Consider the following 57671-nt stretch of genomic DNA (forward strand, 5'->3'; position numbering starts at 1 on the left):
TAATCTGCTAAATCATGTCCATGTCCACGACCGAAAGAGGCATATTCTTCAAATAATCCTTTTTGAATGTAGAAACCAAAATCATAAGCTTCATCATTTAGGCGATCATTTAGCTCTACATTAGAATATTTATCTACATTACCGTTGCGGTATAACACCTCATATAATGTTTTGCCTTTAAATTCTGGATTTGCATCTAAAATGTCAGCGGGCCAGACTTCATCCGTTGTGAAGTATTTTGAAAATTCTACTAATTGCCATAAGTCAGATTTTGCTTCACCCGGTGCTTTCACTTGCTGACGCCATACTTGTGTGCGGCGTTCGGCATTACCGTAAGCCCCTTCTTTTTCTACCCACATTGCGGTTGGTAACATTAAATCTGCAGCTAATGCGGAGACTGTTGGATAAGGATCGGAAACCACGATAAAGTTTTCAGGATTACGCCAACCCGGGAAAGTTTCTTGATTGATATTTGGGCCACCTTGCATATTGTTAGTACACATTTGCCATAACACACGCATTTTGCCATCTTTTAATGCACGGCTTTGTGCCACAGCGTGATAGCCTAGTTTATCGGTGATCACACCTGCTGGAATTTTCCACGTTTTCTCTGCTTTAGCACGATGTTCAGGTTTTGTTACCACCATATCAGCGGGTAAGCGGTGGATAAAGGTACCTACTTCACGCGCGGTACCACAAGCAGATGGCTGACCGGTTAATGAGAATGGTCCACAGCCCGGAATGGAGATTTTCCCAGTTAATAAGTGAATGTTATAAATCAAGTGGTTTGCCCACACACCACGCGTATGTTGGTTAAAGCCCATTGTCCAGAACGAAACAATTTTGCGTTTTGGATCGGCATAAAGCTGCGCCAAACTTTCAAGTTGCTCTTTTGGTACGCCTGACATTTCGTGTGCTTTATCAAGGGTATATTCAGACACAAGGGCTTTGAGTTCTTCAAAGTTACTGTCATACATTTTACCGCTATTAGCATTTTTTGCTGCTTTTTGGCGCGGATCGCTATCACGCAAGCCATAACCAATATCGGTTTCACCACGTTTAAATTTAGTATGTTTATTAACGAAATCCCAATTAATGGCATCATTTTGAATTAAATAATTAATGATGTAGTTCAAGATCACTAAATCTGATTGTGGTGTGAAAACCATTCCATTATCGGCAAGTTCAAAACTGCGATGCTCAAAGGTAGAAAGCACGGCCACTTTAACATCAGGATTGGATAAACGGCGATCAGAAATACGCGACCATAAAATTGGGTGCATTTCTGCCATATTTGAACCCCATAACACGAAAGCTTCCGCTTCTTCAATATCGTTATAACAACCCATCGGCTCATCAATACCAAAGGTACGCAAAAATGCAACCGCCGCGGAAGCCATACAATGACGCGCATTTGGATCAATATTATTAGAACGGAAACCGGCTTTCCAAAGTTTGGCTTTCGCGTAACCTTCAAAAATGGTGCTTTGCCCAGAGGTGAACATTCCCACTCCATTCGGTCCACGTTCTTTCATTGCCGCCAAGAATTTTTCTTTCATCGTTTTGAAAGCGGTATCCCAAGTTACTGGCGTGAAATCACCATTTTTATCATATTTGCCGTCTTTCATACGCAACATTGGCTGAGTTAAACGGTCTTTTCCATACATAATTTTTGGTAAGAAGTAACCTTTGATACAGTTTAATCCACGGTTTACTTCCGCATCAGGATCCCCTTGTGATGCCACAACACGTCCATTTTGCGTACCAATTAATACTCCACAGCCTGTACCACAGAAACGGCAAACACCCTTGTCCCATTTGATACTGTTATCCTGTGTGGCTTCCACATTTTTTACTGGAATGGTTAATCCTGCAACCGCCGCAGCGGCAACGGCTGCATTGGTTTTCATAAAGTCTCGGCGACTTAAATTCATCTCATTTCCCCCACGAGTATGATTAATTATTCATCATTGCCTTCATCTTGTTGATGATAGACTAAAGATACGGTAATCACGCCATCAATATTGCGCGCTTGCTCCATTTGCTCGAGCAAAAGATGTTGATTGTGCGATTGCATCACCACCACCAACTTGCCTTTTTCAACATCTTCGGCAGGCACTTCGGTATAAGGTACCGCTAAAAGTGCGGTCTTAATTTTTTCAATTTTTTGCGGATTACATTGAACAATCACGCCACAAACGTGCCAATCTTCCGCTTTATCCATTGGGATAGTTGAGTGTTTATTTAACATTTTTATTCCTGTGGATATATCATATATTGAGCGCTAGTAGGTTCACTCAATTTTATTTAAATGGTGATATTGACCACGACTCAAATAACTTTTACTAGGCTTACTATTCTCTTGAGGGATTGGTCTATTTTTAATAACCTAAATTAAGTATTTATCCGATTAAAAACTAATTTATTGTTTTAGATCAAAATTATTCCAGTGTCAGATAAGGCGATAAATTACTTCCTTTAACTCATTGACTAACATTTCTATGAAAAAAGAATTTTTTTGTTAAAATGCTGAAAGATTAGAATTATATTTGATACTAAAAATTCGTGAAAATAAGAAAACACTCTGTTGCCACCAAAATTGCTAATTACTTGCTACTTATTATTATTTTTGCAACGGTGATTAGTGTATTAAGTTTAATTATTATGCTAAGTAATAAATCTGATGCCGAATTAATCAATATATCCGGTTCATTACGAATGCAAAGTTATCGTATTTTATACGAAATGGAACATGCACCTGAGTTAGTGTCAAAAAATTTACTTCAATACCGTTCCACCTTACATTCCTCTACCTTAACGGATATTAACCATCAGTTTTTTATGCCCAATGATATTAAGCAGGCTTATCAACATCTAATTGTACGTTGGAAGGAAATGGAGAATTATGCCAAACAAATGAATTATCCTTCCTATCAAAAAGAAGTAGCAAACTACGTTGCTGAAGTGAACCAATTTGTTGAAGATTTACAACATTTTGCTGAGAAAAAACTTTATCTTGCAGTATATTGCATTCTTTTTGCAATGCTTTCTATTGTCGCAATGGTGTCTTATGTGGTGTGGTTTACCAAAAAACAAATGGTAAAACCGTTGGAAAAATTAGCCTTAGCAAGTACCCAAGTGCAAATTGGGCAATTCAACCACATTCCACTAGATAGTAATAATAATGATGAAATCGGACGACTTGCTTTAGTTTTTACCCAAATGGCGAGTGATTTGAAAAAGCTGTATGCAGGGCTGGAAGAAAAGGTCAATGAAAAAACGCAAAAATTGAGCCAAGCTAACCGCTCTCTTTCAATGCTTTACCAATGTTCTCAATTAGTTACCACGAATAATATCGATCCTACGTTACTCAAGCAAGTCTTAAAACAAATAAAAGTCAATGAACATTTACGCTATATTGAATTACTGGTATATGGCGCAGAACATTGGAATATCCAGCTCGGTGAGAAAGAAGCCCCACTCTCAACACAACAAATGGAACTTTGTGTTGAAGGGGATAAACTTGGGCGACTGTCTTGGCAAGCGGGGCTGCCTTGCCCTGATTTGCGCACAATGCAAAATGTCTCACAAATGTTGAGCCGTTCACTGTATTTCCACCATACGCAACGTCAGCAACAACAGCTTTTATTAATGGAAGAGCGGTCAATTATTGCACGAGAATTACACGATTCATTGGCACAAGTGCTGGCGTATTTACAAATTCAACTCACCTTGCTAAAGCACAATCTGAACAAGGATGGCGAGCAAAATAAAGAAAAAAGCCTGACAATTATTCGTGATTTTGAACAAGCCTTAAATGATGGTTATGTTCAACTGCGCGAATTGCTTGCCACCTTCCGTTTAACGGTGCAAGAAGCAAATTTACAGCTTGCACTTGAACAAGTGATTGACTCTTTACGCAATCAAACAACAATGAAAATGCGGGTGGAATGTAGTTTACCGTCTCACACTTTCAATGCGCAACAGCTCGTACACGCCTTGCAAATTGTCCGCGAGGCAGCATTAAATGCGATTAAACATTCTCAAGGTACAGAAATTGAAGTGGTTGCTCACACCAATGAAGACGGAGAATATGAGCTGTTGGTGCGAGATAATGGCGTGGGCATTCCTAGCCTCGATGAACCAGCTGGGCATTACGGTTTAAATATAATGAATGAACGCAGCGCCCAACTCAATGCTATACTAAGCATCAATAATCGCCCTGAAGGCGGTACAGAAGTGAAAATGACACTGCCAAATAAATTATAGACGTTAAGGAATAAAATGGAAAATCTTCAACCATTTCATACATTTGGAATAAATGCGCAAGCAAAAATTGTAAAAAAAATCACCGCACTTGAACAAATCCTCCCTCTTTGGCAAGAAGCTCAACAGCAACAGCTTCCCGTGCTTTTTCTTGGGCAAGGTAGCAATGTGTTATTTGTGGAAGATTTTAACGGAATCGTACTGATAAATGCGTTAAAAGGCATTGAACATCACCAAGATGAGCACTTTCATTATCTTCACGTCCAAGGGGGCGAAAATTGGCACGAGCTGGTTCACTGGAGCTTGGAACAAGGTATTTATGGTTTGGAAAATTTGGCATTAATCCCCGGCTGTGTCGGCTCCGCCCCAATCCAGAATATCGGTGCTTACGGGGTAGAATTTAAAGATCTGTGCGATTATGTAGAGGTACTTAACCTTAATACAGGCGAAATCTTCCGTTTAAACAAGGCTGAATGTCAATTTGGCTACCGTGAAAGCCTCTTCAAACATCAATATAAAGAGGGGTATATGATTGTTGCAGTCGGATTAAAATTAGCTAAAGATTGGCAGCCTGTATTAAGTTATGGCACCCTTTCGCGTTTTGATCCTGCGACGGTAAAAGCCGAAGACATTTTCACTGAAGTCTGTACGGTACGCCGTGCGAAGTTGCCTAATCCACAAGAATTGGGCAACGCAGGAAGTTTTTTCAAAAATCCCGTTATTTCCAGCGCACTTTTTGCACAATTAAAACACCAATACCCCGAGATACCGAACTATCCGCAGCCAGATGGCACGGTGAAGTTAGCCGCCGGTTGGCTCATTGATCAATGTGGCTTAAAAGGCTATCAACTTGGTGGTGCGGCAGTACATCAAAATCAAGCGTTGGTACTGATTAATAAGGCACAAGCAAGTGGTAAAGATGTGGCGAACCTTGCCCATCATATTCGTCAAACTGTGGCAGAAAAATTTGCGGTGTATTTACAACCTGAAGTTCGTTTTGTCGGTGCGAAAGGCGAAATTGACAGCGAACAATTTATTTCATCGCAACATTAATCATTATTATCATTTAACTAAAAAGGAAACAAAATGGATTTCAAAACAATTTTAGAAACCTTACCTACTATCGATCACCTTTCGGGCTTAAGCGTATTTGACGGTGAAACACCACTTCATCACATTCCTGCCATTGCTGGCAAACTTGGCTCATTGCGCGTGTATAATGCCCTTGCGCAAGAATTTAACGGAAAATTAGACCGCACTTGTGCAGAGAAAGGTTTGCAACTTTTCGCTGAACATACAGCGGATGCGAAACAATTCCCCGGTAAACACCCCAATATTGATTTATTGTTTGCTGTGATAACAGAAGGAAAAGAATACCGCCTTGTACCTGCAATAGCAGAGGGAAAATAATGTCGCAAGCCAAGCCTTTTCCTATTGGGGTAAACTATTTCAGTATTGTATTGGGCATTTCTGCACTCGGTTTAGCGTGGCGTTATAGTGCTAATGTGTTGGCTGTGCCAACGCTTATCGCAGAAACCTTGATCGGCTTTGCAGCCTTGCTTTGGGGGATACTATTTTCGATTTATGTGTATAAATGGATACGCTATCCCATCCAAGCTAAAGCAGAATTGCATCACCCAATTTTAGGCTGTTTCGTCAGCCTGATCCCAATTACACTTTTATTAATCGCGATGGGATTATCACCTTATAGTAAAGGATTGGCACAATATTTAGTTGGGCTTGGCATTGTGGCACAACTTGCATTTTCTACCTACCGTTACGGTGGATTATGGCGTGGTATTCATCCACAAGATGCCACGACCCCTGTGCTATATTTGCCAACCGTCGCAGCAAATTTCGTCAGTGCAACGGCATTAGGCTTATTAGGTTATTCAGAATTAGGAATGTTATTTTTCGGTGCAGGAGTGATTGCGTGGATTATTCTTGAACCCGCCGTGCAACAACGTTTACGCAATTTAACTGAATTGCCAACAGCAATTCGCCCAACGATTGGTATCCAACTTGCGCCTGCTTTTGTTTGCTGTTCAGCCTATCTTGCCTTAAATGGCGGTCATATTGATTGGATAGTGAAAAGTTTGATCGGATACGGCTTGCTACAATTATTATTTTTAATTCGCCTACTACCTTGGATCGGCAAACAATTCCGTCTCACTTATTGGGCATTTTCATTTGGCTTAGCCTCAATGGCTGGAGTAGGCATTCGTCTTTACGGCAAAGGAGAGAACCTCAGCCTTGCCCTACAACATTTAGGTTTAACGATGTTCATCGTTGCCAGCTTGTGCATCGGATTTCTCATTGTGGCAACACTTAGATTAGTCATAACAAAGCAAATTCCCTAGCTTTGCAATTGACTAAATTAGATTTATTTTATTGCGTAAAAATTTAATCAAAAGAAATGAACTTTCTGATCTCACAATAGTCTAAATTTACAAGAAAAGGATAAATTAATCGTTATAATCGATTGACCTTATAATAAATTATGTTATAAATAAACCCAAATTGGGCATAAAATAAGAAGGAATATGATGAACAAAGATACACAAGCTCTAATGTTAGTTCCTCAAGGCAGCTTAGAAGGCTATATCCGTGCTGCAAACGAATATCCTATGCTAACTGCAGAGGAAGAAAAGGAATTAGCGGAACGTTTGTATTATAAAGAGGATCTTGAGGCAGCCAAAAAATTGATTTTGTCTCATCTTCGCTTTGTGATCCACGTTGCGCGTGGTTATTCTGGTTATGGATTGCCACAAGCTGATTTAATTCAAGAAGGTAACATTGGCTTAATGAAAGCGGTAAAACGCTTTAACCCTGAAGTGGGCGTTCGCCTTGTTTCCTTTGCTGTACATTGGATTAAAGCAGAAATTCACGAATATGTACTACGTAACTGGCGTATCGTCAAAGTGGCAACGACGAAAGCACAACGTAAATTATTCTTTAACCTACGCAAAACTAAACAACGCTTAGGTTGGTTCAATGATAATGAAGTGGATATGGTGGCCGAGGAACTAGGCGTATCAAAACAAGATGTCATTGAAATGGAAAGCCGTATGACAGGAGCAGACGTTGGCTTTGATCTTTCTAATGATGACGATGATGAAAGTTATGCTCCAGCGCTTTATCTTGAGGACAGAAACTCAAATTTTGCCGCAGAATTAGAAAATGAAAATTACGAAACTCAAGCTGCAGATCAGGTTGCCGCAGCGCTTGAAGGTTTAGATGAACGTAGCCAAGATATTATCAAAGCACGTTGGTTAGATGAAAATAAAGCAACGCTACAAGATTTAGCTGCGAAATATAATATTTCCGCTGAACGTGTTCGCCAGCTTGAAACCAATGCACTGAAAAAACTTAAAAGTGCGGTAGCGTTCTAAAGCCAAACAACATAAAAAGCACTGGATTACACCAGTGCTTTTTCATTTATTTTCTTTACATTTTCCCATTACCCATCCTAAATACAAAAAAAAATCAATGACGACTGCTATTGCTCCTTAAAAACAAATCTTGACAGTTTCTATGTAACTCTCACATTCTTAGGAACTTAAATTCCGTTACCCACCATTTTAGGTTTGAGTAATAAACCATTTACTAACACTTCTCAAGAACCTAAAACCATTAGCTTATAACATCTAAACAACCTATTCCAAAATATAAAATAGGGATATTCCGCGTTAAATAACAGATTATTTGAACTGCTAAGTTTTATTACGTAATACAAAAAGTCTGCACCTTAATAAATTGCTTGTTGATTCCAACTTTTAAGATGCAGCTAAAACAATCTATTTTTTACTTTCTTATGATTACTTTAATATAAGCTAAATGATTGAATATAAGGTAATTTTCCTGCTTTTAGCATTTTTTCAATGCCGCTACGGTGATCGGTGGTGCCTAAGCCACGTAACTCAAAATTTACCCCAAAACTATGATCGTAAAGCACTTCGTTTGACGTTTGTCCTTCTTTGCTTGTTACATAACGGCGTGCGCCCACTCCCACCGACCAACAGCAGGTGTTGTATTTTACCCCGAGATATTGCTCAACAGGCTTTTTCAAGGCTAGATCTTGGTAATAATGTCCAACCACTGCCCATTTGTCCGCAATTTCCCACGCTGCCACTAAACCAAGCTGTTTAATGTCTTGATTATACGCATTTGCACCAGTGAGATTTTGGTCAATATATTGCTGGCTGGCATAGCGATAACTTAATTGAACGAGGTTATTACCACTTGGATTAAATTCTAATACGGTATTTGCCAAAGAAGTTTGATGCAAGCTCGTATCATATTGGTAACTCGCTCGCCAGTTCCATTGTTTATTAATTCGCCAATTGGTTTCTAATGACCAAGAGGAAGTGGAACGATCACTACTATTGTTTGGGTTATTATCAATCCTTGAATCACTAAGGTAATAAATTTGCCCTAAAGAGAGGTTAAAACGTTCATTCCCTTCTTTATCATAAAAACGCGTTGTTCCCCCGAGGGTAAACTGATTCGCTGAGGCAATGCGATCTAATCCACTATAACGGCGATCACGGAACAAGGAAAAATAATCTTGTTGCAATAATGCGGAATCATAACCAAAACCAAGATATTGGCTATTTAATTTTGAACCGATATTGCTTTGGTCCTTATAAGGGCGATAAAGATATTGAATATGTGGTTCAATCGTTTGTGTATAGCCATCAAACAAGGTTTCTTTGCTTGCAAGTAAGGTTTGAAAATCAACTTTCACTTGTGGCAAGACACGGGTTACCGAGCGTTCAATCTCTTCCGCATTTTGCCCTTTTCCTTTTGTTTGATTATAGTGAGTAGCGTAAAGTTTTGTTTCAATATTCACACTGCCGTAACGGTTCGTAAGCGGAATATTAAGGCTTGGTTCAAGATGATAACGCCAAGCTTTCGGCATTAAGGCACTGTCATTCTCAAAACGCGAAATTTGTGAGAATACGCGAAAATCCATTAAGCCGTTAGCAAGCCCATCGCGATAATAATTAAAATCTAATTGTGGAAAAACACGATAAGGTCCGATATCCACATCGTCAAACACTTGGAACTGTTTCGCCGATAAAGCGAAATTGTAGTTCGGCTGATAGTAAGCAATACGGAAATTTTGATCGGCATAACCGTCTGTACTGCGCCCATAAGCAGAATCAAAATCAGAGAAATAACGTTTATCGCTTACCCTTGTGTAATCCACATTTAAACGCCAATTTTCTAAGAAACTGGAACTATGTCTCCAGTGGAATAAATGACGAGAGCGGTTGTCTCCTTGGTAATCATCATAGCGATCACGTGCTAAATATTCTCCTGCAATTAGCCCCTCACCAATTTGCGTGAGATAACGTGTTTCACCGTTAAATTGCCAGCCTCGTTTTGACATATATTTTGGTGTTACGGTCATATCAAAATTGGGGGCAATGTTCCAATAAATTGGCTGTGCATACGAATAACCATCACGGCTAGACATTCCCACATTTGGAATTAACAAACCAGAACGACGGCGATCGCCGATAGGGAGTTGCAAATAAGGGGTATAGAAAATCGGCACGCCATGCACTTTAAAGCGTGCGTGCCACATTTCGGCATATTCTTCTTGGATATGCTGACGCATTTCACTTGCTTCAATCGACCAGCTATTATCATCAGGCAAACAAGACGTAAAAGTCGCATTTTTAAGTAAGCGATAATCATTGCGTAGCTCAACGTGTTGTGCATTACCTCGCCCTTGACGCCCAACAAATTGGTAATCTGCGCCTTCTACATCTGCATCTTTATTATTCAAGTTTATCTTGGCAGAATGCCCTAACAAATTGATAAGATTATCTTTATAATCAAACCCCTTTTTGGCATAGGCAAAGCGCTGTACATTAGCCCCTTCGCCACGTTGAACAATTTCTGCAATTTGGGTAGTTAAATGGCGATTACCCTGTTTAATCTCAACATCGCCCTCATAACGCGCACTAACAGGCTGATTTAATTCTGCGCGATCTGCCTCAATATAAACAGGCAATTGGTTTGGATCGCCCTGCACCACCTCACCTTGAAACTGTGGTACGCCAGCTAAGCATTGCTGCTGTAAACTTGCCCAACTTGGTACACCATAAAGTGCGGTCAAAATTGAGAAAGAAAGCATCGTGTAGTAATTTTTTTTCATTAATAACCCATTTTTTAAGGTGTGAAATTAAGCCGATTATAAAGAAAAATGATGAAAAAAGCATTTTATTTATACTTACAAAAACAGCTATTCAGATGATCATTTACCAGCCCCATAGATTGCATAAAAGCATAACAAGTGGTTTCTCCAACAAAGACAAAACCACGTTTTTTTAAAGCCTTTGAAAGCTGTTTTGAAACCGCTGTCTTCGCTGGCACTGCGGATAAATCAGGGACATCATTTATTTGTGGCTGGTGATTAACAAAGGCCCAAATAAAATCGCTAAAATTTTCACCGCACTTTTGCATTGCTAAATAGGCTTTTGCATTCTTTACAATTGCCTCTAATTTCGCACGATGACGAATAAGCCCAGCATTTTGCATTCTCTCATCAATATCTTGTGCCGTCATTTGCGCAATCTTTTCAGGATTAAAGTGAAAAAATGCCTGACGATACTGTTCCCGTTTTTTCAAAACGGTAATCCACGAAAGCCCTGCTTGCTGTCCTTCTAAACAAATTTTCTCAAATAATTTCAGACTATCATATTCTGGCTTGCCCCATTCATTATCGTGATAATCTTGATAAATAGACGAGCCTTCGGCCCAACTGCAACGTGTTTTCATCATTCATTCCTTATATTGTGATCAGGATCACAGATTTTCTTTTCCTCATTCATTGAATTTAATTTAGAATCTACCTATTAATACTAGAGCTAAAATAGCTATATGCGCATCAATAAGATGTGATATTGTATTCCAACTTAACCAACAATCAAATTAGAGGTAAATATGACAACACAATTAGACGCATTACGCGAAATGACCGTAGTTGTGGCAGATACAGGAGATATCGAAGCCATTAAAACCTACCAACCACAAGATGCCACCACGAACCCATCACTCATTTTAAGCGCCTCCGCATTGCCTCAATATGCGCCGTTAATTGACGAAGCCATTGCCTATGGCAAAAGCAAAAGTGCTGATAAAGCACAGCAACTTATTGATGCAGAAGATAAATTAGCGGTAAATATCGGTTTAGAAATTCTTAAAATCGTACCCGGACGCATTTCTACCGAAGTGGATGCACGTCTTTCTTACAATACCCAAGCCACTGTTGAAAAAGCACGTAAATTAATCGCACTTTATAATGAAGCTGGGGTTTCCAATGATCGTATTTTAATTAAAATTGCCTCCACTTGGCAGGGTATCCGTGCAGCAGAAATTCTTGAAAAAGAAGGCATTAACTGTAACTTAACCCTCTTATTCTCAGAAGCCCAAGCTCGTGCTTGTGCTGAAGCGGGGGTATACTTAATTTCACCATTCGTTGGTCGTATTCTTGACTGGTATAAAGCCAATAGTGATAAAAAAGAATATGCGCCAGCAGAAGATCCCGGTGTGATTTCAGTAACTAAAATTTACAACTATTACAAACAACACGGCTACCAGACCGTAGTAATGGGTGCAAGTTTCCGTAATGTAGGCGAAATTACTGAACTTGCCGGTTGCGATCGCTTAACCATTGCTCCTGCTTTATTAAAAGAATTACAAGAAAATAACACCGCACTTGCTCGCAAACTAGAATATAAAGGTGAAGTGAAAGCTAAGCCACAACCACTTACAGAAAGCGAGTTCTACTGGCAACATAACAGCGATCCAATGGCCGTCGAGAAACTGGCTGAAGGTATCCGTAAATTTGCCATTGACCAAGAAAAATTAGAAGCGATGTTATTGGCGAAGTTCTAATCTCCTCTCAATAAGACAAAGCCCCAACTCACTGGGGCTTTACTATATATGAAAATTCTGCCAAAAATCTCACCGCACTTTTAATGCTAGTAATGGAACAAACCTTACGAAGTGTTCCACTGCGTTTAGCAGTTTCTTGCAACGTGTCTCACCACAATAAAGTGCGGTGCAAATGTTAAACTTTTTTCTTTATCCTTCCATATAGCTTTTCAGCGCCTCGCCTTGCAATCCTGCATTCAGCGCGATGAGTAATTTTAAGCGAGCTTTCGGGGCATTCAGTTCTTTCACAAACATTACGCCCTGTTCCTGCAAACTTGCCCCACCGCCATCATAACCATAAACCGGCTCAGCAATACCGTTAAAACAACGAGAAACTAACGCAACAGGAATATTATGAGCTAGCAATCGCTGTAATCCTTTCGCAGCTTGCGGTGGAATATTTCCTGCCCCTAATGCTTCAATCACTAAGCCGTCCAATTGTTGCAAATCTAATTGCTCAAACAGCCAGCTATCCATTCCCGCATAAGTTTTGATGACTTGCACATTTCCACTCACTGTTTCTAAATCAAAACGCACGCGAGGCTCGGCGGTTTTGAAAAAGAGAATATCTTTTTTCATAATCACCCCCAAAGGGCCGTGAGTGGGTGTTTGAAAGGTGGAAACATTAGTGGTATGGGTTTTGGTTACATATTTCGCCGCGTGAATTTCATCATTCATAACAACTAACACGCCTTTATCTGCGCTTTTCTCAAAAACTGCCACGCGCAATGCAGAAAGGTAATTATAAATGCCATCACTGCCTAACTCATTATTTGAACGCATTGCTCCCGTAATGACGATAGGTATTTTAGGAAGTTGCATTGTATCAAGAAAATAAGCCGTTTCTTCCAGTGTATCCGTCCCGTGTGTAATCACCACACCATCATAATTTTGTGCCTCTTGCTTAATTTTCTGGCTTAGGGCAAGCATATGTTCAAGGCGAATATGCGGGCTGGGTAAGTTGAGAAAATCCACCGATTCCACTTCAACATTATGTAAATCCAAACCGACTTTGGTCATAGGATTACGGCTATTTGGTGTCACTTTTCCACTGCTATCCGCGTGCATTGAAATTGTGCCTCCTGTGTGGAGGACGAGGAGTTTTTTCATAAAACTAATACATCATCTGAAATAAAAAATAAACTACGCTTAATGGGCGTCTTTCTCTAAAGCCGTGATCAGTTTCTCAAGGGCTACAATTTGCGTTTTTAGCCCCTCAATTTCACGCTCTCGGCTGGCTAAAATTTCATTTTTCATTTCAATAATATGATTTAAATGGGTCACCTCATTTTGTAGAGTGGATTCACCCAGTGCAAGATTAAAATGGCTAGAATTGGTGGAATTATCATGAGAATGGTTAAAAATAATCGGTCCGTCACCAAAAGGGATTAAATCGACCATTTCTACCCCTAGAATTTGAGCTATATTGGCCAGCCTATCAATCTTAAGATCAGTTTCTCCTCTTTCTATTTTAGCATAACCACCTTCTGACATATGCAATAGCTCGGCCATTGTCGCTTGGGTAATTTTTTTATCTTCTCGTATATCACGAATTTTCTGTCTAACTATATCTTTTGGTTTCATATTGCCTCTTTCGGTAGGAAACTGATGATTTTGGGTAGCTAAGTCTAACTTTTCGTCGCTGGTTAAGTATAACCCATAAAATTAGACTATAAATACTTTTTAACCAACTATAAGGAAATTTATTATGGCATATCGTTACGATCCCGATTTAGAGTTTCTCAGTGATTGTTCATCTGAAGAATTAGATCAACTTGTTTATCTTTTAACTCATGATAAAGACGGAAAAAAGCGCTTTACAGAGGAACTTACTCATAATAATGATTATAAACGTTATTATCCACAACACTCAAAATATTGGGAAGACATCGCCGCAGAAATTCAGCGATTTGGAGGAAATACCTTTATAAATCTATTCCGTGGCAGTCGAGGTGTGCCTTATAAAGAATTACTTTGCGATGTGTGCGATAAAATGAAAGTCAACTACAACAAATATTCTTCCGTACAACAAATTGAAGAAAATCTATTAATGAAAGTATTAACTGATGCCTTTGAGGAAATGTCATTGGAAGAACGCCAGAAACTACTTAAAGAATTGGGCATTTCAGAGAATAAACCAACAACTCAAATTCTTACCACAACATTCATTGCAATGTTTAGAGCTGGCGGTTTCAAGTCTTATAAATTAACCTTAATCATCGTAAATGCGGTGTTAAAAGCATTAATTGGTCGAGGATTATCCTTAGGTGGAAATGCCTTATTAGTACGAACAGCCTCAATTCTAACTGGGCCAATTGGCTGGACAATCACTGCATTATGGACTGCAGCTGACATTGCTGGCCCAGCTTACCGAGTTACTATACCTGCTGTTTTTGAGATAGCCTATTTAAGAAAACTAAATCAAAACAGAGAGCTTATCGCAAAAGCAGAGCAAGAAAATGAGGTATAATTACTAATCTAGCCACTTGCTAGATTTTTGAATTCTCCCTGACCAAAGAGCGGTCAAAATTTTTATTATTTTTATCAACAAAAAAGCCAATGGTATTTACCATTGGCTATTATTTTATTTAAAGCGATAACTAATAAATTAGATTACTGCTTTTTCAACAACGCGAACCAAAGTATGTGATTTAGTTTTTGAAAGAGGACGACATTCCTTAATTTCAACAACATCACCTAATTTTGCTTCGTTATTTTCATCGTGCACATGTAATTTAGTTGTACGACGGATAAATTTACCATAAAGAGGGTGTTTCACTTTGCGTTCAATTGCAACTGTGAATGATTTATCCATTTTGTCGCTAATTACACGACCTTGCACAGTACGAATTTTATCAGTCATTACTCACCCGCCTTCTCGGTTAATACAGTTTTCACTTGTGCAATACTGCGACGCACTTGTTTTAACTGATGGGTTTGTTGAAGCTGACCGGTGGCTGCTTGCATACGCAATTTGAATTGCTCACCTAACAAGTTAACCAATTCAGCATTCAGCTCTTCAACAGTTTTTGTACGTAGTTCTTGAGCTTTCATTACATCACCGTTTTAGTTACGAATGTGGTCTTAATTGGCAATTTAGCCGCTGCAAGTGCAAATGCATTTCTTGCTAGCTCTTCAGACACACCATCCATTTCATAAAGTACTTTACCCGGCTGGATTAAAGCTACCCAGTATTCAACGTTACCTTTACCTTTACCCATACGGACTTCTAATGGTTTTTCAGTAATTGGTTTATCTGGAAAAACACGGATCCAGATTTTACCTTGACGTTTAATCGCACGAGTCATCGCACGACGTGCTGCCTCAATTTGGCGAGCTGTTAAACGACCACGGCCAACTGCTTTCAAACCGAAGGTACCGAAGCTAACTTCTGTACCACCTGCAATTCCACGGTTACGACCTTTTTGGACTTTACGGAATTTTGTACGTTTTGGTTGCAACATTTAGCAATTCTCCTTACTTACGACCTTTACCACGTGGCTTTTTAGGCGTGGTAGGTTGTTGTTCTGGTTGTTGTGCAATTGCAGCCATTCCACCAAGAATTTCACCTTTGAAGATCCACACTTTAACGCCGATTACGCCGTATGTAGTGTGTGCTTCAGCAGTGTTATAATCGATGTCCGCACGTAGTGTATGTAATGGCACACGACCTTCACGATACCACTCTGAACGAGCAATCTCTGCACCACCTAAACGACCGCTAACTTCAACTTTGATACCTTTGGCACCTAAACGCATTGCATTTTGTACCGCACGTTTCATTGCACGACGGAACATTACTCGACGTTCAAGTTGAGAAGCGATGCTATCTGCAACTAATTTCGCATCTAATTCAGGTTTTTTCACTTCAGCGATGTTGATTTGAGCTGGAACACCTGCGATAGCTGCAACAGCGTTACGTAATTTTTCAACATCTTCGCCTTTTTTACCAATTACGATACCTGGGCGAGCTGTGTGAATTGTTACACGAATACTTTTCGCTGGACGCTCAATAGTGATGCGTGAAACGGAAGCATTCGCTAATTCTTTATTTAAGAATTGACGCACTTTGAAATCGCCGTCTAAGTTAGACGCGAAGTCTTGTGTATTCGCAAACCAAGTAGAGCTCCAAGGCTTAACAATACCTAGGCGAATACCATTTGGATGGACTTTTTGACCCATTGCTATTCCTCTACTAAATTAACGATCTGACACAACCACAGTAATGTGGCTTGTACGTTTTAAAATACGATCTGCACGACCTTTAGCACGTGGCATAACACGTTTCATACTAGGACCTTCATCTACGAAAATCTTAGTCACTTTTAGATCATCGATATCTGCACCGTCATTATGCTCTGCATTAGCAATTGCAGACTCAAGCACTTTCTTAACAAGCGATGCTGCTTTTTTGTTAGTGAAAGTTAAAATTTCTAATGCTTGACCTACTTTTTTACCACGGATTAAATCCGCAACTAAACGAGCTTTTTGCGCTGAAGTGCGAGCGTAACGATGTTTTGCGATAGTTTCCATCTTTTACCCCTTACTTCTTAGCTTTCTTATCCGCAGCGTGTCCGCGGTAAGTACGAGTCGGTGCAAATTCACCGAGTTTATGACCAATCATTTCGTCCGATACATAAACTGGAACGTGCTGACGACCATTATGGACTGCGATGGTCAATCCGATCATTGATGGAATGATCATTGAACGACGGGACCAAGTTTTAATTGGCTTTTTATCCCCGCTTTCCACCGCCTTCTCTACCTTCTTCAACAAGTGTAGGTCAAGGAAAGGACCCTTCTTGAGAGAACGTGGCATGGCTAATCCTCTTATTTAATTAATATTATTTACCACGACGACGTACGATATATTTATCAGTACGTTTGTTATGGCGAGTTTTCTTACCTTTGGTTTGAACGCCCCAAGGAGTAACTGGGTGTTTACCGAAGTTACGACCTTCACCACCACCGTGTGGGTGATCAACAGGGTTCATTGCTGTACCACGAACTGTTGGGCGAACGCCTCTCCAGCGGTTAGCACCAGCTTTACCAAGAACGCGAAGCATATGCTCTGAATTACCCACTTCACCAATGGTCGCAGAACATTCAGCTAATACTTTACGCATTTCACCTGAGCGAAGACGTAAAGTAACATAGTTACCTTCACGCGCAATAATTTGTACATAAGCACCAGCAGAACGTGCAAGTTGTCCGCCTTTACCTGGTTTTAATTCAACGTTATGTACAGTTGAACCAACAGGGATATTACGCATTGGTAATGAGTTACCAACTTTAATTGGAGCGTTTACACCTGCTTGGATTTGATCGCCTGCGCTTAAACCTTTAGGTGCTAAGATATAACGGCGTTCACCATCTTTATAAAGCACTAAAGCAATATTTGCAGAACGATTTGGATCATATTCAAGACGCTCAACAACCGCTGGGATATCTAACTTGTTACGTTTGAAATCGATTAAACGGTAATGTTGTTTATGACCACCACCGATATGGCGAGTAGTAATACGTCCTAAATTATTACGACCACCTGTTTTAGATTTGCTATCTAATAATGGTGCGTAAGGTTTCCCTTTATGTAATTCAGGGTTTACGATTTTAACAACGTGACGACGACCAGCGGAGGTCGGCTTACATTTTACGATAGCCATTTATTTCTTTCTCCTCCGTAATTACTCTGCACCTTCAACGAAGTCAAGTGATTGACCTTCTTGAAGAGTTACATAAGCTTTTTTCCAGTCACTGCGATGTCCCATCTTAGTACCACGACGTTTAGTTTTACCTTTAACGACAACAGTACGAACAGAATCTACTTTCACTTCAAATAATTCAGCAACAGCTTTTGCAATTTCTGCTTTGTTGGCATCTAAAGCGACTTTAAAAACGATGGTGTTTGACTTCTCAGCGTTATTTGTTGCTTTCTCAGAGACGTGAGGTGCTTTTAACACTTTTAGCAAACGTTCTTGTTGAATCATGCTAACATCTCCTCAATTTGTTTCACTGCATCAACAGTTACAACCACTTTATCAAAAGCGATTAAACTGACTGGATCAATACCTTGCACATCACGTACATCAACTTTATATAAGTTACGTGCAGCTAAGAATAAATTCTCATCTAAACTTGCAGTGATGATAAGCGCGTCAGTTAACGCCATATCTTTTAATTTTTGAACTAAGGCTTTTGTTTTTGGCGCATCAATTTCGAATTTTTCAACTACAACTAAACGATCTTGACGAACAAGCTCAGATAGAATGCTTTTGATTGCACCACGGTACATTTTTTTGTTCACTTTTTGGCTGTGATCTTGTGGTTTCGCTGCAAAAGTTACACCACCAGAACGCCAAATTGGCGATTTAATATCACCAGCACGAGCGCGACCAGTACCTTTTTGACGCCAAGGCTTTTTACCTGAACCAGACACTTCAGCACGAGTTTTTTGCGCACGTGAACCTTGACGAGCACCTGCTGCATAAGCAACAACTACTTGGTGGATCAATGCTTCATTAAACTCACGTCCGAAGGTAGTTTCAGAAACAGTTAGTGCGTTTGCACCTACAACTTGTAATTCCATCTCTATCTCCTAGACTTATGCTTTAACTGCTGGTTTTACGATAACATCACTATTAGTTGCACCAGGTACAGAACCTTTAACTAATAATAAATTACGCTCAGCATCGACACGAACAACTTCAAGTGATTGAACGGTTACACGCTCAGCACCTAAGTGTCCAGCCATTTTTTTGCCTTTAAACACACGACCTGGAGTTTGGTTTTGACCAATAGAACCAAGCACACGATGTGATAAAGAGTTACCATGGCTTGCATCTTGAGTACGGAAATTCCAACGTTTAACACCACCTTGGAAACCTTTACCTTTAGATGTACCAGTAACATCAACTTTCTTAACATCTGCGAAGATGTCAACATTAATTTCTTGACCTAAAGTGAATTCTTCACCTTCAGTTGTACGAAATTCCCATAAACCGCGACCAGCTTCAACACCTGCTTTCACGAAATGGCCTGCTTCAGGCTTAGTTACACGGCTCGCTTTTTTAGAACCAGTAGTAACTTGAATTGCAGTATAGCCATCGTTTTCAAGAGTTTTAACTTGAGTTACACGGTTTGCTTGGATTTCGATAACAGTAACAGGTACAGAAACGCCATCTTCATTGAAGATACGAGTCATACCAACTTTACGACCGACTAAACCAATCATTGTCATAACCTCTTAATTAACCTAGGCTGATCTGCACGTCAACGCCGGCAGCCAAATCTAAACGCATTAATGCATCAACAGTTTTTTCTGTTGGTTCTACGATATCTACTAAACGTTTGTGAGTACGAATTTCGTATTGGTCACGTGCGTCTTTATTAACGTGTGGAGAAATCAACACGGTAAAACGTTCTTTACGCGTTGGTAAAGGAATTGGACCACGAACTTGTGCGCCAGTACGTTTAGCTGTTTCTACGATCTCCGCTGTAGATTGATCAATTAAACGATGATCAAATGCTTTTAAGCGGATACGGATTCTTTGGTTCTGCATTAGACCAGAGCTCCAATAATTTTTAGCTAAAATAAAACTGACACCATCACCTTTCATAAACTTCATTGAAAGGGAAGTGCAGTAACCTAATATTATAGTCCCCCAATCGGGGACATTTTATGTATTACAAAATCTGTAATACGCCTTTAATAAATGATTACATCAAAGGGCTTTCTAAGAAAGCGTGTGGATTATACTTAGCTCAAATAGGAATTGCAACCTATTTCTCAGTAAAATCTGAAATTTAGTATTCCCATTCTTCAGGCTTCAAGCCTAACTCACGCATCATTTTTTTCGCCTGCTCAGGTATCTCATCGTGGCGCTCTTTTAACAAATCGTCATCGGTTGGTAACGGCTGCCCTGTAAATGCGTGCAAAAATGCCTCACATAACAATTCACTATTTGTCGCGTGACGTAAATTTTTCAGCTGACGTCTTGTCCGCTCATTAGTCAAAATTTCCAACACTTTAATTGGAATAGACACCGTAATCTTCTTTACCTGCTCACTTTTCTTACCGTGTTCTGCATAAGGGCTAATATATTTACCATCCCAATTCACCATAATGACACCTTAAATCTCCACAAAAATTGTGTTTATTCTAATGAAAAATTGCTGAAATCACAATCTAGACATTAAGACTGCTAGATAGCTAGATGAATGATTAAAAATCCACAAAAAAACACCGCACTTTGATTTTTCTCCAAAATCATCAGTGCGGTGTAAATTTTAGCAAATTTTTGTTATGTAATTAGGCTTTTGGTCCCGCGTTGATCAATGCTTTCCCTTCTTCGTTTGTTGCATATTTTTCAAAGTTTTTCACAAAACGCCCCGCCAAATCTTCGGCTTTAGCTTGCCATTGTGCTTTATCTGCATAAGTATCACGCGGATCTAAAATGGCCGGATCGACACCCGGTAATGCGTTTGGAATGGCTAAGTTAAAGATTGGTAATTCAGACATTTCCGCATTATCAATAGCGCCATCTAAAATCGCATCAATAATGCCACGAGTATCTTTAATAGAGATACGTTTACCTGTGCCATTCCAGCCTGTGTTTACAAGATATGCTTCCGCCCCCGCAGCTTCCATACGTTTTACTAACACTTCTGCATATTGTGTTGGATGAAGTGATAAGAATGCCGCCCCAAAACACGCAGAGAATGTTGGAGTTGGTTCGGTAATACCACGTTCTGTCCCCGCTAATTTCGCTGTGAAACCAGATAAGAAGTAGTATTTGGTTTGCTCTGGTGTCAATTTTGCTACTGGTGGTAACACCCCGAAAGCATCAGCGGTTAAGAAAATCACTTTTTTCGCATGACCCGCTTTAGAAACGGGTTTTACAATGTTCTCAATATGATAGATTGGGTAAGAAACACGGGTGTTTTCTGTTTTTGAGCCGTCATCATAATCCACGGAGCCATCTGCTCTCACCACCACATTTTCTAATAAAGCATCACGCTTAATTGCACGATAAATATCTGGCTCACTTTCTTCCGATAATTTGATGGTTTTAGCATAGCAACCACCTTCATAGTTAAATACGCCATCATCGTCCCAACCGTGTTCATCATCACCGATCAATTGGCGTTTTGGATCGGTTGAAAGCGTGGTTTTCCCTGTACCAGATAAACCGAAGAAAATTGCCACATCACCTTCTTTGCCGACATTGGCAGAACAGTGCATTGAGGCGATACCTTTAAGTGGAAGGAAATAATTCATCATTGAGAACATTCCTTTTTTCATTTCACCGCCGTACCAAGTTCCACCAATTAGTTGAATGCCTTCTGTAATATTAAACGCCACAAAGTTTTCAGAATTTAAGCCTTGTTCTTTCCAATTTGGATTAGTCACTTTAGATCCATTCATTACCACAAAATCTGGTTTAAAGTTCGCTAATTCAGCAGCAGATGGGCGGATAAACATATTCGTTACAAAGTGGGCTTGCCACGCAACTTCAGTGATAATACGCACCGCTAAACGGGTATCTGGATTTGCCCCACAGAACGCATCCACCACAAACAGACGTTTGCTAGAAAGTTGTTTGGTGACTAATTCTTTTAAACTTTGCCAAGTGGCTTGATTCATTGGTTTGTTATCGTTTTTTGCCGCATCACTTGTCCACCATACGGTATCTTTGGTTTTTTCATCTAAAACAATATATTTATCTTTTGGCGAACGTCCGGTAAAAATCCCCGTATCTACAGCGACTGCCCCTGATTTCGTGATCGTACCTTTTTCAAATCCCTCTAGGCCTTCTTTGGTTTCTTCCTTGAATAATTGTTCATAGCTTGGGTTATAAACGACTTCTTTTACATCATAAATGCCTAACTCACCAAGTTCTTCAATTAATTTAGTTACATCTGTCATAATACACCTCAATTAAAAGTTAATATTTAAAATTAAAAGGAAAGTGTGGGCTATTTTATGCAAAGAAAATGAAAAAAAATGTTAGGTAGATCGCAAAATCAGAAAAAAACAGCTTACTCACTCAAAATAGTTAATTTTTATGACCTTAATCAAAAAATAAATTGAAAAATATGAGAAATAAAAAAGCACGAACCCAGTCCGTGCTTTCTTTGTTATTGTTTATGAGGGTTACTCTCGCAATTTCTCAATCGCTTCTTTATTAAAGAAATAATGCGTGCCGCAACATTCACATTGCATATCAATGCTACCATTATGCTCTGCAAGAATTTCATCAATTTCATTTTCTGGTAGTAAAAGCAATGCACTTCCTGAACGCTCTTGGGTGCAGCCACAGAAAAATTCCACATTTTGTGCGGGATAAATTTCTACGGTTTCTTCGTGATATAAACGATAAAGTAGCTCTTCGGCACTTAATCCAAAGATTTCATCATCTTTTACCGTCGCAGTCAGCGTAGCAAGATGCTCAAAATCCCCTTCTTCGCCCACGCCGTCAGGCATTACTTGCAACAACATTCCTGCTGCCACGGGTTCGCCATTCAATTCGCCCGTACGAATAATTAACTGCGTTTGTAACTGTTCAGAACGTACAAAATAATCTTCTAAACATTCCGTAATCGTCGGTTTATCTAAGCTAATCACACCTTGATAACGTTCCCCTTCAGTAGGCGTAATAGTGATGACTAACACCCCTTTACCAATCATTTCACTTAGTGTCATCTCATCACGTACTTCACCTTGTAAACGGGCTAATGCACGGATTTTTTGATCATCCGAACCATTCACTAAGGCTAAAGAAAGTGGTCCATCACCTTGAATTTGTACGGTAATACTGCCATTAAATTTTAATGTGGCGGTGAGTAAACTGGTTGCCACCATCATTTCACCCAGTAAGTTTTGCACCACTTTCGGATAATGATGGGTATTTAAGGTCTCTTTAAAACTTTGATTTAATCGTACCCATTCACCACGTACCGCTCGATGTTTAAATAAATAACGATAAAGTTTGTCGTTGTCAGCTTGATATGTCATATTGTCCTCAATAATACTTAAATAACGCCAAGTACAGATTAGATCAATGAGTTCATTAACTTGGCAATTTGCCTTTATATTGGGATCATTCTACAAATAACAAGGCTACTCTTGATATTTAAACTTAAGTAAATCTCGTCGCTCTTTTTTATTTGGTCGGCGTTCAGGGTTTGGCATAGAAAGGGCATTATTTTTGCGTGCAATAGCCCATTTTTCTCGTTTTTCAACACTCTGTGCGGTTTCTTGATATAACAATTGTGCTTCTGGCGCACCACGTCGCTGGGTGGAAAGGGCTAACACTTGCACTTCTTTTTCTTCATTGCCTTGACGTAATTTGATCAATGCGCCCACTTCGACGGTTTTATTCGGTTTAGTACGCTGATTATTGTAATGGACTTTACCGCCATCGATCATTTCTTTGGCGATGGTACGCGTCTTATAAAATCGAGCTGCCCAAAGCCATTTATCTAGACGAACTTCATCATTTTTATCCGCATTACGCACGTTTTGTTTTGCCATTTATTTCTCCTAATCAAGTGCGGTCATTTTTTATTGTATTTTATGCCATAACGGAAGATGAAAACAAAAAATTGATCTTATTAGATAAAATTGATATAGAATGAGATGTTTTTATTACAAAAATTGGGGAGAAATATGCAAACTTCGTATCACTCAGCGCCAAGTTTAAAAGAACTTACCTTCCGAGGAATGTTCTTAGGTGCGTTAATTACGGTGATTTTCACCGCATCAAATGTCTATTTAGGCTTAAAGGTGGGGCTAACTTTTGCTTCATCCATTCCTGCCGCTGTAATCTCTATGGCAGTATTAAAAATGTTTTCTGGGTCAACTATTCTAGAAAATAATATGGTACAAACCCAAGCCTCTGCCGCAGGTACACTCTCTTCGGTGATTTTTGTTATCCCGGGCTTATTAATGATGGGATATTGGCAAGATTTTCCATTCTGGCAAACCCTTTTAATTTGTGCATCAGGGGGAATTTTAGGGGTGATTTTCACTGTCCCGTTGCGTCAAGTGATGGTGGCTAAAAGTGATTTACCTTATCCTGAAGGGGTTGCTGCGGCGGAAATTCTTAAAGCAGGAAATCACCAAGAAGGAGAAAATGATACAGGTATCAAAGAAATTGCGACTGGGGGCATTATTGCTGCAATAGTCAGTTTTGCAACAAATGGCTTGCGCATTATTGCTGATGGGGCAAGTTTATGGTTTAAAGGTGGTAATGCGGTTTTCCAAGTACCGATGGGGTTTTCTTTCGCTTTATTAGGCGCCGGTTATTTAGTCGGTATTGTCGGTGGTATTGCAATTTTAATCGGTATTTTTCTCACTTGGGGAATTGCTGTTCCCTATTTCACTAGCACATCATCAATGCCTGCTGATGGCGAGATGATTAGCTATGCAATGGGTATTTGGAAAAGTAAAGTGCGTTTTATTGGTGTAGGTACCATTGGTATTGCAGCGATTTGGACTTTACTTGTCTTAATGAAGCCTATGATCCAAGGAATGGCACAATCTTTCCGAGCATTAAAAGATCCATCAGCACAAAGTAGTGATCGTACTCAGTTAGATTTATCCCCTAAATCAATGATCTATATCACGATTACATCTGTTGCATTAATTATGGTTGCATTACACCATTTTATCGCAGAAGCGCCGATTGCGACTGAGTATGCCTTCTTATTTGTTATTGTATGTACGCTATTAGCAGTATTTATTGGTTTCTTCGTTGCTGCAGCCTGTGGATATATGGCTGGTCTTGTCGGATCATCATCTAGCCCAATTTCAGGAATTGGAATCATTTCTGTGGTACTTATTTCCTTAACCTTACTCGCATTAGGTAAATTCACAGGGCTTATTGAAAGCACAGAAGGAATGAAATTTTTAACCGCACTGACTATTTTTTCTGGTTCTATTGTGGTTACCACAGCGGCAATCTCAAATGACAACTTACAAGATTTAAAAACAGGGCTATTAGTTGAAGCCACACCTTGGCGTCAGCAAGTCGCACTGATTATCGGTTGTGTTGTTGGTGCATTAGTTATTGCCCCAGTATTAGAAATTCTTTATCACGCTTATGGCTTTACGGGAGCATTACCACGCGCTGATATGGATCCTTCTCAAGCACTTTCAGCGCCACAAGCAACCTTAATGACTACCATTGCAACAGGTATTTTTTCTAGCAATTTAGAATGGTCTTATATCTTTATGGGGATTGGATTAGGTTTAGTCCTCATTATGCTTGATCTTCTATTGAAAAAAGCAAGCCATAATCGTTTTGCGTTACCTGCACTTGCCGTGGGAATGGGGATTTATTTACCACCTGTTGTAAATATGCCAATTGTCATTGGTGCGGTACTAGCTTGGTTTATTAATCGCCATTTAACCGCTTATGCCCATCGTAATGGTAAAAATGTGGAAGAAGTGAAGAAAAAAGCCGATCGCTACGGTACGCTATTTGCCGCAGGCTTAATCGTTGGGGAAAGTTTAATTGGCGTTATCCTTGCCTTCATTATTGCTGCCTCCGTGACTTCTGGTGGCTCAGATGCACCATTAGCACTTTCGCTGGAAAACTGGGATAGCACAGCAGAATGGCTTGGTTTCGCGGTCTTTATCGCGGGTATCGTGATTTATGCATTACGTGTACTTCGGGCGAAAAAAGGATAAGCGATAATCTGTTTCAATTTATCTCTATTTGTTAATTAAGGGCAAGATAATACTTGCCCTTTTTTCTTTTTATCCCCTTTGCTATACTCATTTCATTATCTGGATCTGGTTCATCTTTTGGGAGGCGGTTTTGTTATTTGATTCTTCTTTATTACAATCGGTACTAATGATCGCAGAACAAGCGGGCCATCACCTCAATCGGTTTTACAACAAAAATCTTACTTCATACATAAAAGCGGATAATACCCCAGTTACAGAAGCAGATCTTTTTGTCAGTCAATTTTTAATGGAAAAGCTTCGCGCCCTTACCCCTGCTTATCCCGTCTTATCAGAAGAATATTGTAAAATCCCTTTTCACGAAAGACAGCAATGGCAAACCTATTGGCTTGTTGATCCCTTAGATGGCACGCAACAATTTATCAATCGCACAGGGCATTTTTCAGTATTAATTGCCTTGGTACATCATCATCGCCCTGTGCTAGGTGTGATTCATTGCCCGCAAACCAAACAAACCTATTACGCCGCACAGGGCTTAGGCGCCTATAAAAAAACAACTCAAAAAACCACCGCACTTAACAGACAACCGGTTAATTTATCACAGCCCATTCGTATTGTTGTGGGATCGCATTCTGCGAAAAAGAAAGTGCGGTCAATTTTGCAACCAAATTTTAATTACCATTTTGAGATTATTGGCTCAAGTGGCATAAAAAGCGTAAAAGTTGCAGAAGGGGCGGCAGATTGTTATATTCGATTAGGCGAAACAGGGGAATGGGATACCGCAGCAGCTGAAATTATTTTAGCTGAAATGGGCGGTAAAATTTTTGATCGCCATTTCCAGCCACTCACTTACAATCAGCGTGAAAGCTTAGTAAACCCTGATTTTGTTATGGTGGCAGACGCACAATTAAACTGGCACAACATCTTTCAATTTAATTAATGAGAACTATTGGTAATTTGCCGAGTTTGCGCATATTATTACCACTCTTTTAAAAATGGATAGCAATCATATGACAAACCACAACGCAGAAAAAAACTGTATCGTGATTTTTGGGGCATCAGGTGATTTAACGCACCGTAAATTAATCCCTGCACTTTACAACTTATACAAACTCGGGCGTTTAGCGGAAGATTTCTCCGTGCTAGGCGTAGCAAGAACAGAAATGACGGATGAGCAATTCCGCACAAAAATGCGTCAAGCCTTAATCAAGACAGAAAAAGCGGAAGGCGAAATACTTGAGCAATTTTGCAGCCATCTGTATTACCAAACAATCAATACCTCTGATGCCAAAGATTACGCCAAACTCGTGCCTCGCTTAACCGAATTGCACGAAAAATATCACACTGAAGGCAACACACTTTATTATATGTCCACACCACCAAGCCTGTACGGCGTGATTCCTGAATGTCTTGCGGCACACGGGTTAAATACCGAAGACTATGGCTGGAAGCGTTTAATTGTGGAAAAACCCTTTGGCTATGATATTAAAACTGCCAAAACACTTGATATTCAAATTCATCGCTTTTTTGAAGAACATCAAATCTATCGTATCGACCATTATCTTGGCAAAGAAACCGTTCAAAACTTATTAGTATTACGTTTTTCTAATGGTCTATTTGAGCCGTTATGGAACCGTAATTTCATTGATTATATTGAAATTACTGGGGCTGAACAGCTTGGTGTAGAAGAACGTGGAGGATATTACGATGGCTCTGGCGCAATGCGTGATATGTTCCAAAATCACCTATTACAAGTGCTTGCGATGGTTGCAATGGAACCGCCCGCCATTATTAACGCGGATTCAATGCGTGATGAAGTGGCAAAAGTATTGCATTGCCTACACCCATTAAGTGAAGAAGATGTGAAAAATAATCTCGTGCTAGGGCAATATACTCGTGGCGTTATTGACGGTAAAGAGGTTAAGGGCTACCTTGAAGAAAAAGGCGTACCACCGGATTCTAATACTGAAACTTATATGGCATTACGTTGTGAAATTGATAACTGGCGTTGGGCTGGCGTGCCGTTTTATATCCGTACAGGAAAACGCTTACCAACCCGCGTAACTGAAGTGGTTATTCATTTTAAAACGACGCCACACCCAGTATTTAGCCAAAATGCCCCTGAAAATAAACTGATTATTCGTATTCAGCCTGATGAAGGTATTTCAATGCGTTTTGGTTTGAAAAAGCCGGGCGCAGGTTTTGAAGCAAAAGAAGTCTCAATGGATTTCCGCTATGCGGATCTTGCTCAACCAAGCTTATTAAGTGCTTATGATCGTTTATTACTGGACGCAATGAAAGGCGATGCCACCTTGTTTGCGCGTACTGATGCCGTACACGCCTGTTGGAAATTTGTGCAACCTATTTTAGATTACAAAGCCGCTCGTGGACGTATTTATGACTATGAAGCCGGCACTTGGGGGCCAAAGGAAGCCGATAAACTGATTGCACGCACAGGACGAGTTTGGCGTAAACCAAGTGGGCTGATGAAGAAAAAAGTATAATATCTTTCCCTCAATGATTGAGAGGAAATGGGAGAACACAATGAACACCGTTATTTTTGATAATGCGCAATGTGCGGTAGAAAAAATTGCTGAAGAATTAAAGCAATATAGTCTTGCAGGACGCCCTGTGCATATTTCTCTTTCAGGTGGCAGCACGCCAAAACTTTTGTTCAAAACCTTGGCAACAGCACCGTATAACCAAGCTATCCAATGGCAAAACTTGCATTTTTGGTGGGGCGATGATCGTATGGTTGCGCCTTCTGATCCTGAAAGCAATTATGGCGAAGTGCAAAAATTATTGTTCGATCATATTGCGATTCCAGCAGAAAATATTCACCGCATTCGTGGTGAAGCCCCTGTGGAGCAGGAACTCTCACGCTTCCAAAATGAACTTGCAGAAGTCGTGCCAAACGGCGAGTTTGATTGGATTATTTTGGGTATGGGGGCAGACGGGCATACCGCTTCATTATTCCCACATCAAACCAATTTTGATGACGAGAGTTTAGCAGTGATTGCCAAACATCCAGAAACAGGGCAAGTGCGAATTTCCAAAACCGCCAAATTGCTTGAGCAAGCCAAACGCATTACCTATTTGGTAACAGGGGGAGCTAAAGCGGAAATTTTAAAAGAAATTCAAAGCACGCCAGCCGAAAATCTGCCTTACCCCGCCGCGAAAATCAAGGCGAAAAATGGCGTAACGGAGTGGTATTTGGATAAAGAGGCAGCAAAGTTGTTGTAATAAAATAAAAGTGCGGTGATTTTTTAGCAAATTTTTATTGGGAAAATAAATGGAGCAACTGGATCTCTCAGCCTTAGAAAAGGCGTTTAATTCACTTGAAATGACCTTAGCCAAATTGGCGGATAAGCAATGGTTTACAGCACAAGAAAATATTGTGCAAGATACCCTTATCGCTGGTTGCATTCAAAAATTTGAATTCGTTTATGAGTTAAGCATCAAAATGATGAAACGCCAATTAAAACTGATTGCAGAAGCCCCCGATGAAATTGACAGTGCAGATTTCCGTGATATTTTGCGTTTGAGTGCAAAAGCAGGCTTAATTGAGCAAGTGGAAGATTGGTTGCTCTATCGCAAAATGCGCAACATCACCTCGCATACTTACGATCAAAATAAGGCGCAACAAGTTTATGAACAAATGATCGGTTTTTTAGCTTCCGCCAAGAACTTGCTCAACCAATTACAGCAGCGTAATAATGATGATTGATATTCAACCCCAACATCTTGAAATTGTAGAAAAAATACTCCGCACTTACTTGAGCGAGTATGAAGTGCGTGCCTTTGGCTCAAGGGTAAAAGGCACAGCACATCCCTTTTCAGATCTCGATTTAGTGGTAATGACAACACAGCCCCTTTCCTTAAGAACGCTGTGTAAAGTAGAAAACGCTTTTTCAGAAAGCGATTTACCTTGGCAAGTGGATCTTGTGGATTGGGCAGCAACATCATCAGAATTTCAGCAGATTATTTTGCAGAAATCTGTGGTTATTCAACAACAGATTTCATCAACCTAGCCTTTCATAAAGGCAGCAACTGATTATAACGAAACAGGAGAAAGTTATGAGTCAAAAAGGCGATATCGGCGTTATCGGTTTAGCGGTAATGGGACAAAACTTAATTTTAAATATGAATGACCACGGCTTTAAAGTGGTGGCGTATAACCGTACTACCTCAAAAGTGGACGAATTTTTAGAAGGCGCGGCAAAAGGCACAAATATTATTGGCGCTTACTCGCTAGAAGATTTGGCGAGCAAATTAGAAAAACCGCGCAAAGTGATGTTAATGGTACGTGCAGGTGAAGTGGTTGATCAATTTATCAATGCCTTACTACCTCACTTAGAAGAAGGCGACATCATTATTGACGGGGGAAACTCAAACTACCCAGACACTAACCGCCGCGTGAAAGAATTAGCAGAAAAAGGCATTCGTTTTGTCGGTGCTGGTGTCTCTGGCGGTGAAGAAGGTGCGCGCCACGGGCCATCTATTATGCCCGGTGGTAATGCTGAAGCTTGGCCTTATGTAAAACCTATTTTGCAAGCGATTTCCGCCAAAACAGATAAAGGCGAACCTTGCTGTGATTGGGTTGGGCAAGAAGGCGCTGGACATTTCGTCAAAATGGTACATAACGGCATTGAATACGGTGATATGCAATTAATTTGTGAAGCTTACCAATTCTTAAAAGATGGCTTAGGCTTAAGCTATGAAGAAATGCAACAGATTTTTGCTGAATGGAAAAAAACAGAACTAGATAGCTACCTGATCGACATCACCACCGATATTCTTGGCTATAAAGATAGTGATGGTGAGCCATTAGTTGAAAAAATTCTGGATACCGCGGGACAAAAAGGAACGGGTAAATGGACAGGAATTAACGCTCTTGATTTCGGTATTCCACTCACCTTGATTACAGAATCTGTGTTTGCACGCTGCGTTTCTTCCTTTAAAGATCAACGTATTGCCGCTTCCAAATTGTTTAACAAAACCATTCAGCCTGTGGAAGGAGATAAACAGATTTGGATTGAAGCGGTGCGTAAAGCGTTACTTGCCTCAAAAATTATCTCTTATGCACAAGGCTTTATGTTAATCCGCGAAGCCTCTGAAAACTTCGGCTGGAATATTAACTATGGTGCAACCGCATTATTATGGCGTGAAGGCTGTATCATTCGTAGCCGTTTCTTAGGAAATATCCGTGATGCTTATGAAGCAAACCCAGATTTAATTTTCTTAGGATCAGATCCATACTTTAAAAACATCCTAGAAAATGCCTTAAGTGATTGGCGTAAAGTGGTGGCAAAATCCATTGAGGTGGGTATTCCAATGCCGTGTATGGCAAGTGCGATCACCTTCTTAGATGGCTACACTTCAGCAAATTTACCAGCCAACCTACTTCAAGCACAACGTGATTACTTCGGCGCACATACTTATGAACGTAAAGATAAAGCACGTGGTGAATTTTTCCATACTAACTGGACAGGACGTGGTGGTAATACCGCATCAACCACTTATGATGTGTAAATGATTAAAGAGCGATGAGATAACTCATCGCTTTTTTGCATAAAAATAAAGTGCGGTATAAAATTTCAATATTTTTAAACCGCATTTATCATATAAAAATTAAAAATAGGAGTCATAAAATGAAAAAAGAGAATCCCGTAGAATGCGTTGGCTGTAATACCTTTGATGTCGGAACAATTATTGATAACAGTAATTGCACTAGCCATCTTGAACGTGTTTATGCCAGCAAAGAAGAAGCCGAACAGGCTTTAACCGAATTCACAGCCAAAGCGCGAAGTGCAGAAACTGAGCCTTGCCAAATTAAGGCAGAAATTACCCCAGTTAAAAATGGCTTTTTACTCAGCGCAGATTTTACCTTTAGCTGCCAAGCTGAATCCCTTATTTTTGAATTGGGGTTACGTTAATCAAACAAATCACAATGTAAAACAAGGTAGTGTTGATAACCATAATAAACGATATTGCGTATAGTCATATCGCTGAGTTGTTAAATGTTTTGGAATACACATACATCTTGTTTACCCATAAAAAATGAGAGCTGTTTGGCTCTCATTTGTTTTCAATCCTTTTAAGCAATGTCACTCAACTTAACAGGTCGCCCTTCATCTAAAGATTTTTTTGCTGCAAGGGCAATAAGTACGGGTTGCAAACCATCGTTACCATTGACTAATGTGGGTTTATCATTCACCACTGAATCCACAAAACATACCATTTCATCGGCAAAAGATTGCATATAGCGCTCTAAAAAAAAGTATTTTGGTTTTTCTGAGATAATGCCTGTTTCGCAAGAATATACTGCAGTAGAATCTGTATCATTACGCGTTTGTACTGCACCTTTTGACCCAAATACTTCCGCACGTTGATCATAACCATAAACGGCTTTACGACTATTATCAATTATGCCAATTGCGCCGTTAGCTAATTTCAAGGTGATCACAGCAGTATCAATATCACCAGCCTCACCAATAGCTGGATCAACAAGTACACTACCTGTCGCATAAACTTCTATGACTTCACTGCCAGATAAATAGCGGATCATATCAAAATCGTGAATTGTCATATCAAAGAACATTCCTCCCGATACTTTAACATATTCTATCGGCGGTGCAGCTGGATCCCTTGAGGTAATACGAATTAAATGAGGCTCACCAATATCACCTGCAATTACACGTTGTTTTATTGCTTTGAAGTTATGATCAAAACGACGGTTAAATCCCACTTGGAATTTCACCCCAGCTTTTTCCACTTCGTTAAGCACTTCTTGAATGCGCTCCACATTCGCATCAATTGGTTTTTCACAAAAAATATGCTTACCAGCCCGCGCTGCTTCGATAGAAATTGGGGCGTGGGTGTTGGTTGAAGAACAAACTAGCACAGCATCAATTTCAGGATCTTGCAGAATCTTTTGGTAATCATCATAAACATTTGGAATACTTATTTCTTTCGCCCATTGCTGAAGTTCATCTGTGACACGAATATCTGAAATCGCTTTAATTTCTGCCCCTTTAACATATTTACTAATGCTTTCAGAATGCACGCGGCCAATACGGCCAGCACCAATAATACCTACTTTAATCATATTAAACTCCTGCTACCTCTTTAATATATTTACGACCTTTCACCGCATATTCAAATGGATTAGCAACAGCAGGATCTTGTTCTGCTTCTACCACCATCCAGCCTTTGTAATTATGTCTATCTAAGATTTCAAAGATAGGTTTAAAATCAATCACGCCATCACCTGGTACGGTAAATGTTCCTTTTTTCACGCCTTCTAAAAAACTAAGATTTTTCAACCGCACTTCATTAACCACTTCATCACGAACATCTTTCAAATGAACGTGAATAATGCGATCGATATATTTCTCTAGGACATCAAGCATCGCGTGTTGAGAACCTTCAGAGTAGTACAAATGACCAGAATCAAATAAAAGATAGACATCATCATTTACTACGGACATATAACGATCAATTTCTTCTGGCGTTTGGATCCCTGTTCCCATATGGTGATGTAAACACACTCGCATTCCTTTTTCTGCAGCTAATTTAGCTAATTCATTGTACCCCTCAGCTAATAACTGCCATTCTGCATCCGTAAAAACCGTTTTCTCATTAAAAATTGATTTCGGTAAGCCTTGAATGCTGCGACTTTGTTCGGAACAGCCAATTACTTTCGCTCCCATTGCGTGTAAAAAATCACGATGTTTAATAAAATCTTGTAGAGTCTGCTCTTTTTTTCCATCCACAAAGAAAGTACTAAACCACGCGTTACAAATTTGTATGCCACGAACACTGAGCTTATGCTTCAATACGTCCACATCGCGCGGGTATTTATTTCCTACTTCACACCCTGTATAACCAGCCAACGCCATTTCACTCACACATTGCTCAAAAGTATTCTCTGCGCCTAATTCAGGTAAGTCATCGTTTGTCCAACCAATAGGTGCAATCCCCAATCTTACATTTTCAGCTTTCATAATTTTTCCTTCTTAAACAATGAAATAATTAATAACGTCTTGCTTCATTTATGCGTTTTACTGCATTTTCATAAGCCTGTTGAATTCGTTCTTTTTCGGAAACTTCTGCGACGCCAACGTGCCACCAACTGCCGTACGAATGCAACATTGTTTTCGGTAGTACTTTCACATCAATTAAGGTAGAGACAGATTGTTTTTGTGCATCATACAAGGCTTCGATCAGTTCTTCTTCTGTCGTTACACGGTAGGTTTTACAACCATAAGAAGCCGCATTCATAGCAAAATCAACGGGAACAAAACCGCCATTGAGCTTATTTGTTTCCGCATTTCTAAAACGAAATTCTGTCGCAAAGCTATCCATACCGTGTCCAATTTGAAGATTGTTAATACAGCCATTGGTCATATTATCAAACAAGACTACATTAACTTTCTTGCCTTCTTGAATAGAAGTCACCAATTCAGAATGAAGCATCATATAAGAACCATCACCTAACAACGCATAAACTTCTCGTTGTGGCTGTGCTAATTTCACCCCAAGAGCAGCATTTACCTCATAGCCCATACAAGAATAACCATATTCCAAATGATAAGTATTAACACCTTTAGATTGCCATACTCGTTGTAAATCACCAGGTAAACTACCTGCCGCTCCAACAATCACATCATTATCCCCTAATGTTTCATTCAAAATACCCAGTACACGGCTTTGGGTTAAATGAGAATCAGTAAGCCTAATAAATTCTTCAAATACTTCTGTACGATTTAAATTATCATCTACTTCTGGGATAAAATTATTTTCGTTATAAGATAGGTGGTAAAGACGCTCCAATTCTTGTTCAAACTGTTGCTTAGCTTGAGAAATTGCTTCCCCCCACGCACTTTGATAGCCTGTTGATGCGAGAAGTGCGGTCAATTTTTCTAACGTTTCTTTTGCATCCGCGGTGATTTGTACACCATCTAATTTATAAGCATCAAAACGAGCAATATTGATGTTAAGGTATTTCACTTCAGGGTGTTGGAAAATCCATTTTGAAGAAGTGGTAAAATCTGTATATCTTGTCCCAATACCAATAATTAGATCCGCTTCTTTGGCAAGTAAATTAGCAGATAAACACCCCGTTTCCCCCACCCCGCCAACATTCAAATAATGGGAAGAAATCACCGCACTTTTTCCTGCTTGCGTCTCGGCAAAGGGGATATTATAAATTTCAGCAAAGGCTTTTAATTGTTCTGCTGCCTCTGAATAACGTACTCCACCACCACAAATAATAAGTGGTTTTTTCTTTGATTGAATTAATGCCAATGCATCTTGTAACATTGGTTCTGTTGGTAATGTACGCTCAATACGATGAATACGTTTTGTTAGGAATGCCTCTGGAAAATCATAAGCCTCCCCCTGTACATCTTGTGGCAAAGCAATCGTTACTGCCCCCGTTTCCGCTGGATCTGTCAGTACGCGCATTGCATTAATACAGGCTGTCATTAGTTGCTCTGGACGATTTACACGATCCCAATATTTACTCACCGCTCGAAAAGCATCATTCGTGCTAATACTTAAATCATAAGGTTGCTCAATTTGTTGCAACACTGGATCTGGCTGACGTGTCGCAAATACATCGCCCGGTAATAAAAGTAAAGGGATACGGTTGGCTGTTGCAGTTGCAGCAGCAGTAATCATATTCGCAGCACCTGGCCCAACTGAAGATGTACACGCATAGATTTGTTTACGTAATTTCTGTTTAGCAAAACCGATAGCAACGTGTGCCATTCCTTGTTCATTACGTCCTTGTCTAACGATTAAATCGCCTGAATTTTGCTCAAGCGCTTGTCCTAATCCCAGCACATTTCCGTGTCCAAAGATCCCAAAGATACCCTCAATAAACTTCGTCACTTTGCCATCAAATTCAACATACTGATTATCTAAGAATTTTATTAAGGCTTGCGCAACTGTCAGTCTAACTGTTTTCATCTTTCTCTCCTCGTTACCCTAAGACTTATTCAGGCACTATATAATCACACTTTCATTTCAAATAAAATAAAAATGAAAAATAAATTTCATTTTTGTGGCAGGGATCAAATTTTGAGAGAAAAGATTTGAAAAATATAACAAGAACTCAGGATAATTCAGAGACTTTATACACAAACAAAAAAACCTTGAGTCGAAACTCAAGGTTTTTACCAAAATAACAGTGCGGTCAAAAATTATAGAATTTCTTTCGCTTTTGCGATGACATTTTCTACGGTGAAGCCAAACAGTTTGAATAATTCACCCGCTGGTGCTGATTCGCCAAAGGTGTTCATTCCCACGATTCGTCCACCAAAACCAACGTATTTATACCAAAATTCGCTAATGCCTGCTTCAATCGCAACACGTTTGGTCACGTTACTTGGCAACACGCTTTCACGGTATGCGTCATCTTGTTTGTCAAACACGTTGGTTGAAGGCATTGAAACCACACGCACGTTTTTACCTTCTTGACGAAGTTGCTCTGCAGCTTTTACGGCTAATTCAACTTCTGAACCAGTTGCAATGAAGATTAAATCTGGCGTACCTTCGCTATCTGTTAAAATATAACCACCACGTGCGACATTGGCTAATTGTGCTGGGGTTCTGTCCATTTGAGTTAAATTTTGACGGCTGAAAATCATCGCGCTCGGGCCATCTTTACGCTCAATGGCGGATTTCCACGCGACTGCTGATTCCACTTGGTCGCACGGACGCCACGTTTCTAAATTTGGGATTAAACGTAATGTCGCGGTTTGTTCTACTGGCTGGTGAGTTGGGCCATCTTCACCTAAACCAATGGAGTCGTGAGTATAAACAAATAACGCACGTTGTTTCATTAATGCTGCCATTCTTACGGCATTATGCGCATATTCCATAAACATTAAGAACGTTGCACCATAAGGAATGAAGCCACCGTGTAAGGCAATTCCATTCATAATGGCAGACATACCGAATTCACGCACGCCGTAGTTGAGGTAATTACCATCTTGGTTTGCTGTTGCACGAATTGGGCGTGAACCTGACCATAAGGTTAAGTTAGATCCCGCTAAATCCGCTGAACCGCCTAACAATTCTGGCAATAATGGGGCATAAGCTTCAATGGCGTTCTGTGAGGCTTTACGGCTCGCAATGCTGGCAGGATTTGCTTGTAACTTTTCAATGAATGCTTGGCTTTCGGTTGCCCAATTCGCCGGTAATTCCCCGCTTAAGCGACGTTCAAGCTCAGCACTTAATTCAGGATAAGCTTGGCGATAGGCTGTCCATTTTTCATTCCACGCCTGTTCTGCTTGCTGACCTTTTTCTTTCGCATCCCATTGGGCATAAATTTCTGCTGGAATGTCAAACGGTGCGTAGTTCCATCCTAAATTTTTACGGGTTAAGGCGATTTCTTCCTCACCTAATGGCGCACCGTGACTGTCGTGTGAACCGGCTTTGTTTGGTGAGCCATAACCAATGGTTGTTTTACAGATAATCAAAGTTGGGCGATGTTTCTCTGCTTGCGCTTGTTTAATTGCTTCAGCAATGGCTTCGGGATTATGCCCGTCAATTTGACCAATAACTTGCCAATTATAGGCTTCAAAACGTTGTTTTGTGTTATCGGTGAACCAACCGTCTACTTCGCCATCAATGGAAATATTGTTGTCATCATAGAAAGCAATTAATTTGCCTAAGCCTAAGGTTCCCGCTAATGAACACGCCTCATGTGAAATCCCTTCCATTAAACAGCCATCACCCAAAAAGGCGTAAGTGTAGTGGTTGATAATTTCGTGGTCTGGGCGGTTAAATTGGGCAGCAAGGGTTTTCTCTGCAATCGCCATACCTACCGCATTGGTAATACCCTGACCTAATGGCCCAGTGGTGGTCTCTACGCCCGGTGCATAGCCATATTCAGGGTGTCCCGGAGTTTTGGAATGTAATTGACGGAATTGTTGAAGGTCGGAAATAGATAAATCATAACCAGTAAGGTGTAATAAGCTATAAATAAGCATTGAGCCGTGACCATTTGATAACACAAATCTATCGCGGTTTGACCATTTAGGATTGGTTGGGTTATGTACTAAAAAATCACGCCATAATACTTCTGCAATATCCGCCATTCCCATTGGCGCCCCTGGATGCCCTGATTTGGCTTTTTGCACGGCATCCATACTTAAAAAACGAATGGCATTGGCTAATTCTTTTCGATTCGACATTTTTGTTCTCCTAGTTATCAAATGTAAAAACTGAATTCTGGTTATTCTACCCGATTTATTGTGAAAAAATAGCAATTAATTTGATTAGTATTTATAAGCGTTATGCCTAATGAATAAAAGATACCAAACATCATCGTTTGGTATCTGATAAGAGACTGAAAGAACGCATTACGACCAGTAACGATCTATTTCAGTTAATATTGCGCTCGCCGTTGCTTGTCCGCTATCCCCAACTAATGCTCTGCCTGCAATAAAGGCTTTCACGTTTTTAATCTCTTTAAATAAATGAATATCTTGTGGAACAATGCCTCCTGTAATAGAAAGCGAAAAACCAAGTTCAGAAAGTTGTTTCATCAAGTGAAGATCCGTCTCTGTCCACCCTTTCCCTGCTAATTCAGCATCTCTAGAACGGTGATAAATCGCCTGCGTTACACCGAGATCTAACCATTGTTTTGCATCATCAAGTGTCCAGTTACCATACAATTCAATTTGGATTTCTTTTTTTACTTTCAGATCGGGGTGGGCTTTATTAAAGGCGTCTGCAACTTGCTGACAACTTGCTTTGGTTGCTGGATGTGCTGCCGCCGAAACTGTCAGCCAATCAGCGCCGGCATCAAAGGCCATTTGCGCGAGAATTGCGCCACCATCGGTTGTTTTTAGATCACAGACAATAATATGTTCAGGATAAAGTGCGGTCAAAATTTTGACTGATTTCATTCCTTCTGCACAAGCTAAAATCGTCCCGACTTCAATCACATCAACAAAAGGGGCAGTCTGTTTAGCATCCACTAATCCTTTTTCAAGAGTTAATGAATCTAATGCAATTTGTAATAACGGTTTTGCCATTATTGCCTCCTTTTACTGCCCATAATACGCATTTTTGCCGTGTTTACGCAAATAATGTTTATCCAATAACACGGGTTGCATTGAGGTTAAATTTGCATTTAACTGATGGCTAAATAAATTCATATAGCCAATTTCTTCTAACACAACTGCGTTATGCACCGCATTTTCTGCATCGCTTCCCCACGCAAAAGGTCCGTGTGAATGGACTAATACGGCTGGCACATCTTTCGCATTAATCTTGCGCTGGCGGAAGGTTTCCACAATCACATTGCCGGTTTCAAGCTCGTAATTCCCGTTAATTTCTTCGTCAGTCATTTTTCGCGTACAAGGAATGCTGCCATAAAAATAATCCGCGTGGGTTGTGCCGGCGGCAATTAAATCTAACCCAGCTTGCGCCCAAATGGTGGCGTGCCGTGAGTGGGTATGTACGATTCCACCAATATCAGGAAATTGACGATACAGGGCTAGATGAGTTGGGGTATCTGAAGACGGTTTTTTATTTCCCCACACGCGTTCCCCTGTATGCACATCGACAATCACAATATCCTCTGCCGTCATCTTGTCATAGTCCACCCCTGATGGCTTAATGGCGACCAGCCCTGAAGTGCGGTCTATTTCGCTGACATTTCCCCACGTAAAGGTCACCAAATGATGTTTTGGTAGGGCAAGATTGGCGTGTAACACTTTTTCGCGTAATTCGGCTAGCATTGGAATCCTCCTTGTTGCATTTGTTGTTCAATAAAACGGCGTGCGTTGATGATTTCTTCAATCGGTTCATCAGCTTTTTCTGTCCACATTTCAATGAGAAACGCCCCGCGATAATTTAGCTCGGCAAGGGTTTTAAAGCAGGTGACAAAATCTACGTAGCCTTTGCCAAAGGGGACATCGCGGAATTGCCCTTTGCAGGTTTCGGTAACTTTATAGGTGTCTTTCAAATGAATCGCGGAAATTTTGTCGATGCCTAATTGTAATTCCTCGACCACATTATCATTCCACGCAGAAAGATTGCCGAGGTCAGGATAGACAGTAAACCAAGGGGAGCGAATGAGGTTATCCCATTTTTTCCAGCGGGTAATGGAACTCATAAAGGGGGTATCCATAATTTCCATTGCAAGTGTGACTTGATTGCTTGCCGCTAACTCAACCGCCCATTCCATTCCTTGTTGAAAGCGTGCTAACGTGCTTTCGTCTTGTTCTTCGTAATACACATCATAACCCGCTAATTGAATGGTGCGGATACCCACATCTACCGCCAACTGAATGGCTTTTTCCATAATCTCATAGGCTTTTTGGCGAATGGTTTCATCGTGGCTGCCAAAAGGAAAGCGGCGATGGGCTGAAAGGCACATTGAGGGAATGGTTACGCCCGTATTGATAATGGCTTGCACCAGTTCAAGGCGTTGTGCCTTGCTCCAATCTAATCGGCTCAATCGTTCATCTGTTTCATCAATGGAGATTTCGACAAAATCAAAGCCACAGGCTTTGGCGATGGAAAGTCTATCTTGCCAGCTGATGTTTTTGGGTAGGGCTTTTTCATAAATGCCGAGTTTGTGTTTTCTCATTGTTTCGTCCTAATAAAAAGTCATAAAATTTCAACCGCACTTTTGTTTACAGCAAGGCTTGTAATGCGGAAACAAACTGTTGATAACGCTGATATTTTTTCTGATAAATTGCAAAGTTTTGCGAATTAGGTATAAAGCATTGTTGTTTGGTCGTCATTGACATTGTATGCCCTCGCGTGCCTTCCATTGCCATCATTGCCGCGCCAAGACAGCCTGTTTCTTCAATCTCAGGGACTTCAATTTTCATTCCCGTGAGATCAGCGAGCATTTGCATCCATACTTGGGATTTTGCAGGACCACCTGTAATACGCAACACTTGTGGATTAGGGAATCGTTGCAACATACGATCAAGGTGATATTTCATACTAAATAGCACACCTTCATAAATCGCTTGGAATAAATGCATTTTGTTGTGATGAGCTTGAATACCATAAAACCCTGATTTCATACCAAGCCCTGCATTTGAACCATATAAAAATGGCACAAAAAGCACCGCACTTTCACTGACGGGTAATGCGGCAACGCCATCATTGATGGTTTGATAACTCAGATTGCCCCATTCTTTTACAAACCATTCAAGATTGCCCGCTGAAGTGGGGCTAGCTTCGTGAATAATAAATTTGCCTTTTTGTGCATAACGTCCATACACGAAGGGAATGTGTTGAGTATCATCAATATGATCTGTCACGCCACTCACAACAGACCAAGTCCCTAACACGATATTTAATTTTGTTTCATCATCTAATCCCGCACAAAGCGCCGTAGAAACCACATCAAACAATCCCCCTACAACGGGCGTACCTTGGGCTAAGCCAGTGAGTTTGGCGGCTTCGGCATTGACGTAGCCGGCGATTTGATTGGCTTTGACAATTGGGGGCAGTTTTTCGGTGATGTGTTCTAATCCAAGCATTTCCGCTAACTGAGGATCATAGTGTTGCGTCTGCATATTGTATAAATTGGATTCTGAAATATTGGTTTCTTCACAAGCCAATTCCCCCGTTAAACAAAAACGCAGGTAATCGTGCGACATCAAGATTGCCCCGATATTGTGATAACGCTCAGGTTCATAATCTTTAAGCCAGCGTAAGATCGAAACAGGATGTCCGGTCCATAATGTCTGCCGTGTGTGGGGATATAATTTTTCAGGAATCCCAGCTTGTTGCCATTGCCGTACAATTTCTAATGCGCGTTGATCTGAGGAAAGAATGGCTCGTCCAAGCGGGGCATTTTGTTGATCAAGTAAAAAAACACCTTTACCTTGAGCAGAAATGCCAACCCCTTTAATATGTGTCGGGCAGATCTCACTTTGCGTAATGGTCTTTTTGATGACGTTAGCACAAACTTGCCATAAATGCGTCATATCACGCTCCGCATAGCCGGCTTGCTCACTAATGACTGGCACATTTTCTCGTATGCAGGCAAACATTTTTCCCTTTGCATCAAATAATGCGGCTTTGATAAAGGTACCACCGCAATCAATGCCTAAATAGTAATCCATTCTTTCTACTCCAAACTGCAATTCATCAGGCAACCTCTTTTATTCTTCAATCAAAAAGTGGCGGTGTTCTATACAAAATGCGTAAAAATTACACCGCACTTTCTCTAATGATTGACCGATGAATTATTGTGCTAACGCATCAATTTCTTTTACTAAGGTATCGCCGTGTTTATCAATAAACGATTTGCGTACGTCCGCTTCAATCACTGTTTTAAATGGGGTGGTATCGACTTTTTCAATCACTTCTACCCCTGCTTTGCGTAAATTCGCGATAATCTCTTGTTCATTTTTTACATTGAGATCACGCTGATATTGCCCCGCTTCTTTTGCCGCAGAAACAATCGCTTGTTGTAATGCTGGGCTAAGCCCATCAAATTTGGCTTTGTTCATCACAACAATTAATGGCGTATAACCGTGATTGGTTTGGCTTAAATATTTTTGTACTTCATACAATTTTGCTGACCAGAAAATGCCAATGGGATGTTCTTGTGCATCCACCGCACGGGTTTCAAGTGCGGTATAAAGCTCTGAAAGTGGCATTGGAACGGGGTTTGCACCTAATAGGCTAAAGGCTTGAATATACATTGGGTTTTGGTTTGTACGCACTTTCAATCCTTTAATATCTTCAGGTTTAGTTACGGGGTGTTTAGAATTAGAAAAGGCACGGAATCCGACGTCCCAAAATGCTAAGCCTTTTAATCCTTGCGCTTCAAGATCTTTCAATAACCCTTGTCCAATCTCACCATCTAGCACTTTATACACGTGTTCACGATCTTTAAAAATAAACGGAATATCAATCACATTTAATTTCGGTTCTAACCCAGTGAAATTTGGTGAACCAGACATTTCAATATCAATAGTGCCGCCGCGTACTGCACTAATCATCGTTTGTGCATTGCCTAAGGTGCTATCTGGAAATAAGCTGAGCTTTAATTCTCCTTTGGTTTTTTCTTTTAACAATTCATTAAATTTTTTCGCGGCAATGTGTTGTGTATCACTACGAGGAGCTTCATAACCAAAACGTAATGTGGTTGCCGCATTAGCGGTTGAAGCTAGCATAAACGCACTAGTTACTAAGGTTGCTAAGGTTTTTAGATTGAATAGTTTCATAGTTCTCTCCTTGGGTTTAAGGTTGCATCCACGAAAGTGGCGTTAAAATTAATGAAGGGACAAAGATGAAAGCAAAGAGCAAAATAATCATCATTAACATATAAGGTAAAATGCCTTTTGCGGCTTCATCAAATGGCAGTTTTGACACGCCCGTAATCACATTTAATACATTACCGACAGGTGGGGTAATTAACCCAATCGACGTATTTAAAATAAATAGCACGCCGAAATACACGGGATCAATGCCCGCTTCTTCAACTAGTGGCATTAACACAGGGGTTAAAATCAACACGGTTGGGGTTAAATCCATTACCATACCCACAATAAATACCACCAGCATAATGACAATCAGCAATAAGGTTGGTGAGTTAATCAAAGGTTCTAATAACTCTGTAATCATTTGAGGCAACTCTGCAACGGTAATTAGCCACCCCGTTACATTCGCAGCTGCCACTAAAAACATTACCACGCCGGTTGTTTTTGCTGCGGAAAATAACACTTTATATAACGCGCTGATCTTCAGTTCGCGATAGATAAATACTGCCACAAACAAGGCGTAGAACGTTGCGACTGCCCCGGCTTCTGTTGGGGTGAAGATGCCTAAACGGAATCCCCCAATAATAATGACAGGTAATAACAACGCCCATACACTGTTTTTAAAGGAAATACATAGTTCTTGTTTTGTCGCTTTAGAAAATGTCATTAAATTAAGCCGTTTTGCTTGCCACCACCACAGTGCGGCTAGGCAACAGCCCATTAATACGCCGGGGAAGATACCCGCTAAGAAGAGTTTTGTAATGGATACCCCGCTCGCCACGCCAAACACAATAAACGGAATTGAAGGGGGAATGATCGGGGCAATAATACCCGCCGTACCAATTAATCCCGCAGAACGCCCTAAAGGGTAGCCTGTGGTTTTCATCATCGGTAATAACATTGCAGCCACTGCCGCGGTATCCGCCACCGCCGAGCCGGATAAGCTTGCCATAATCATTGCGGCTAAAATGGCAACAAATCCTAGCCCACCACGCTTATGTCCGACCAATTTCATTGGCAAATCAATAATGCGTTTGGACAACCCGCCCTCATTCATAATTTCGCCAGCAAGAATAAAAAAGGGAATAGCCATTAATGAAAAGCTATCTGCACCACTCACAATTTGTTGTGCCAAAATTTGAGCATCAAATAAATCCAAATGGATCATCAAGGCAATCCCACAAATTAATAGTGAGAAAGCAACGGGAATACCTAGAATAATCGCACCGAGTAAAACAGAAAGGAAAATAATAACGGTCATTGAATGCCCCCTTTCAATAATAAACGAAGGTTTGCAACTAAACGTATGCTTAGCAGTAAGCCAATAAAGACACCAGCAACAACACTTGCTAAGTAGGTAATCCCCTGTGGTAATCCAGAAATGGGTGCATAATTGGTTAAATTAAGCTCAAATTGTGTCCAGCCACCGCGAATAATCAAATAGCAACAGAACAACATAAGTCCGTCAGTCAATAGACTGAGAAGATGACGCTGATAAGCAGAAAGCTTATGGGTTAAAATCGTTACGTGAACGTGTTGATCATCATTAAAGGCTAAAATTGCACCAAGGAAAGTCAGCCACACAAATAAATAGCGAGAGACTTCCTCGGTGATGTTAATGCTACTGTTGAAGCCATAACGTAACACCACATTGAGAAAAACTAAGCACGACATCGTAGCAAGAATGCTCACCACGGTAATGCTGAGTGTTTTTTGAATAAAATTGACAAGAGATTTCATTTTTCACCTCAAATCTCACTGATTGCAATTTTGACGACAACCTTACGAATATTGCTAGATTGCAGATCAATACACGCAGGGCGATGAATGTCTTCAGGAAAGAAAATCGCAAAATTCCCTTTTCGCATAATCAATTCACTTTCATTTTCTGCATCTTGGTAAAACAGGATGTCTCTTTCCGCATTGTACGCTTGTGCAATCTGGTTATTGCCAAGATCTGGTGCAATACCGATACGTTCTTGCCCTGAATGTAGGTATTGCACATCAAGGTAACGACGATGAACTTCGGGCAAAATCTCAGATTTAGGCTTTGTTTCGAGATCTAAAACTTGGGCAAAAATCAACCGCTCTTTAATTTCATAACAACCCGCAGGCAGGGTGTCAAAATCGGTATTTTTTAGATAAGCCAAGGCAATGTTAATCGCCTCGGGAAACCCATTATTATTTACATTAGAAATATGTCCAAAGTACATCCTGTCACTCCTTCTATTTCAGCTTATAAGGCTTTGAGTTTTGCCCATACCGTATCATCAACGGGAATGCCATTTGCTTTATTCTCCGCTAAAATCGTGGTAAATTCGTGTCCCGGCAGACGTATCGCCACCTCAGGATCAGCACGTTCCGCAGTACGGACATAATCCATAATACGTGTGAGTTTCTCTTCTTTGGTTTTTCCATCAATAAGACGATCTACTTCGATAGCAATAAACACTTGTGAAACACAGTATTCATCATCTTTATCTTCTGTCACGGCAGCGGTGGATAGCCCATTAGAAAGCAAGGTGGCGATCATATCTAGTACGATAGATAATCCCGACCCTTTCCAAAATCCCATTGGTAATAAACGACGATTATTTTCTACTGTGGCAGGATCACGCGTTAAGTTGCCTTCATCATCAAATCCGGCATCAACAAATGTTTGTCGTCCAGCTAAACGGTGAACTTCTAACATCCCGTAGGAATACATCGAACAAGACATATCTACCATTGTAATTGGCGTAGTTGGGACAGCAACAATCAAAGGATTTGTGCCAATTCGACATTCTTTTGCTCCCCAAGGTGGCATTACTGCCAGTGCATTGGTCCAGCAAATGCCGATATAACCTTTCTCTGCAGCTTGCCAGCCGTAACTTCCTCCGCGCATCCAGTGGTTTGCGTTACGCAATGCCACCACGCCGATACCATATTGATCGGCAATTTCCATTGCACGATCCATCATTTTTTTAGCGGTTAAATTCCCCATTGCCTGATGGGCATCCCACTGTTCAACCGCCCCTAAAGAAAGCACTTTGGTCGGCACGGCTTCTGGCACAATGTCGCCATTTTCTAGTTGTTGAATAAAACGTGGAAAACGATTCACGCCGTGAGAATAAGCCCCCGCCTGCGTGGTATCTGCAAAGGCCGTTGCGCATTCTTCGGCAATCTCTTCACGGACATTACGTGCAAGCAGCACACGTTTAAATTCAGCTTTTAACTCATTATAAGAAACTAACATACTCACCTCTTATTTCATATTGTGAAATTATGTTTCATAAGTTACATTATGGCTATGTAGAAAGTCAATCTTAAAGAGAAAATAAAACCCATTAAAAATCAATATGTTAAAAACATTTTTCTAGAATTGTGATCTACATCTCAATTAATCGAAATAATATTTCACAATGTGAAATAGAAAAGGAAGTAAAAATTCATTATACTTCTGGCTAACAGAAAAGAGAGGAGCAACCTTATGTCAGACGATAAATCCAATGGAAATCAGAGCTTAAGTCGTGGTTTAAGATTACTTGAAATTTTGAGCAATTACCCGAATGGCTGCCCATTAGCAAAATTATCAGAGATTGCGCAGCTCAATAAAAGTACCGTACATAGATTATTACAAGGCTTACAAAGTGAGGGGTATGTACAACCTACGGCAACTGCTGGCAATTATCGTTTAACCACAAAATGCTTGAGTATTGGGCAAAAAATCTTAATGTCGTTAAATATTATTAATATTGCCGCCCCTTATTTAGAAGCGCTGAATTTAACCTTAGGCGAAACCGTGAATTTTTCTAAACGGGAAAACGACTATGCCATTATGATCTATAAATTAGAACCGACAACAGGAATGCTGAGAACACAGGCCTATATTGGGCAACGTTTACCCCTTTATTGTTCCGCGATGGGTAAACTTTATCTCGCCTATGAAAAAAACAAAGATTATCTGCCACATTATTGGCAAAGCCAAGCCGAGAATATCAAACCACTCACGGCAAATACCGTAACCCATCTTCCTTTAATGGAAAAAGAACTGAATGATATTCGACAAGAGCAATTTGCAATGGATCGTGAAGAAAATGAAATTGGCGTTGTTTGCGTTGCCTGCCCGATTTTTAATTATCAAGGAAATGTGGATTATGCCGTTTCGGTGTCAATGTCGTCTTATAAATTAAAACAATTAGGCATTCCCTATCTGTTGAATGAAATTCAAAAAACGGCGTTGCTTATTTCACAAGAATTAGGGTATAAGCCAGATCACGCCCTGCCACAGCCGAAAAAACAATAGAAAAAAGCACCGCACTTTGATTTGCCCATAAAAGTGAAACCGCTATCTCAATGGATTAAGGGCTGATAGGAGTGTTTCTGTTAGCTGTATCCCTTGCTAATATTAAGCGTGAATACACGGAAAAGGAAATAAATTATCTCCCAAGTCAGAAAGAAGAATTTCAACGTGAAACGCATAAAAAAATCAGGAGCTACGCTCCTGATAAGCCCCTGATTATTCCAAACGTTCGCCGTGAGAAATCAGATCTAAACCTTGGCGTTCTTCATCTAAGGTGACACGAAGATCCATACATTTATTCATTATCCATAATAGAAGCAGTGAGATAATACTGCTATACACTAAAGTAATAATGACACTTTCAATTTGTAACCAAAGGCTTGCGTTATTATTTCCTGTCACTTCACTCGAAACAAAAATCCCCGTTAAGATTGCTCCAGCAATGCCGCCCATTCCGTGAATACCAAAGGCATCAAGAGAATCATCGTAGCCTAATTTGTATTTCAGTTTGGTAACAGTAAAGAAACAAATTACACTGGTAATCGCACCAATCCATACCGCACTTTGTGGTAGTACAAAGCCAGCAGCAGGGGTTATCCCCACTAATCCTGCTATTGCCCCTGAGGCAAGACCTAATGCAGAGGGCTTATATTTACTGACAACTTCGCAAAGCACCCAAGTTAATGCCCCTACGGCAGCAGAAATTTGTGTGGTTGCAAGCGCCATTCCCGCACGGCTATCTGCGGCTAAGGCAGATCCCGCATTAAAACCGAACCAGCCAACCCATAACATCGCACAACCAATGAGGGTTAAGGTGAGGTTATGCGGCGCCATAACTTCTTTTCCATAGCCATAACGCTTTCCGATGAAAACTGCCGCACATAACCCGGCTACGCCCGCATTGATATGAATGACTGTTCCACCGGCATAATCGAGTACGCCATCTTCAGCCAACCAACCGCCAATCCCCCATACCCAGTGCGCCGTTGGAACATAAACCAGCAATGTCCATAAACCGACAAAAATTAGCACCGCACTAAATTTCATTCGCTCGGCAAATGCCCCTGTCATAATGGCGCCTGCAATGATGGCAAAGGCCATCTGAAATAGCATAAAAACAGACTCTGGAATTGTACTTGCTCCGGGATAGACAGTGAGTTTTTCTTCTGAGGTAAGTACATTTAACCCTTGCAAAAAGAGACGATCAAATCCACCAATAAAGGCATTATTTGGGGTGAAGGCTAGGCTATAACCACATACAAACCAAATTACCGCAATCAAACTACAGGCAGCAAAACTTTGCACCATAACGGATAAAATATTCTTTTTGCGTACCATTCCGGCATAAAATAATGCCAAGCCCGGGATCGTCATAAATAACACTAAAATCGTCGATAGCATCATCCAAGCGGTATCGCCAGTATTGATGACCGAAAAAGGTTGTAGCCAATCAACGGCTTTTGCTGTCAGGGGAAAGCATAAAAGCATTAATAACCCACTATATTTTTTCATTTTAATATCCTCTCATTGCGTTAAATTGCCGTTTTATTGCTTGCTTTTGGAGGGATAAGTTTTTATCACCCTTTCCACAAATGCCATTACCAAACAGGTAAATCACAAATAACAAAATAATGAAAAATAAAGATTTCGTCAAATAAAAAAGAAAAAAGAATGAAAATAAATTAAAAATAGAATGATGTTTTAATATGAAATCCAATTTTATTTATTTTGTATTCATCTCGTAGATAAAAATTTACTGATGCCATAAAACAGAGGCTTAATTTTATAAGCCGTTTCATTGCAAACTAAGATAAGACTTTCTTAATCCCTATCCTTCACCTTACCCAGATCCCACTGGCTCGTTGTACCGTTTTCTCTTATTGCCTTAAAGCATAATAATAGGCACTTTGATTAAAGTGCCTTATTTTTGAATTTAAACGACCAGTAAATGATTTACTGTCTTTTTAGCTTAGTTTGTAAGGATTGTAAGGAATACACCTCGTAATTTTGCAAATTGCCGATACTTTGCACTAAGGCTTCTGCCGCGGCCAAGGTGGTTTGAATAAAGACTTTTTGTTGCAACGCACTACGACGGATAGAATGGCTATCTTCAATGCTTTCAGGCAAACTACCTACCGTATTAATGATCATCGCAATCTCGCCATTTTTTATTGCATCAACAATATGTGGACGCCCTTCGCGAACTTTATTTACCGTTTGGGCAAAAATACCGTTTTCACGCAAGAAATTGGCTGTCCCAAGGGTTGCACATAAGCCATATCCCTGTTCTTGTAATCCTTTCGCAATCGGCAATAAGCGTGGCTTATCCTTGTCATCAACAGAAATAAATACTTTTCCTGTTTTAGCGATTTGTTCGCCTGCGCCAAGCTGAGCTTTAATGAACGCTTCTGCGAATGTTTCGCCCACGCCCATCACTTCTCCTGTTGAACGCATTTCAGGGCCTAAAATAGTATCTACCCCCGGGAATTTTATAAACGGGAACACCGCTTCTTTCACTGAATAAAAGTGCGGTTGAATTTCACCTTGAATTTGTTGAGCTTGCAAACTGATGCCAGCCATTACACGCGCCGCGATTTTGGCTAATGGACGTCCTGTGGCTTTGCTCACAAATGGCACAGTACGACTTGCCCGAGGGTTTACTTCTAAGACATAGATCACGCCCTCTTGCACGGCAAATTGAACATTCATTAATCCCACCACATTTAATGCTTTTGCCATCGCTGCAGTTTGCCGGCGGATTTCATCTTGAATCTCTGCACTTAAGGAATAAGGTGGCAGAGAACACGCACTATCCCCACTATGAATCCCCGCTTGTTCAATATGTTGCATAATCCCGCCGATGACCACCTGTTCGCCATCACAAATGCAATCCACATCCACTTCAATAGCATTATTTAAGAAATGATCAAGCAGAATTGGGCTATCTTCGGAAACTTGCACCGCTTCACGCATATATTTGTTGAGTTCCTCCACATTATACACGATTTGCATTGCACGCCCGCCTAGCACATAAGAAGGACGAACCACGAGTGGATAGCCCACTTCATCAGCCAATTTGACTGCTTCTATGGCATTTCTTGCGGTACGGTTATTCGGTTGTTTTAAGCCGAGTTGTTGTAGGATTTGTTGGAAGCGTTCACGATCTTCTGCGGCATCAATACTGTCCGCTGATGTACCAATAATGTTCACGCCATTTTCGGCAAGGGCGTTCGCAAGTTTTAGCGGTGTTTGACCGCCATAATGCACAATGACGCCATCAGGCTGTTCAAGGTGAATGATTTCTAACACATCTTCAAGGGTAAGCGGTTCAAAATAAAGGCGATCTGAGGTATCGAAATCGGTAGAAACCGTTTCAGGGTTACAGTTCACCATAATGGTTTCAAAACCGCTTTCACGCAAGGCAAGTGCGGCGTGGACACAACAATAGTCAAATTCAATGCCTTGCCCAATTCGGTTTGGTCCACCACCTAAAATCATAATTTTCTTACGATCAGAGGGTTTCGCCTCGCATTCTTCTTCATAAGTAGAATAAAGATAAGCCGTATCCGATTTAAATTCCCCAGCACAGGTATCAACCCGTTTATAGACAGGGTGCAGATTGAATGATTTACGCAAATTTCGCACCGCACTTTCATTACTTTTCACTAATTGGGCAATACGTTTATCTGAAAAACCTTTACGTTTTAAACGGCGAAGCTCTGCATAGTCTAATTGTTCAAGTGTTTTTTGCTCTAAGGCTAATTCTTCTTTCACTAAATCTTGGATCTGCACTAAAAACCAAGGATCAATTTTTGAGTAATGATGTACTTCTTCCAAGCTAAACCCTGCGCCAAAGGCATCGGCAACATAAAGAATGCGGTTAGGCCCGGGGTTACCAAGTTCGGTGCGTATTTTTTCAGGCGCTTCAGACAGCAAATTGAAACCACAAATACCCGTTTCTAATCCTCGTAACGCTTTTTGCAAGCTTTCTTGGAACGTACGCCCCATTGCCATTACTTCGCCCACGGATTTCATCTGCGTGGTTAAACGATCGTCTGCTTGAGGGAATTTCTCAAAGGCAAAACGTGGCACTTTAGTCACCACATAGTCAATAGACGGTTCAAAAGACGCAGGAATAAGTCCACCGGTGATGTCGTTACGCAATTCATTGAGCGTATAACCCACCGCCAATTTGGCTGCCACTTTTGCAATAGGGAAACCTGTTGCTTTAGATGCCAGCGCAGAAGAACGGCTCACGCGTGGATTCATTTCAATCACAATCATTTCACCATTGGCTGGATTAATGGCAAATTGCACGTTTGAACCGCCTGTATCCACCCCAATTTCACGCAACACAGCAAGGCTGGCATTACGCATAATTTGATATTCTTTATCGGTGAGGGTTTGCGCGGGTGCAACGGTGATAGAATCGCCCGTATGTACGCCCATTGGATCAAAATTTTCAATGGAGCAGATGATAATACAGTTATCGGCTTTATCACGAACCACTTCCATTTCGTATTCTTTCCAGCCTAATACCGATTGTTCGATAAGTAACTCGTGGGTGGGTGAGGCATCAAATCCCCGTTCACAAATGGCGATAAATTCATCTCGGTTATAGGCTATGCCTCCTCCTGAACCACCCATAGTGAAAGACGGACGGATTAACGTTGGAAAACCGACTTCGGCCTGAGCTGCCCAAGCTTCCTCAAAAGTATGGCAAACAAAAGATTTTGGCGTATTTAAGCCAATTTTTTCCATTGCTTCTTTAAAGCGACCACGATCTTCTGCTTTATCAATAGCATCTTCCGTTGCTCCAATCAGTTCGACAGCGTATTTTTTCAACACGCCATTTTTAGAAAGATCTAAGGCACAATTCAAGGCAGTTTGCCCGCCCATTGTGGGTAAAATCGCATCGGGACGCTCTTTTTCAATAATCTTTTCGACCGTTTGCCAAGTAATTGGCTCAATGTAGGTTACATCTGCCATATCAGGATCAGTCATAATGGTGGCGGGGTTAGAATTGACTAACACCACTTTATAACCTTCTTCACGCAACGCTTTACACGCCTGCGCCCCTGAATAGTCAAATTCACACGCTTGCCCAATCACAATTGGGCCTGCACCGATAATTAATATAGTGTTTATGTCTGTACGTTTTGGCATTTTGGTTTCTCTTATAATCTTTTTTAACGTTGTTTATGGAGTGTTGGTGTAACTTTAGTTACTATGAGGTTATTTCTATTTACTTTGTTCCAATGCAGCCACAAACTTATCAAACAAATACGCCACATCATTTGGACCGGGGCTAGCTTCAGGGTGGCCTTGGAAAGAAAATGCCACTTGGTCTGTTAGCTCAATGCCTTGCACCGAATTATCAAATAAAGAGCGGTGGGTAATTTTCACATTTTTTGGCAAGCTGTGTTCGTCCACTTCAAAGCCGTGATTTTGGCTAGTAATAAAAACTTCTTGTGTTGCTAAATCTTGCACAGGGTGGTTTGCACCGTGATGACCGAATGGCATTTTTTTGGTTTTGCCCCCTACGGCAAGCCCTAATAATTGATGCCCCAAGCAAATACCAAAAATCGGCTTTTTGCTTGCCAATAAGGTTTGAATATTTTGAATCGCATAATCGCAAGGTTCAGGATCGCCCGGGCCGTTGGATAAGAAAATGCCATCAGGCTGATAAGCTAACACTTGTTCTGCGGTTGTGTGAGCGGGTACAACGGTAATTTTACAGCCGCGTTCAGCAAGCATTCGTAAAATATTGTGCTTCACGCCAAAATCATAAGCAACAATATGATATTCTTGTTCAGGCTGAGAATGATAACCTTTACTTAGCGACCATTCTCCCTGTGTCCATTCATAAGGCGCTTGGCAAGTTACCTGTTGAGCAAGATCTTTGCCCGCCATAGAACCGAAACCTTGTGCAAGCGCGAGTGCTTTTTGTTCATCGATCTCTCCTGCCATAATACAGCCAGCCATCGCCCCTTTATCTCGTAAAAGACGGGTAAGGCGGCGTGTATCAATATCAGCAATGGCGACCACATTATTTGCTTTTAGGTAATCGGTAAGGCTTTGATTGGCACGGAAATTACTGTGTAACAAAGGCAAATCACGAATGATTAATCCACTAGCATAGACTTTATTGCTTTCTTGATCTTCATTATTAGTGCCAGTATTGCCAATATGGGGATAGGTCAGGGTAACCATTTGTTGAAAATAGGAAGGATCGGTGAGAATTTCTTGATAACCCGTGATAGCGGTATTAAAAACCACTTCTCCCGTTGTTGAGCCAGACACCCCAATAGATGTGCCGTGGAAAACGCTGCCGTCAGCCAATACTAAAATTGCTGGACTAGACATAAAAAACTCCTTAATTGTAGGTGAACACTTGCAAATGCTCATTAACCGAAATTTAGCGAAAAAAACACCGCACTTTTATTTTGCAGTTGTACTAAATTGCATTGGTGGTTAGCTCACAGGCTAAACGGGCTAATTCTAAAAGACAATAGCACGATATTCAAGCAAATTCGCAAGGAATAAGAAATATATTTATTCAGTAATATTGCATAAATAATCATTGTAATGCAAGCAATTTATTTTTCTCTGATTTATTTTGTAGATTTTCACCAAGTTGTTTACAATGTATCTTATTTTTTAGTCACAGGGCATATTATGAAAAAATCCGTTTTCGTCGTCTCACTCGTACTTGGTTCAGCTTTACTCACAGGCTGTGCCACAATCGATCCACAAACGGGAGAACGTAAAGATCCATTGGAAGGATTTAACCGAGCAATGTGGGATTTCAACTATAAGGTTGCCGATCCCTATGTGCTGAAACCAGTTGCCAAAGGTTGGAAAAATTACGTGCCACAGCCTATTAAAACAGGAATTATCAATGTTGCGAATAACCTTGATGAACCAGCCAGTTTTGTAAACCGCTTATTGCAAGGTGAATTTAAAAAAGCAATGGTGCATTTCAATCGCTTCTGGATCAACAGTATTTTCGGTTTAGGCGGTTTAATTGACTGGGCAAGTGCCAGCCCGCCATTACGCGTAGAAGAAAAACGCCGTTTTGGTGATACCTTAGGGGCTTATGGTGTCGAAACAGGTACTTATGTAATGTTGCCGATGTACGGACCGGCAACTCCTCGTCAAGATCTAGGTAATTTAGTGGATACCACTTACCCAATGCTGTCTTTACTAGGTCCTTGGGGATTATTAAAATGGGGTATTCAAGGTATTGATAGTCGCGCAAAAATGCTTGATAAAGACGCATTATTAGAGCAATCGCAAGATCCTTATGTTACTTTCCGCGAAGCCTATTTTCAAAACTTAGAATATCACGTTAAAGACGGCAATGTGGAAACCAAAGGCAATACCCTTTCACAAGATGAACTTAAAGAAATTGATTAATGATAGGAATAAATACTATGGAAATGACCTCAACTCAGCGCTTAATTTTAGCTAATCAATATAAATTAATGGGCTTATTAGATCCAAATAACGCCGCGAAATATGCCCGTTTAGAAACGATTGTAAAAGGGGGATTTGGACTAGAATTGAAAGAATTAGATAAAGAATTTTCTAATCTTTCAGAACAAGAATGCCAAACTGTTCGAGATACGCTTGAAATGTATCACGCTTTACACGTTTCTTATAACAACTTAGGCGACACAACCACCGTAACCCCACACCGCTTACAATTTGCGGGTTATTGTGCTGTGCGTGAGAAAAAATATCTTCACTACTTACGTTTTATCACCACCACAGAAGGGAAATACGCAGAATTTATGCAATGCGAACACGGCTGTGATTCACAAACGCCAATGTGGGACAAATACATTAAAATGCTTGAAGTTTGGCGTAGCTGCCCACACGAATATCATTTAAGTATGGCGGAAATTCAGAAAATTTTGAATGCTTAATTGCCAAAAACCACCGTATAATTAAGTGCGGTGGTTTTTTATAAAGTGTTTGACCTAGCTAAAATAATATACTTAAGCAAAAATTGTATTTTTCACGCACTGATTGCCCAAAATAGCCTAAAACCTATGGTATAAGATAATACTTTTTACTAATACGTTGGTCATTACGCCACTATATTCATTACTATACCCAGATGTATTCAAGTAAAATTAAAAGGACTTGGTACAGCACAGACCCAAGTCCTTAGATTTAATACCCCTAAGTTTTTAACGACAATTTAAAAAACCTAGATGTTTTCTTCACTTGTAACCTATTAAAGAATATTTTTAAATTCTTCCATTACTGATTTTGGCCACACGCTAGATTGCACTTCACCAATGTGTTTTTTATGTAGCAACAACATTGCTAGGCGAGATTGCCCAATTCCGCCACCAATTGAAAGAGGTAATTTGCCATTAACAAGATCTTGATGCCAATCAAATTTTAAGCGATCTTCATCACCTGTAATGGCAAGTTGTTTGCGTAAAGCCGTTTCATCTACGCGGATTCCCATTGATGACACCTCAAATGCGCGCTCTAGTGTTGGATTCCATACTAAAATATCACCATTTAAGCCTTTGTATTCACCTTCAGAAATCGTTGTCCAGTCATCATAGTCTGGGGCGCGTTTGTCGTGTGGTTTGCCGTCGGATAATTCACCACCAATTCCAATTAAGAACACAGCGCCGTATTCTTTACAAATAGCATTTTCACGCTCTTTGTCGTTCATTCCCGGATAGCGTTGAACTAAATCTTCACTATGAATGAAGGTAATGTCCTGCGGTAAAAAACGGGTTAAACCAAATTTTTCACTCACTGCGGCTTCTGTTTCTAATATTGCTTGGTAAATCGAACGCACGGTTTCTTTTAAATAAGCAAGGTTGCGACGACCTGCGGGGATTACTTTTTCCCAATCCCATTGATCCACATAGACAGAGTGAGTTTGATCGAGGCTATCTTCATCTGGACGTAACGCTTTCATATGTACAAATAATCCTTCGCCTTCAGCAAAACCGAAACGCGCAAGGGTATGGCGTTTCCATTTGGCTAAAGAATGAACGACCTCGAAGGTAGCATCTGTGATCTGCTTCACATTTACTTGAACTGCTTTTTCTGTACCTGAAAGATTATCTTGAATACCATTGCCAACTTGGCTTAGGATAGGACCTTGAACTTCTACAAGCCCTAAATGTTCCAAAAGTTTTTGGGTAAAGGTGTTTTTAGCAAAGCTAATTTCTTGTTGTTGTAAAATAAATGATTTTTCCATTGTATGAACCTTATTTATTATTGGTTTTGATTTTCGTTGCATATTATTTAATGATACGGGATCAAAATTCAATACCTATAAACAAAAATAAGATTGAAAATGGTTTTTCCATAAAAAAATAGCTATAATTTTAAATTAAATTTAATTTTGGGAAAAGAAAATGCACAATATTGATAACTTAGATAAACAAATCCTCCGTGTATTAATCAAAGATGCGCGTACGCCGTATGCAGAAATGGCAAAAAATTTTGGGGTAAGCCCCGGAACAATTCACGTTCGTGTCGAAAAAATGCGTCAGGCGGGCATTATTCAAGGGACGAAAATCCGTATTGATCAACGTAAATTAGGCTATGATGTATGCTGCTTCATTGGCATTATTCTTAAAAGTGCGAAAGATTACGATAAAGTCATTGAGAAATTAGAAAAATTTGAAGAAGTGGTGGAGGCTTATTACACCACGGGGAATTATTCCATTTTTATTAAGGTGATGACCCACACCATTGCGGAGCTTCATTCCGTGCTCGCAACCAAAATTCAGTTGATTGATGAAATTCAATCTACCGAAACCTTAATTTCAATGCAAAACCCGATTTTGCGTGATATTACTCCATAACTTATTCATTTATAACAAAAATAGGAGTCATTATGTCTGATGTTTTTCACTTAGGTTTAACCAAAACAATGCTAGATGGCGCGAAACTTGCCATTGTTCCGGGCGCACCAGAACGCGTTGAGCGAATTGCTCGTTTATTGGAAAATCCAAAATTTTTAGCGGCAACAAGGGAGTTTACTTCGTGGCTTGGCTATCTTAATGGTAAAGCGGTGGTGGTGTGTTCCACTGGAATTGGTGGGCCTTCTGTTTCCATTGCTGTGGAAGAGTTAGCGCAATTAGGCGTGCGTACCTTCTTACGCATTGGCACAACAGGGGCGATCCAACCGCATATTAATGTAGGTGATATTTTGATCACCACCGGCGCGGTGCGC

58 protein-coding genes (2 of these 58 running past the window's edge) are annotated in these 57671 nt (G+C 40.4%); 20 read left to right on the top strand and 38 right to left on the bottom strand.

Annotated features, from left to right (window positions below):
* Positions 1–1934 carry the 5' portion of a nitrate reductase catalytic subunit NapA gene (gene napA, locus L5B90_RS06060; RefSeq protein WP_265762398.1) on the bottom strand. The gene continues 547 nt to the left of window position 1, outside the view, so only the first 1934 of its 2481 coding nucleotides appear in the window; its start codon is at positions 1932–1934; its stop codon lies off the left edge, out of view.
* Between the two features lie 26 nt (positions 1935–1960).
* A complete protein-coding gene (locus L5B90_RS06065) occupies positions 1961–2251 on the bottom strand; it encodes a chaperone NapD (protein ID WP_265762399.1) in 291 nt (96 codons plus the stop codon).
* A 314-nt stretch (positions 2252–2565) separates the two neighbouring features.
* On the opposite strand from L5B90_RS06065, the gene narQ reads away from it, so the two are divergent.
* The 5 genes from narQ (at position 2566) to rpoH (ending at position 7658) form a co-directional block, all read left to right on the top strand.
* Positions 2566–4269: a nitrate/nitrite two-component system sensor histidine kinase NarQ gene (gene narQ / locus L5B90_RS06070; protein WP_250363927.1), complete on the top strand. Its 1704-nt coding sequence runs from the start codon at positions 2566–2568 to the stop codon at positions 4267–4269.
* 15 nt (positions 4270–4284) lie between these two features.
* The gene (gene murB, locus L5B90_RS06075) at positions 4285–5319 is read left to right on the top strand and encodes a UDP-N-acetylmuramate dehydrogenase (protein WP_250363926.1); all 1035 of its coding nucleotides are present in this window, start codon (positions 4285–4287) and stop codon (positions 5317–5319) included.
* A 33-nt stretch (positions 5320–5352) separates the two neighbouring features.
* On the top strand, positions 5353–5676 hold the full coding sequence (locus tag L5B90_RS06080; protein ID WP_250363925.1) for a DUF2322 family protein: 324 nt from the start codon (positions 5353–5355) through the stop codon (positions 5674–5676).
* Positions 5676–6626: a dicarboxylate transporter/tellurite-resistance protein TehA gene (gene tehA / locus L5B90_RS06085; protein ID WP_250363924.1), complete on the top strand. Its 951-nt coding sequence runs from the start codon at positions 5676–5678 to the stop codon at positions 6624–6626. The genes L5B90_RS06080 and tehA overlap by 1 nt, the downstream gene beginning before the upstream one ends.
* 186 nt (positions 6627–6812) lie before the next feature.
* Positions 6813–7658 carry an RNA polymerase sigma factor RpoH gene (rpoH, locus tag L5B90_RS06090; RefSeq protein WP_250364524.1) on the top strand — a complete coding sequence of 282 codons (846 nt, stop codon included), beginning with the start codon at positions 6813–6815 and terminating at the stop codon, positions 7656–7658.
* A gap of 431 nt (positions 7659–8089) precedes the next feature.
* Here the strand turns inward: rpoH and lptD are convergent, their stop codons facing one another.
* A complete protein-coding gene (gene lptD, locus L5B90_RS06095; protein ID WP_265762400.1) occupies positions 8090–10435 on the bottom strand; it encodes an LPS assembly protein LptD in 2346 nt (781 codons plus the stop codon).
* Positions 10436–10500: 65 nt separating this feature from the next.
* Complete coding sequence (locus tag L5B90_RS06100) at positions 10501–11058, bottom strand: DNA-3-methyladenine glycosylase I (protein ID WP_265762559.1); 558 nt, start codon at positions 11056–11058, stop codon at positions 10501–10503.
* 165 nt (positions 11059–11223) lie between these two features.
* Between L5B90_RS06100 and tal the strand changes: the two genes are divergently transcribed.
* Positions 11224–12177, top strand: a complete 954-nt coding sequence (gene tal / locus L5B90_RS06105; protein WP_250351404.1) for a transaldolase — start codon at positions 11224–11226, stop codon at positions 12175–12177.
* Between the two features lie 189 nt (positions 12178–12366).
* On the opposite strand, the gene L5B90_RS06110 is transcribed toward tal, so the two are convergent.
* Both L5B90_RS06110 and L5B90_RS06115 read right to left on the bottom strand, forming a co-directional pair.
* On the bottom strand, positions 12367–13326 hold the full coding sequence (locus tag L5B90_RS06110; protein ID WP_250351403.1) for an asparaginase: 960 nt from the start codon (positions 13324–13326) through the stop codon (positions 12367–12369).
* Positions 13327–13365: 39 nt separating this feature from the next.
* Positions 13366–13800, bottom strand: coding sequence for a helix-turn-helix domain-containing protein (locus L5B90_RS06115; RefSeq protein WP_265762401.1), 435 nt, complete (start codon positions 13798–13800; stop codon positions 13366–13368).
* Between the two features lie 124 nt (positions 13801–13924).
* Here L5B90_RS06115 and L5B90_RS06120 point away from each other — a divergent pair, with 124 nt between their 5' ends.
* Positions 13925–14686: a DUF3944 domain-containing protein gene (locus L5B90_RS06120; protein ID WP_250363920.1), complete on the top strand. Its 762-nt coding sequence runs from the start codon at positions 13925–13927 to the stop codon at positions 14684–14686.
* A 138-nt stretch (positions 14687–14824) separates the two neighbouring features.
* Here L5B90_RS06120 and rpsQ read toward each other — a convergent pair whose 3' ends face one another.
* The 15 genes from rpsQ to hslR all read right to left on the bottom strand — a co-directional run bounded on the left by rpsQ (position 14825) and on the right by hslR (position 23752).
* The gene (rpsQ, locus tag L5B90_RS06125; RefSeq protein WP_250351402.1) at positions 14825–15079 is read right to left on the bottom strand and encodes a 30S ribosomal protein S17; all 255 of its coding nucleotides are present in this window, start codon (positions 15077–15079) and stop codon (positions 14825–14827) included.
* Complete coding sequence (gene rpmC, locus L5B90_RS06130; RefSeq protein ID WP_017805230.1) at positions 15079–15270, bottom strand: 50S ribosomal protein L29; 192 nt, start codon at positions 15268–15270, stop codon at positions 15079–15081. Before rpmC ends, rpsQ begins: the two co-directional genes overlap by 1 nt.
* A complete protein-coding gene (gene rplP, locus L5B90_RS06135; protein WP_103853558.1) occupies positions 15270–15680 on the bottom strand; it encodes a 50S ribosomal protein L16 in 411 nt (136 codons plus the stop codon). Before rplP ends, rpmC begins: the two co-directional genes overlap by 1 nt.
* A gap of 13 nt (positions 15681–15693) precedes the next feature.
* On the bottom strand, positions 15694–16398 hold the full coding sequence (gene rpsC, locus L5B90_RS06140; RefSeq protein WP_250351401.1) for a 30S ribosomal protein S3: 705 nt from the start codon (positions 16396–16398) through the stop codon (positions 15694–15696).
* A gap of 18 nt (positions 16399–16416) precedes the next feature.
* On the bottom strand, positions 16417–16749 hold the full coding sequence (gene rplV / locus L5B90_RS06145) for a 50S ribosomal protein L22 (RefSeq protein ID WP_250351400.1): 333 nt from the start codon (positions 16747–16749) through the stop codon (positions 16417–16419).
* 10 nt (positions 16750–16759) lie between these two features.
* Positions 16760–17035, bottom strand: a complete 276-nt coding sequence (gene rpsS, locus L5B90_RS06150) for a 30S ribosomal protein S19 (protein ID WP_005539416.1) — start codon at positions 17033–17035, stop codon at positions 16760–16762.
* Positions 17036–17060: 25 nt separating this feature from the next.
* Positions 17061–17882: a 50S ribosomal protein L2 gene (gene rplB / locus L5B90_RS06155; RefSeq protein WP_103853556.1), complete on the bottom strand. Its 822-nt coding sequence runs from the start codon at positions 17880–17882 to the stop codon at positions 17061–17063.
* A gap of 21 nt (positions 17883–17903) precedes the next feature.
* Positions 17904–18206: a 50S ribosomal protein L23 gene (gene rplW, locus L5B90_RS06160; protein ID WP_035687397.1), complete on the bottom strand. Its 303-nt coding sequence runs from the start codon at positions 18204–18206 to the stop codon at positions 17904–17906.
* Positions 18203–18805 carry a 50S ribosomal protein L4 gene (gene rplD, locus L5B90_RS06165; RefSeq protein WP_250351399.1) on the bottom strand — a complete coding sequence of 201 codons (603 nt, stop codon included), beginning with the start codon at positions 18803–18805 and terminating at the stop codon, positions 18203–18205. The genes rplW and rplD overlap by 4 nt, the downstream gene beginning before the upstream one ends.
* 15 nt (positions 18806–18820) lie before the next feature.
* Positions 18821–19450: a 50S ribosomal protein L3 gene (gene rplC / locus L5B90_RS06170; protein ID WP_035687403.1), complete on the bottom strand. Its 630-nt coding sequence runs from the start codon at positions 19448–19450 to the stop codon at positions 18821–18823.
* A 16-nt stretch (positions 19451–19466) separates the two neighbouring features.
* On the bottom strand, positions 19467–19778 hold the full coding sequence (rpsJ, locus tag L5B90_RS06175; protein ID WP_001181005.1) for a 30S ribosomal protein S10: 312 nt from the start codon (positions 19776–19778) through the stop codon (positions 19467–19469).
* A gap of 244 nt (positions 19779–20022) precedes the next feature.
* Entirely contained in the window at positions 20023–20340 is a 318-nt protein-coding gene (metJ, locus tag L5B90_RS06180; RefSeq protein ID WP_250351398.1) for a met regulon transcriptional regulator MetJ, read from the bottom strand.
* 187 nt (positions 20341–20527) lie between these two features.
* Complete coding sequence (pckA, locus tag L5B90_RS06185; RefSeq protein ID WP_265762402.1) at positions 20528–22144, bottom strand: phosphoenolpyruvate carboxykinase (ATP); 1617 nt, start codon at positions 22142–22144, stop codon at positions 20528–20530.
* 228 nt (positions 22145–22372) lie between these two features.
* On the bottom strand, positions 22373–23233 hold the full coding sequence (hslO, locus tag L5B90_RS06190; protein ID WP_265762403.1) for an Hsp33 family molecular chaperone HslO: 861 nt from the start codon (positions 23231–23233) through the stop codon (positions 22373–22375).
* 105 nt (positions 23234–23338) lie between these two features.
* Positions 23339–23752: a ribosome-associated heat shock protein Hsp15 gene (gene hslR / locus L5B90_RS06195; protein ID WP_250351395.1), complete on the bottom strand. Its 414-nt coding sequence runs from the start codon at positions 23750–23752 to the stop codon at positions 23339–23341.
* A 135-nt stretch (positions 23753–23887) separates the two neighbouring features.
* Here hslR and L5B90_RS06200 point away from each other — a divergent pair, with 135 nt between their 5' ends.
* From L5B90_RS06200 to L5B90_RS06235, 8 genes are all read left to right on the top strand, one after another.
* A complete protein-coding gene (locus L5B90_RS06200) occupies positions 23888–25912 on the top strand; it encodes an OPT family oligopeptide transporter (RefSeq protein ID WP_265762404.1) in 2025 nt (674 codons plus the stop codon).
* Between the two features lie 130 nt (positions 25913–26042).
* On the top strand, positions 26043–26849 hold the full coding sequence (cysQ, locus tag L5B90_RS06205; protein WP_265748355.1) for a 3'(2'),5'-bisphosphate nucleotidase CysQ: 807 nt from the start codon (positions 26043–26045) through the stop codon (positions 26847–26849).
* A gap of 70 nt (positions 26850–26919) precedes the next feature.
* A complete protein-coding gene (gene zwf / locus L5B90_RS06210) occupies positions 26920–28413 on the top strand; it encodes a glucose-6-phosphate dehydrogenase (protein ID WP_250351393.1) in 1494 nt (497 codons plus the stop codon).
* Between the two features lie 40 nt (positions 28414–28453).
* Complete coding sequence (gene pgl, locus L5B90_RS06215) at positions 28454–29152, top strand: 6-phosphogluconolactonase (protein ID WP_250351392.1); 699 nt, start codon at positions 28454–28456, stop codon at positions 29150–29152.
* Between the two features lie 49 nt (positions 29153–29201).
* A complete protein-coding gene (locus L5B90_RS06220; RefSeq protein WP_250363916.1) occupies positions 29202–29636 on the top strand; it encodes a nucleotidyltransferase substrate binding protein in 435 nt (144 codons plus the stop codon).
* Positions 29629–29940: a nucleotidyltransferase family protein gene (locus tag L5B90_RS06225; protein ID WP_250351628.1), complete on the top strand. Its 312-nt coding sequence runs from the start codon at positions 29629–29631 to the stop codon at positions 29938–29940. The genes L5B90_RS06220 and L5B90_RS06225 overlap by 8 nt, the downstream gene beginning before the upstream one ends.
* Before the next feature lie 46 nt (positions 29941–29986).
* The gene (gene gnd, locus L5B90_RS06230; RefSeq protein WP_250351390.1) at positions 29987–31441 is read left to right on the top strand and encodes a decarboxylating NADP(+)-dependent phosphogluconate dehydrogenase; all 1455 of its coding nucleotides are present in this window, start codon (positions 29987–29989) and stop codon (positions 31439–31441) included.
* Between the two features lie 119 nt (positions 31442–31560).
* Positions 31561–31845: a YfcZ/YiiS family protein gene (locus L5B90_RS06235; protein WP_265762405.1), complete on the top strand. Its 285-nt coding sequence runs from the start codon at positions 31561–31563 to the stop codon at positions 31843–31845.
* Positions 31846–32006: 161 nt separating this feature from the next.
* On the opposite strand, the gene iolG is transcribed toward L5B90_RS06235, so the two are convergent.
* The 13 genes from iolG to yiaK all read right to left on the bottom strand — a co-directional run bounded on the left by iolG (position 32007) and on the right by yiaK (position 46402).
* Positions 32007–33017 carry an inositol 2-dehydrogenase gene (iolG, locus tag L5B90_RS06240; protein ID WP_250363914.1) on the bottom strand — a complete coding sequence of 337 codons (1011 nt, stop codon included), beginning with the start codon at positions 33015–33017 and terminating at the stop codon, positions 32007–32009.
* A gap of 1 nt (position 33018) precedes the next feature.
* Complete coding sequence (gene iolE, locus L5B90_RS06245) at positions 33019–33915, bottom strand: myo-inosose-2 dehydratase (RefSeq protein WP_250363913.1); 897 nt, start codon at positions 33913–33915, stop codon at positions 33019–33021.
* Between the two features lie 28 nt (positions 33916–33943).
* Positions 33944–35884 carry a 3D-(3,5/4)-trihydroxycyclohexane-1,2-dione acylhydrolase (decyclizing) gene (gene iolD, locus L5B90_RS06250; RefSeq protein WP_250363912.1) on the bottom strand — a complete coding sequence of 647 codons (1941 nt, stop codon included), beginning with the start codon at positions 35882–35884 and terminating at the stop codon, positions 33944–33946.
* Positions 35885–36117: 233 nt separating this feature from the next.
* A complete protein-coding gene (gene tkt, locus L5B90_RS06255; protein WP_265762406.1) occupies positions 36118–38115 on the bottom strand; it encodes a transketolase in 1998 nt (665 codons plus the stop codon).
* Between the two features lie 168 nt (positions 38116–38283).
* Positions 38284–38961 carry a 3-keto-L-gulonate-6-phosphate decarboxylase UlaD gene (locus tag L5B90_RS06260; protein ID WP_265762407.1) on the bottom strand — a complete coding sequence of 226 codons (678 nt, stop codon included), beginning with the start codon at positions 38959–38961 and terminating at the stop codon, positions 38284–38286.
* A gap of 12 nt (positions 38962–38973) precedes the next feature.
* Positions 38974–39669, bottom strand: coding sequence for an L-ribulose-5-phosphate 4-epimerase (gene araD / locus L5B90_RS06265; protein ID WP_250363909.1), 696 nt, complete (start codon positions 39667–39669; stop codon positions 38974–38976).
* Positions 39663–40523, bottom strand: a complete 861-nt coding sequence (locus L5B90_RS06270) for an L-ribulose-5-phosphate 3-epimerase (RefSeq protein ID WP_265762258.1) — start codon at positions 40521–40523, stop codon at positions 39663–39665. The genes araD and L5B90_RS06270 overlap by 7 nt, the downstream gene beginning before the upstream one ends.
* Before the next feature lie 46 nt (positions 40524–40569).
* Positions 40570–42021, bottom strand: a complete 1452-nt coding sequence (locus tag L5B90_RS06275) for an FGGY-family carbohydrate kinase (protein ID WP_265762408.1) — start codon at positions 42019–42021, stop codon at positions 40570–40572.
* Between the two features lie 123 nt (positions 42022–42144).
* A complete protein-coding gene (locus tag L5B90_RS06280; protein ID WP_250351381.1) occupies positions 42145–43131 on the bottom strand; it encodes a TRAP transporter substrate-binding protein in 987 nt (328 codons plus the stop codon).
* 16 nt (positions 43132–43147) lie between these two features.
* Positions 43148–44428: a TRAP transporter large permease subunit gene (locus L5B90_RS06285; RefSeq protein ID WP_250351380.1), complete on the bottom strand. Its 1281-nt coding sequence runs from the start codon at positions 44426–44428 to the stop codon at positions 43148–43150.
* Positions 44425–44907: a TRAP transporter small permease gene (locus L5B90_RS06290; RefSeq protein WP_250363905.1), complete on the bottom strand. Its 483-nt coding sequence runs from the start codon at positions 44905–44907 to the stop codon at positions 44425–44427. The genes L5B90_RS06285 and L5B90_RS06290 overlap by 4 nt, the downstream gene beginning before the upstream one ends.
* An 8-nt stretch (positions 44908–44915) precedes the next feature.
* Positions 44916–45380, bottom strand: a complete 465-nt coding sequence (locus L5B90_RS06295) for a YhcH/YjgK/YiaL family protein (protein ID WP_250351378.1) — start codon at positions 45378–45380, stop codon at positions 44916–44918.
* A gap of 23 nt (positions 45381–45403) precedes the next feature.
* Positions 45404–46402, bottom strand: a complete 999-nt coding sequence (gene yiaK, locus L5B90_RS06300) for a 3-dehydro-L-gulonate 2-dehydrogenase (RefSeq protein ID WP_250351377.1) — start codon at positions 46400–46402, stop codon at positions 45404–45406.
* Positions 46403–46636: 234 nt separating this feature from the next.
* Between yiaK and L5B90_RS06305 the strand changes: the two genes are divergently transcribed.
* Positions 46637–47452 carry an IclR family transcriptional regulator gene (locus tag L5B90_RS06305; protein WP_250351376.1) on the top strand — a complete coding sequence of 272 codons (816 nt, stop codon included), beginning with the start codon at positions 46637–46639 and terminating at the stop codon, positions 47450–47452.
* 213 nt (positions 47453–47665) lie between these two features.
* Here the strand turns inward: L5B90_RS06305 and L5B90_RS06310 are convergent, their stop codons facing one another.
* The 3 genes from L5B90_RS06310 to carA all read right to left on the bottom strand — a co-directional run bounded on the left by L5B90_RS06310 (position 47666) and on the right by carA (position 53815).
* Positions 47666–48961: an ammonium transporter gene (locus tag L5B90_RS06310; RefSeq protein WP_265762409.1), complete on the bottom strand. Its 1296-nt coding sequence runs from the start codon at positions 48959–48961 to the stop codon at positions 47666–47668.
* A gap of 441 nt (positions 48962–49402) precedes the next feature.
* Positions 49403–52615 (bottom strand): carbamoyl-phosphate synthase large subunit, encoded by a 3213-nt coding sequence (gene carB / locus L5B90_RS06315; protein ID WP_250351374.1) that lies wholly within the window; start codon positions 52613–52615, stop codon positions 49403–49405.
* 75 nt (positions 52616–52690) lie between these two features.
* Positions 52691–53815 (bottom strand): glutamine-hydrolyzing carbamoyl-phosphate synthase small subunit, encoded by a 1125-nt coding sequence (gene carA, locus L5B90_RS06320; RefSeq protein WP_265762410.1) that lies wholly within the window; start codon positions 53813–53815, stop codon positions 52691–52693.
* Positions 53816–54127: 312 nt separating this feature from the next.
* On the opposite strand from carA, the gene L5B90_RS06325 reads away from it, so the two are divergent.
* Both L5B90_RS06325 and L5B90_RS06330 read left to right on the top strand, forming a co-directional pair.
* Positions 54128–54868 (top strand): MlaA family lipoprotein, encoded by a 741-nt coding sequence (locus L5B90_RS06325; RefSeq protein WP_250351372.1) that lies wholly within the window; start codon positions 54128–54130, stop codon positions 54866–54868.
* A gap of 17 nt (positions 54869–54885) precedes the next feature.
* Entirely contained in the window at positions 54886–55380 is a 495-nt protein-coding gene (locus L5B90_RS06330; protein WP_250363901.1) for a YfbU family protein, read from the top strand.
* Positions 55381–55694: 314 nt separating this feature from the next.
* Here the strand turns inward: L5B90_RS06330 and asnA are convergent, their stop codons facing one another.
* Positions 55695–56687: an aspartate--ammonia ligase gene (asnA, locus tag L5B90_RS06335; protein WP_250351370.1), complete on the bottom strand. Its 993-nt coding sequence runs from the start codon at positions 56685–56687 to the stop codon at positions 55695–55697.
* A gap of 160 nt (positions 56688–56847) precedes the next feature.
* Between asnA and asnC the strand changes: the two genes are divergently transcribed.
* Both asnC and udp read left to right on the top strand, forming a co-directional pair.
* The gene (asnC, locus tag L5B90_RS06340; RefSeq protein WP_250351369.1) at positions 56848–57300 is read left to right on the top strand and encodes a transcriptional regulator AsnC; all 453 of its coding nucleotides are present in this window, start codon (positions 56848–56850) and stop codon (positions 57298–57300) included.
* Between the two features lie 32 nt (positions 57301–57332).
* Positions 57333–57671: the 5' end (the start) of a uridine phosphorylase gene (udp, locus tag L5B90_RS06345; protein ID WP_250351368.1), read on the top strand. Its footprint extends 420 nt past the window's final position; 339 of the gene's 759 nt are visible here — the first part of the coding sequence; it begins with the start codon at positions 57333–57335; its stop codon lies beyond the right edge, outside the window.

It is taken from the genome of Avibacterium sp. 20-129, assembly GCF_026226845.1.
Taxonomy (GTDB): Bacteria; Pseudomonadota; Gammaproteobacteria; order Enterobacterales; family Pasteurellaceae; genus Avibacterium.

Bases quoted from the DNA above. Each gene is read 5' to 3' on its own strand.
- rplD (WP_250351399.1), bottom strand. From the start codon at position 18,805: ATGGAATTACAAGTTGTAGGTGCAAACGCACTAACTGTTTCTGAAACT.
- iolD (WP_250363912.1), bottom strand. From the start codon at position 35,884: ATGAAAACAGTTAGACTGACAGTTGCGCAAGCCTTAATAAAATTCTTA.
- metJ (WP_250351398.1), bottom strand. From the start codon at position 20,340: ATGGTGAATTGGGATGGTAAATATATTAGCCCTTATGCAGAACACGGT.
- rpoH (WP_250364524.1), top strand. From the start codon at position 6,813: ATGAACAAAGATACACAAGCTCTAATGTTAGTTCCTCAAGGCAGCTTA.
- asnC (WP_250351369.1), top strand. From the start codon at position 56,848: ATGCACAATATTGATAACTTAGATAAACAAATCCTCCGTGTATTAATC.
- L5B90_RS06275 (WP_265762408.1), bottom strand. From the start codon at position 42,021: ATGGATTACTATTTAGGCATTGATTGCGGTGGTACCTTTATCAAAGCC.
- L5B90_RS06235 (WP_265762405.1), top strand. From the start codon at position 31,561: ATGAAAAAAGAGAATCCCGTAGAATGCGTTGGCTGTAATACCTTTGAT.
- carB (WP_250351374.1), bottom strand. From the start codon at position 52,615: ATGCCAAAACGTACAGACATAAACACTATATTAATTATCGGTGCAGGC.
- hslR (WP_250351395.1), bottom strand. From the start codon at position 23,752: ATGGCAAAACAAAACGTGCGTAATGCGGATAAAAATGATGAAGTTCGT.
- rplV (WP_250351400.1), bottom strand. From the start codon at position 16,749: ATGGAAACTATCGCAAAACATCGTTACGCTCGCACTTCAGCGCAAAAA.
- L5B90_RS06110 (WP_250351403.1), bottom strand. From the start codon at position 13,326: ATGAAAAAACTCCTCGTCCTCCACACAGGAGGCACAATTTCAATGCAC.
- zwf (WP_250351393.1), top strand. From the start codon at position 26,920: ATGACAAACCACAACGCAGAAAAAAACTGTATCGTGATTTTTGGGGCA.
- lptD (WP_265762400.1), bottom strand. From the start codon at position 10,435: ATGAAAAAAAATTACTACACGATGCTTTCTTTCTCAATTTTGACCGCA.
- pgl (WP_250351392.1), top strand. From the start codon at position 28,454: ATGAACACCGTTATTTTTGATAATGCGCAATGTGCGGTAGAAAAAATT.
- L5B90_RS06120 (WP_250363920.1), top strand. From the start codon at position 13,925: ATGGCATATCGTTACGATCCCGATTTAGAGTTTCTCAGTGATTGTTCA.
- asnA (WP_250351370.1), bottom strand. From the start codon at position 56,687: ATGGAAAAATCATTTATTTTACAACAACAAGAAATTAGCTTTGCTAAA.
- L5B90_RS06285 (WP_250351380.1), bottom strand. From the start codon at position 44,428: ATGACCGTTATTATTTTCCTTTCTGTTTTACTCGGTGCGATTATTCTA.
- tehA (WP_250363924.1), top strand. From the start codon at position 5,676: ATGTCGCAAGCCAAGCCTTTTCCTATTGGGGTAAACTATTTCAGTATT.
- iolE (WP_250363913.1), bottom strand. From the start codon at position 33,915: ATGAAAGCTGAAAATGTAAGATTGGGGATTGCACCTATTGGTTGGACA.
- rpsC (WP_250351401.1), bottom strand. From the start codon at position 16,398: ATGGGTCAAAAAGTCCATCCAAATGGTATTCGCCTAGGTATTGTTAAG.
- rpmC (WP_017805230.1), bottom strand. From the start codon at position 15,270: ATGAAAGCTCAAGAACTACGTACAAAAACTGTTGAAGAGCTGAATGCT.
- araD (WP_250363909.1), bottom strand. From the start codon at position 39,669: ATGCTAGCCGAATTACGCGAAAAAGTGTTACACGCCAATCTTGCCCTA.
- tal (WP_250351404.1), top strand. From the start codon at position 11,224: ATGACAACACAATTAGACGCATTACGCGAAATGACCGTAGTTGTGGCA.
- L5B90_RS06220 (WP_250363916.1), top strand. From the start codon at position 29,202: ATGGAGCAACTGGATCTCTCAGCCTTAGAAAAGGCGTTTAATTCACTT.
- L5B90_RS06260 (WP_265762407.1), bottom strand. From the start codon at position 38,961: ATGGCAAAACCGTTATTACAAATTGCATTAGATTCATTAACTCTTGAA.
- L5B90_RS06325 (WP_250351372.1), top strand. From the start codon at position 54,128: ATGAAAAAATCCGTTTTCGTCGTCTCACTCGTACTTGGTTCAGCTTTA.
- L5B90_RS06065 (WP_265762399.1), bottom strand. From the start codon at position 2,251: ATGTTAAATAAACACTCAACTATCCCAATGGATAAAGCGGAAGATTGG.
- L5B90_RS06280 (WP_250351381.1), bottom strand. From the start codon at position 43,131: ATGAAACTATTCAATCTAAAAACCTTAGCAACCTTAGTAACTAGTGCG.
- rpsQ (WP_250351402.1), bottom strand. From the start codon at position 15,079: ATGACTGATAAAATTCGTACTGTGCAAGGTCGTGTAATTAGCGACAAA.
- rplW (WP_035687397.1), bottom strand. From the start codon at position 18,206: ATGATTCAACAAGAACGTTTGCTAAAAGTGTTAAAAGCACCTCACGTC.
- rpsS (WP_005539416.1), bottom strand. From the start codon at position 17,035: ATGCCACGTTCTCTCAAGAAGGGTCCTTTCCTTGACCTACACTTGTTG.
- L5B90_RS06290 (WP_250363905.1), bottom strand. From the start codon at position 44,907: ATGAAATCTCTTGTCAATTTTATTCAAAAAACACTCAGCATTACCGTG.
- rpsJ (WP_001181005.1), bottom strand. From the start codon at position 19,778: ATGCAGAACCAAAGAATCCGTATCCGCTTAAAAGCATTTGATCATCGT.
- murB (WP_250363926.1), top strand. From the start codon at position 4,285: ATGGAAAATCTTCAACCATTTCATACATTTGGAATAAATGCGCAAGCA.
- pckA (WP_265762402.1), bottom strand. From the start codon at position 22,144: ATGACAGATGTAACTAAATTAATTGAAGAACTTGGTGAGTTAGGCATT.
- L5B90_RS06200 (WP_265762404.1), top strand. From the start codon at position 23,888: ATGCAAACTTCGTATCACTCAGCGCCAAGTTTAAAAGAACTTACCTTC.
- carA (WP_265762410.1), bottom strand. From the start codon at position 53,815: ATGTCTAGTCCAGCAATTTTAGTATTGGCTGACGGCAGCGTTTTCCAC.
- L5B90_RS06225 (WP_250351628.1), top strand. From the start codon at position 29,629: ATGATTGATATTCAACCCCAACATCTTGAAATTGTAGAAAAAATACTC.
- L5B90_RS06295 (WP_250351378.1), bottom strand. From the start codon at position 45,380: ATGTACTTTGGACATATTTCTAATGTAAATAATAATGGGTTTCCCGAG.
- rplP (WP_103853558.1), bottom strand. From the start codon at position 15,680: ATGTTGCAACCAAAACGTACAAAATTCCGTAAAGTCCAAAAAGGTCGT.
- L5B90_RS06310 (WP_265762409.1), bottom strand. From the start codon at position 48,961: ATGAAAAAATATAGTGGGTTATTAATGCTTTTATGCTTTCCCCTGACA.
- L5B90_RS06080 (WP_250363925.1), top strand. From the start codon at position 5,353: ATGGATTTCAAAACAATTTTAGAAACCTTACCTACTATCGATCACCTT.
- L5B90_RS06330 (WP_250363901.1), top strand. From the start codon at position 54,886: ATGGAAATGACCTCAACTCAGCGCTTAATTTTAGCTAATCAATATAAA.
- tkt (WP_265762406.1), bottom strand. From the start codon at position 38,115: ATGTCGAATCGAAAAGAATTAGCCAATGCCATTCGTTTTTTAAGTATG.
- hslO (WP_265762403.1), bottom strand. From the start codon at position 23,233: ATGACATATCAAGCTGACAACGACAAACTTTATCGTTATTTATTTAAA.
- yiaK (WP_250351377.1), bottom strand. From the start codon at position 46,402: ATGTTAGTTTCTTATAATGAGTTAAAAGCTGAATTTAAACGTGTGCTG.
- L5B90_RS06270 (WP_265762258.1), bottom strand. From the start codon at position 40,523: ATGAGAAAACACAAACTCGGCATTTATGAAAAAGCCCTACCCAAAAAC.
- L5B90_RS06115 (WP_265762401.1), bottom strand. From the start codon at position 13,800: ATGAAACCAAAAGATATAGTTAGACAGAAAATTCGTGATATACGAGAA.
- L5B90_RS06100 (WP_265762559.1), bottom strand. From the start codon at position 11,058: ATGAAAACACGTTGCAGTTGGGCCGAAGGCTCGTCTATTTATCAAGAT.
- L5B90_RS06305 (WP_250351376.1), top strand. From the start codon at position 46,637: ATGTCAGACGATAAATCCAATGGAAATCAGAGCTTAAGTCGTGGTTTA.
- rplB (WP_103853556.1), bottom strand. From the start codon at position 17,882: ATGGCTATCGTAAAATGTAAGCCGACCTCCGCTGGTCGTCGTCACGTT.
- gnd (WP_250351390.1), top strand. From the start codon at position 29,987: ATGAGTCAAAAAGGCGATATCGGCGTTATCGGTTTAGCGGTAATGGGA.
- rplC (WP_035687403.1), bottom strand. From the start codon at position 19,450: ATGATTGGTTTAGTCGGTCGTAAAGTTGGTATGACTCGTATCTTCAAT.
- iolG (WP_250363914.1), bottom strand. From the start codon at position 33,017: ATGATTAAAGTAGGTATTATTGGTGCTGGCCGTATTGGCCGCGTGCAT.